Below are 57671 nucleotides of genomic sequence, written 5' to 3'. Positions count from 1 at the left end.
GCATCACCGTCAGCCCCTTCCAGCGAAGGGTCCCGCGCAGGATGGCCTCATAGCGTCTCAGCGCCCAGCCTTGCGGCACCTCGCGCGGCGGCTGCCCGGTCATGACATAGGCGGTCATGATCGGCGTGATGAGGCGCGCGACGAGAAGCGAGAAGAAGACGGCCACGGCCACCGTCAGGCCGAACTCGCGGAAATAGAGGCCGACGACACCGCTCATCAGCCCGACCGGTGCAAAGACGGCCATGATCGTCGCCGAGATCGCGATGACGGCGAGCCCGATTTCGTCCGAGGCGTCGAGCGCCGCCTGATAGGCCGATTTGCCCATATTGCGGTGGCGCACGACATTCTCGATCTCGACGATCGCATCGTCGACGAGGATCCCGGTTACCAGGGTGATCGCCAGCAGGCTCAGAATGTTGAGCGAGAAACCCATGAGGTCGAGGGCGAAGAAGGTCGGGATGATCGACAGCGGCAGGGCTGTGGCGGCAACGAGCGTCGCGCGCCAATCACGTAGAAAGAGGAAGACGACGATGATCGAAAGAAGCGCGCCTTCGCCGAGGGTCTGCAGCGCCGAGTGATAATTCCCGGCCGTGTAGGAGACGTTTTCGTCCACCAGCCTGAACCGGATATCGGGTCTCTCCGCGGCCATTGTCGCCACCGCATCCGCAACGGCAGACGCCACGGCCACGTCGCTTGCGCCTTGCGACCGATAGATGCTGAAGCCGACCACCTCTTCGCCTTGATAGGTCGCGCCGGTGCGCGCTTCCACCGTGGTGTCGCTGATGCTGGCCACATCCGACAGCTGGACCGAGGCATCGCCGGCCAGCGCCAGCCGTTGCGCGGCGAGATCGGCGACCGAGCGCGGCGCTGCCGCCGTCGTTAGGATCTGCTCCTGCCCCGCGACCACGCTCCGCCCGCCGGAGCGATCGATCTGGGTCTGATCGAGGATCTCGTTGATGCCGGCGACCGAGAGAGACAGCGCCTGAAGCCGGTCGGGATCGAGCGCGACATGAATCTCGCGATTGGCGCCGCCAACGCGCTCTACCCTGCCCACGCCGGGGAGCCCCTGAATCCGCCGGACGATCTCGTCGTCGACGAGCCAGGAGAGATCTGCCATGTTCAGCGCGTGGCTGGCGACGGCATAGGTCACGACCGACTGCGCCTCCTCCTCCACCCGCTCGATCACCGGTTCGTCGATCGTCGCCGGCAGATCGCCGCGGATGCGAGCGACGGCATCGCGCACATCATCCATGGCCCGATCCGGCGAGACCAGTCCGAGTTCGAACTCGACGGTAGTGACCGAGCGCCCGTCGGCGATCGACGAAGCAAGCTCCTTGATGGCCGGCAGGGACGCGATGGCGTTTTCGACCGGCTGCGTGACCTCGGTTTCCAGCTCACCCGGGGTTGCGCCCGGCTGCTCGACCGTGACCGTGGCCGTCGGCGTCACGATGGTCGGAAAATGGGTGATCGGCAGATGGGAAAAGCTAAAGAGGCCGACGATCGTCAGCACGATGAACAGCAGGATCGACGGGAGCGGCTTGCGGATCGCCCAGGCGGACATCGTGTTCATCGGGCGACCTCCCCTTCAGCGACGGCAAGCGAGGATGCGGCGACCCGCTCCCTGGGCAGCCGATCGGTCATCGCGGTCATCGGCCGGACCCGATCCTGCGGCTTGAGGAAGCCACCCGATCTCACCACCACCATCTCCCCCTCGCTCAGCCCGGCGCTGATCTCGATCAGGCCATCCTGGCGCAGGCCGACCTCCACCTGGCGTGCATCGACGATGCAGTTTCGCACGACGAAGACGCTGTGCCGGCCGCGCGCACTGTCCACGGCCGTCTGCGGCAGCAGGATGTTGCGCCGCGACGAGGCATCGATCGTGGCGCGGGCGAACATGCCCGGAACTGCCCCCTCGCCCGAAGCGAGCGCGACGCGGATCTCGCCGCTTCGCGTCGCCGCATCGAGCCGCGCCGCCTTCAGCCGGATGCGCCCCTCGAATATGTCTCTCTGTCCGGGCAGGCTGATCGCGGCGGACATTCCCTCGACGAGACGGGGAAAGGTGGTTTCCGGCACTTGCGCGACGAGCTCGACGGCATCGTCCTCGGCCAGCGTGAAGAGCGGTTCGCCCTCGGACGAGCTGATGCTGCCGATGCGCGCCGGGCGGGACAGAACGAGACCTGCCTCGGGAGCCCGGACCGTGCTGCGCGCGATGGAGAGTTCGATCTCCCGCCGCTCCCGCTCGACAAGATCGGCATCGGCTTTCGCGAGCACCAGCGACTGGCGGGCAAGGCCGAGTTCCGCGACGGCGCGCGCATGGGCATTTTGATGCTGGTCGAGCACCTGCTGTGCCACGGCTCCTTTCGGCTGCAAAGCGAGGCTTCGTGTGAGCGTGCGCTCGGCTTCCGTCTCCGTCACCGCCGCGACCGCGACCCTGCTTTCCGCCACCGCGACCGAGGCCCTGGCCCTGGCGCCGTTCACGTCATTCTTGTCGAGGAGCAGACGGGCATCCGCCATGTCGAGTATGGCCAGAGGCTGGTCCTTTTCGACATGCTGTCCCACCTCCACCAGGAGCTGCTCGAGCGCCCGACCCTCAACCCGTGGCCGGACCTCGATTTCCTCTCGTGGCGCCAGCGTGCCGATGACGGCGATCTGCTCCCTGACCGCCGCCTGGCGAGCGACGACGACCGTGACGGCCATCCCGTCTTCGGCCGCGGCGACCGAAGCGGAGCCGAGAAGACACGGAAGCAGCGTCATCAGGAAGAGACGTTGGGGAGGACGTAAAGAGAGTGTCGCACGCATTGATCTGCCTTCCGCTGGATCGGAACGGGGTCCGATGATCCACGCCACGGTAGACCCCGCCGCCGGATGAAGGATGAGATCAGGTTACGAAACGTTGCGCCTTTTTCCGAGCCAGCAGCAGGACCAGCGACCGTAAATGGCGTTGTCATGCCTCTCGCGTGCTGAGGGTCGCATAGCGCCGCGCGACATAGAACAGGGCGTCCTCGCAGTCTCCGGTGGCGAGGCCGATGACGCGGCCGAAGAGCACGCGATGCGTTCCGAGGTCGAGCGACTGGACCAGCTCGCACTCGAAGTGAACCAGCGCATCGGCGAGCAAGGGTGATCCGCTGCACCCTTCCCTCCATTGTCCGCCGGCAAAACGCTCGGCCATTGCCGTCTTGCCGCCGAACAGGTTCGACAAGGCCTCGTGACCGGAAGAGAGCGTGTTGACGCCGAAATATTGCGCCTTCTCGAAGGCCGGGAAGCAGGAGCTCGTGCGGTTCAAGCAGGCAAGCAGCATTGCTGGCGTATCGCTGACGCTGCAGACGGCTGATGCGGTAAAGCCGTAGGGACCATCCGCGGCCTTCGTCGTCACGATGTTGACCGCGGCGCCGAGACGGGACATGCCACGGCGGAAGTCCAGACTATCCACCGTCTGGAAACCATGAACCGGCATTTCCATCAAGCCCTCCTACTGACGGGCCGGCCGTGCGAGACCGAGCCGGTCCCGCAACGTGCCGCGTTCATACTCGGTGCGATAAAGCCCCCGCGCCTGGAGGATCGGGACGACCATGTCGACGAAATCGGTCAGGCCATCTGGAAAGTGCGACGGCATGATGTTGAAACCGTCGGCAGCGCCGTTCATAAACCAATTCTCGAAGGTGTCGGCGATATGATCGGGCGTGCCACAAAGCACCCAGTGCCCGCGTGCTGCAGCAATGAGATTATAGACATCCCGCAGCCGCATGGTCTCGCGTCGCGCTTTGTCGAGCATCACCTTGGCGAAAGCGTGATAGCTGTCGGAGGGCTGCAAGCCTTCGGGGATGGGTCCGTCGAGATCGTAGACACTCATGTCGACGCCGAAGCGATCGGAAAGGAGTGCCAGCGCATTGGTTTCGCTGACGAAGCCCTGGAGCGCTGCCAGTTTGTCATGCGCTTCGCGCTCCGTCCGCCCGACGATCGGCATGACGCCGGGAAGAATGATCATGCTGTCTTCCGAGCGCTGATAGTTCGGCAGGCGATCCTTGACCGACCGGTAGAAGCTGCGCGCCTCGTCGAGATCCTGCGTGACGGAGAAGACGACGTCCGCGGATTTGGCAGCCAGATCCTGTCCCGGTCCCGAACCGCCGGCCTGCAGAATGACCGGCTGGCCTTGCGGCGAGCGGCCGATATTGAGCGGTCCCTTGACCTCAAAATGCGTGCCCTGATGATCAAGACACCGAACCTTGGCGGGATCGATATAGAGACCGGTTTCGCGGTCCGCGACCAGCGCGTCATCGGCCCAGCAGTCCCATAGGCCGCGCACGACCGTCAGGAACTCGTCGGCGATCTCGTAGCGCTTGGCATGATCGGGATGGACGGTCCCAAAGTTGGCCGCCGCCACGGGGTTCGCCGTCGTCACCGCGTTCCAGGCTGCACGACCGCCGCTCAAATGGTCGAGGGAGGCGAAAGCGCGCGCGACGGTGAACGGATCGCTATAGGTGGTGGAGACGGTGGCGCCGAGCCCGATATGCTTCGTTGCGCCGGCGATCGCCGACAGCAGCGTCAAGGGCTCGAGCCGCGCCGTGTAGGATGGATGAGCGGCGGGGTCGGCATACAGATTGTCGCCCATGAAGATCAGGTCGAACAGGCCGCGCTCGGCTTCCTGAGCAATCGCGCGGACCTGATCGATATCTTGAAAATTGTCGACCGCACCCGGCATCCGCCAGCCGGCGACATGGCTGCCGGTCCCCAGAAGAAAGAGGCCGAAATGTATCTGTCGAGTCATGCGAGGTTTACCTCCAGAAGACGAAACGCCGTTCCACGAAGCTGATCACGCCGAAGAACAGGAGGCTGATCGTCGAGGCGACGATGATGGCGGCCCAGACCTTGACGAAATCGATCTGCAAGACGGCTTGATAGATGACCCAGCCGAGGCCGCCATAGGCACCCAGCATTTCGGTCACGATGGCCACGAGCACGCTGCGGACCGTCGAAACGCGCATGCCGGCGATGATCAGCGGAAGCGCCGTCGGCAGCCGCAGGCGCCAAAGGATCGCAAGCGGCCCCCCTCCGAAGGAACGGACGAGGTCGACGCTGCGGCGATCGACCCGGTCGAGGCCGGCGACAGTGCTGAGAAAGATGGTGAAGGACACCGCGACCGCAACCATCACCACCTTGGAGCTCACCCCCATGCCGAACCAGAGCAGGACCAGGGGAGAATAGGCCACGACGGGGACCGAATTGATCGCCGTCGCAACCGGCACGACCATCCCGCGCACGATGGGAAGGACTGTTACGAGAACCGCGAGCGACAGGCCGATCACACAGCCGATCCCATAGCCGGCGATTGCCTCGAAGGCGGTGAAGGCGCTCGCATCGAGAAGCGCGCGCGCGTCCGAGATCAGGCCGGCCAGAATGGTGCTGATGGACGGCAGGACATAGGCCGGCAGGTCGAAGCCACGCGCCGATAATTCCCAAATGACAGCGATCAGACAGGCGCCTGCCATGCCGCGTCCGACCTCGCGGACGGAATCCTTGCGTCGTGTGCTCATCGCTCTGTTCCCCAGAAGACGATGCGACGCTCCGCGTACGACACGGCTCCGTGCAGCCCCGTTCCGAGGCAGGCGGAGACGACGATCGTTGCCCAGATGCCGACGACGTTCTCGTTATACATAGCTTGCAGCAGGAGCACGCCGAGCCCGGTCGTATCGCCGAACCACTCGCCGACGATTGCGCCTACGAGGGCAAGGGACGAAGCAAGCTTCAACGCCACGAAGATCTGCGGCAGGGCAGCCGGCAGGTGGAGCCGGCGCAGGATCTGCCCATCGCTGGCACCGAAGCTGCGCATCAATTCAACCTGCTTCGGATCGACCGATGAGAAGCCGAGGATGGCGTTGACGGTGACAGGAAGGAAGCTGACGTAGAAGGAGATCGCCGCCTTGGCAAACAGCGTATTGCCGAACCAGAGCACGACCACCGCGCCGAAGGCGATGACCGGGATAGTCTGCGACACGATGAACAGTGGGAAGAACAGCTCGCGAAGCGCGGTCCAGCGATGAAAGACGATGGCGATTGCGACGCCGAACAGGCTGCCGGCGACGAAGCCGAGCGCCGTCTCGAGGAACGTCCGCCAAAGACCGGCGAGATAGGCGCCCGGCGTTGCTGCGATGTTGGCGGCGATCGCGCTCGGGCTCGGCACGTAGAAGGGTCGGATGCCGAAGGCCATGACGAGGACCTCGATTGCCAGCAGCCCGATCCCCAGCAAAAGGAAAGGTCTTGCTGCCGCATAGATCCTGCCCGTCGCGACGACGGGCAGGTTTGCAGCAGGTACGATCGATCCGCTCACAGCCGCCGTTCCTCGGCCGGGATGCTCTCGATGAAGGTCGCGTTAAACGCCTTGTCCAGGTCGACGGGCTTCGAGATGACGCCATAGGTGGCCAGGAGCTCATTGGCCGATCCGACCGCGCCCTTGTCGATCGTGAAGATACCGTTCGTCGCGGCATTGCCTGCCGTCATCAGCGTCTTGACTTCCGACAGCATGAATTCCTGCTGGGCCCGATCGAGCGTCGGTGCGATCGTCATGATGATGTTGATCGCCTCCTTCTCGTTGGCGAAGGCCTCCTTCCAGCCCTTGACGCTGGCGCGGAGAAACTTCTCGACAAGCTCCGGCTTTTCGGCGGCGGTCTCTTCGGAGACGATCACCGTATCGCGCGGGAAGGAGACGCCGCTGTCCTCCGGCACGAACAGGTTGAGGTTGTCCTTCCCGACGCGCTGATTGATGACGTAGAGCTCGTTGTATCGGGTGGCGGTCACGACATCGACCTGCTTGTCGACGAAGGGCGTGACGGATACCTGCTGCGGCTGGATATTGGCGTCCTTTGGGTCGATGCCGGTTTTCGCCAGCATGGCCGAGAGAACATGGTTGGCGCCGGTGAACCAAGTCGTGACCGTCTTGCCCTTCAGATCGGCAAGGCTTTGAACCGGGCCGTCTTTGTGCGACACGAAGACGAACGGCGTTTGCTGGTGCGAGACACCGATGCAGACGATTGGCAGGCCCTTGTCGCGTGCTGCAAAGACGCTGTCGGTTCCGCCGGACAGACCAAACGTGTCGGCGCCGGTTGCGACGAGGTTCTCGGTCAGGAGGTTTGGGCCACCCGGGTTAATGGTGAGGTTGATGCCCTCGTCCCGATAATAGCCCTTCTCGAGCGCCACATAGAAGCCGGCGAACTGCGCCTGGGTCAGCCACTTCAGGCGCAGGCTGGCATCCACCAGATCTTGCGCCTTAGCCGGGGCGGTATAAAGGCCGAAGGCGGGGAGCGTGATGGAGGCGGCAGCGAAGGCCGCGATGAGATGACGTCTGCTGAGCATGGTACCCTCTCTTATCGTCTTGTTGTTGATGCCCTCCCGAGAAACGCGTTTACTGCCGGAAGTCGGATCCTTCCCGGTCCAACTGCCTTAGAAAGGCCGGCCACTCCCGCTCGCCGGCAATCAGAATATCGCCCTTGCTCTCCCAGAACTGACGGGCCGCCTTCTCGCAGACATCGTGCGGCGGAATGACGAGCTGTGCGCCGGACGCTGTCGCGGCCTGAAGATCGAGCTGGATGCGCGCGGCGCGCTCGAAATAGTAGAGCAGCATGAAGGCTTCGCCGGGGGTGCGGCCAATGGTCAGGATGCCGTGATTGCGCATCAGCATCACCTTGTTGCCACCCAGGTGGGCGATCAGGCGCTCCTGCTCCGCCAGATCGATGGCGACGCCTTCATAGGCGTGGAAGGCTTGGCGCTGATAGAAGCGCATTGCGAACTGGCTCAGCGGCAGCAATCCGTCTTTCTGGCACGATACGGCAACGCTGGAATCGGAATGCGTATGCAAGACGCAGACGGCGTCGTGGCTCGACTTGTGAAGCGCGCCATGGATGACGAAGGCGGCTTTGTTGACCGTATAGGGCGTCTCATCGAGCGTGTTGCCCTCGATGTCGATCTTGACGAGGCTCGACGCGGTAATCTCCTCGAACAGAAAACCGTAGGGGTTGAGAAGAAACTGGTCGTCGTGCCCCGGCACTCGCATCGAGATGTGGTTGTAGATCAGGTCATCCATGCCGAGACGGGCCACCATGCGATAGCAGGCGGCGAGGTCAACTCGCGCTTTCCATTCGCTCTCGGCGATATGGGCAGGGCGACCCGAATAATGATCAGTTATCATCTGTTTCCTCATGCTAAGATCAGTGTCCAGCGACCTGGAAGGACTTCATGCTCTCCTCCTCGATCGCCGCGAGAAGGGTCTTCTTCAGCGCGATGAACTCGGGAGAGGTGACGATATCGGCCTTGCGCGGACGCGGCAGGTCGACAGCCTGCTCGAGCTTTACCTTGCCTGGCCGTGCGGTCATGACCAGCACGCGATCGCCCAGGAAGATCGCCTCGTCGACATCATGGGTGATGAACAGAACCGTCCGCTTATGCTTCTGCCAGACATCGAGCAGCCAGCGCTGCATCATCGTGCGCGTCAGCGCATCAAGCGCGCCGAACGGCTCGTCGAGCAGCATAAGATCGCGCTTGAACAGGAAGGTCCGCATCAGCGCGACGCGCTGGCGCATGCCGCCGGACAGCTGGTTGGGATATTGCTTCTCGAACCCGGCGAGTCCGAACTCGGGCAGCATGTCGATCGCCAGCTTGCGCGCCTCTGCACGCGGCCTGCCTTCGATCTCGAGGGCGAGGATGGCGTTGTCGATCACATTGCGCCAAGGCAGCAGCAGATCGCGCTGCGGCATGAAGGATACCTTGCCGAGCAGATCGGACGCCATGGAGCTCACGCCCTTGAAGCGCAGGATGTTTCCCGGATCGGGCTCCTCCAAGCCAGCGAGGATGTTGAAAAGCGTGCTCTTGCCACAGCCCGAGGGACCAACCACCGTGACAAGTTCGCCGGGGCGGATCGAGACGTCGAGATCACTCAACGCTTTCGTCGACGCGAAGGTCTTTGAAATCTTGCGCAGCTCGATCAGCGGCTTTCCGTCATCGACGGAGTCCGCGGCTTCGAGGAGAGCGGGCGCCGCATAGGTAGATCGCGCGATCGTCGGCTTCAGCAATTCGACCAACCCCATGGCACCGGAGCCCGGCGTGCGAGCGAAAGCATCCACCGAGGTTATCGATCCGTCAGTCATCGGCACCACTCCTGTCACGTATGCAAATCTTCATTGACGAGATACAAGCAAGGCCCATGCCAGACTGAAACGCGGGGATAAAACTCGGATCTCGCTGCAATCTGCTGCCTCTGCCAGCAATTTGAGAGGCAAACTCGGACAAAAGTCAGGACATGCATGCGAGCTGCGGTTATGTTGGATACAATTACTTATTTTCTGCATCCATAATGCGCTCTTTGCTGTGCAGTTTTTGAGCATTTGGCGGCAACCGGCTGGGCGCTCAGAGCGTAAGCTGAAGCTGAACCTACGACCTGTAGCGCAAACTGCGGTGAGAACGACGCGCCAGATCACCGCGGTTCGAGAGGAAGCCAACGCTTAGGCAAGTGCTCGCTTCATCATGTCGAAGAAGCCGCTGTTCGATGCCTTCTCGACCACGCGTGCGTTGACCTTGAAGTCCGGCCAGCGATTTCCGAGAACCGGCGGATGCACCGCCGAGAAACCTCGGGTGATCTCGCCGGTGGTCTCGATCCGAACGACGGCGTCCCTGGCGCTCTCGATCAGATCGGGGTTGAGCGCGATGGCGCATGTCAGCGAGTCGGGATGAGTGCTGATCGGACGACCATAGCGCGTCTCCGCCACCTGCCTCGGCACCGCGGACACCCGGCGGTAAAACTCCGAGAGCGGTGTCTTCATGGCGAAGATTTCATCCAGCTGGTCCGCTTCGAACAGGCTGGAGCGCATGGTCAGCGTCCAGGTCGAAAGCGTGATCTTGAAGCCCGCCTCGAAGACGATCTTCGCCGCCTCCGGATCGATGAAGAAGTTGTATTCCGCGCAAGGGGTGATGTTGCCGACCGAATTGTCGGTGCCACCCATGATCCAGAGGTGGCGCACCGCCCGGGCGATCCGCGGCTCCTTCATGACCGCGAGCGCAATGTTGGTCAGCGGTGCCTGGGCGAGGATATCGATCGCACCGGGTTCTGCCATCACCTTCTCGATGATCGCATCGACTGCGTGGATCGGCTCGGGCCGCTGACGGGCGATCGGCAGATTGGCACCGCTCATCCCGTCATTGCCGTGCATGGTGGAGGCTTCCCAAGGCTTGACCATCGGACGGCGGGCGCCGCAATAGACGGGAACCTTGCCAGAGAAGCCGGCTGCCTCGATGGTGGCCAATGCGTTTTCCACCTGCTGGTCGAACGGAACGTTGCCGACGCAGACTGTTACCGCCTCCAGCGTCGACCCAGGCGTCTTCATGGCAAGCAGCAGGGAATAGGTGTCATCCCCTGCCGTATCGGTGTCGATGATCAGCCGCATCAGTAGAACTCGAAGCCCATCGTGCGGGCATGGTAATAGAGCCCACCGTCCTGCACGATCAGGAACTCGGCGCGTGTGTCGCCATCATTGTGGTGACTGTGCTTGGCGGCCGCAGGCGTTACGAGCGTTGCCCAGGGCGACCAGTCGCATTTCTGTTCGGCAACCATGGAATAGGCCGGCTCCCCGGCAACGACCAGCGTGATGGCGGCGGAATTATGCTTATGTGGCGGCTGCGCGCTCTTGGGCTTTAACGTGTTCAGCGACAGCGTCATGGTCGGCGTGATGTTGCGTGCGGCCTCGGTCTTCTCCGCCGAGAAGATCAATGCATGGCCGGATGTCGAGGCGTTGGCATTCGAACCATAGACCACGTCCAGCTGATGGGTGATTTCGCCAGCCGGATAATGCACGAAGTGGACGGCGGCGTCCTTGCCAGTCACGGGGGCCGACGTGTCGAACCGCAGCTGCGGATCATTGCCGACAGCCCAGAGGACGCTATCGTCCTCGGCTGTGATCGCGGATGTCACGCCGCCCGGCAGAAGGAAGACATCGCCCCTGCCGAGCGTCGCAGTCTCGTCACCCACGACGAGTACGGCGCTGCCCCGGATCACGTACCAGATCGATGCCGTGTTTACGAGCGTCGTATCGAGAGTCTCTCCGGCCTTGACGACGGCATAGCGCGCCAGCATCAGCGGCGTCGTCGCGGAAAAACCGCATTCCAGCTTGTCCGACTGGTCGCAATCGATGAAGCCGGTTTTTTCCATCGCCATCGCGCGGGCAGGCTCGTCCACGAAGATGTGCCCTGGCACCGGCGGCAGCTTGATGTTGAAGGCGTTGCCGGAATTGAAATAGCGGCTGCGCGCCTCGGCCGCGTTGGCGGGGTCGCGCGGCAGCTGGACCGGCATTTCGGCCATGTCATTGGCTGTGCTCATCATGCATCTCCTTGGTTAAGCGGAAGGCCGGCTTCCTCACAAAGCAGGTCGAGAAGAACGGTCGCGCCGGCAGCGACGTGATCCGGTTCGGACCATTCGTCCGGATGGTGGCTGATGCCGCCCCGGCAGGGAATGAAGATCATTGCCGAGCGCGCCAAAAGCGCCATCTGCCGCGCATCGTGACCGGCGGCGGACAGGATGTCGCGATGCGGAAAACCATGGCGGTCTGCAGAACGACGGATCGCATGACCGAGCTCTGCATCGAAGCCGTTGGAGGGCGCGTCGACGAGGCGACGGATTTCCAGCTCGCAGGCGCCGGCTTCAGCGAGCGCGATGTCTTCGAGGCGGCAGCCGCAGCTCTTGAGGACCGCATTGTCAGGATGACGCAGGTCGATCCGGAAACTTACTCTCGCCGGGACGACTGAGGGCGCATTGGGCTCGACCACCACACGGCCGATAGTGAACTTAATGAAGTCCTGACCGTCCATGGCATCGTGCATCCGCGTCGCCATGCGAGAAAAAGCTCGCACTGCGTCCCGGCGGCGAGACATAGGCTCGGTGCCTGCATGCGCCTCCCGCCCGTGGATCGTGATGTCGTAGGTCTTCTTGCCCTGAATGCCGGAGACCACACCGATGACGGCGTTTTCCTTCTCAAGCAGATCTGCCTGCTCGATATGCGGCTCGATATAGGCGTGGATGGGAAAGCCGAGCGGGCAACGCGGCAGCGCGGGAAAGGCAGCATGGAGGCCTGCCAGCGCCTCGCCGACGCTGATGCCATCCGCGTCGCGGACCACGGTGACTTCCTCCAGCGTTCGACGACCGGCGAAAAGCTCGGAGCCCATCATGCCAGGCGCAAAGCGGCTCCCCTCCTCGTTCATCCAGCCGACGACCACAATCGAACGCTGCGGCCTGACGCCCGCCTCGGCAAGCGCCGTGACCGCCTCCAGGGCAGCCAGCACGCCGAAGGCCCCGTCGAAAAGACCGCCCGTTGGCTGGCTGTCGATGTGGCTGCCGATGAGGACCGGCGCCAGATTCGGATCCTGACCTTCGAGGGAGAGAAAGAGGTTGCCGGCCGGGTCGGTGGACGCTTCGAGGCCGACTTCTGAACCCCAGGAAATAAGCTGCCGCCAGGCCGAGATCTCCTCTCGCGACAAAGCCTGTCGATTGACACCGCCACCCGGGAGCGCCCCGTGTTCGCCAAGCGCCATCAGCCGGGTCCAGAGACGATCGGGCGAGATTGCAGGCAGCGCCATGTCTCCTACTCCGTCCGCATCACCTGGCCGGGATCGGCGCGCGGATCGCGAATCGTCCAGGCGTCCTGCTCGACCTGGGCTATGAAATCGGAGACGAGAGCGTTGAAGAGCGCAGGCTCTTCGAGATTCAGCGTGTGGCCCGTCTTCGGCAAGATTGCGAGACCTGCCGCCGGCAGCATCTTCTTCAGGTAGATCGACGGCTGCAGGCAGTGGTCGTCCTCGTCACCGCTCATGATCAGCGTCGGCACCATCATCTTCTTCAGCTGGTCCTCGAGATCCCAGAAAGATGGTCGCCGGCACTGGACGCCGCGCATGGTGTTGGCGGCACCAACGGCCGAATGACGCGCCAAGCGTGCCGCAAAGGCGGCCCAACCACGCGGATCCTTGTTCTGGAACTGAACCCGGCTGGCACCGAGCGAATAGATCTTCGAGAATTCAACGGGATCCTTCTCGAAGTTGTCCGCCACCTTCAGCGACGTGTTGCGGAAATATTCGGCCGTTTCCCGCTCCGTGCCGTAGCCGGCACCGGCGACCGTCAAAGACAGCGCGCGCTCCGGCGTGCGCAGCCCGAAATGAAGCGTGGCGAAGCCCCCCATGGAGAGGCCGACGATGTGGGCCTTCTCGACGCCGCATGCATCGAGAACGGCGACGGCGTCGTCGGCGGCGATGGCCTGTGAGTACATCTCCATATCCGCAGGAATCTCGGACGGTGCGTAGCCGCGGGCCGCATAGGTGATGCAGCGGTGGCGACGAGCAAAGAAGCTCATCTGCGGTTCCCAAGCGTCGTAATTGCCGCCGAACTCGTGGATGAACAGGATCGGCGTTCCGCGCTCTCCCGCCGTCTCGTAGTAAAGTCTCGTTCCGTCCTGGGCCGTCGCGTCCATGTGAGAGCCTTCCTGCCTCGTGTCGGCGATGATGAGACCGGCCCTAGAAAAGGGCCGGTACGTCGTTCAGCGTGCGGGCGGTCTCGATGTAGCCCTGCAGGTTATCGCAGAAGCGTTCTGCCCATGCCGACGGCACGGAGGTCGAGACCTTGATGAAGCGATCTCCGAAGGTCGCCGTATGGTAGCGCCCCTGACGGATCATCACGCCATCGCGCCGGGCGGCTTCGACGATGGCCTCGGGCGAGACGCCGGTCGATGCGGTTTCGAGGACCAGGAAGTTGCCGTGCGAAACCGGGATCGGCACCCGGAGCTCTGCGGCCTTGGCGGCTTCGATGATCATCGCCTTGTTGGCGCTGTCGATGCGGCGCACGTCCTTCATCCATTCCGGCTTGACGGCGAGGCCGGCCATCGCAGCCCGCTGAGCCACCACCGATGCGCCGAGCACCGAGGTCGAGCCGGCCGCGAACTCATCGACCAGTTTCGGCTCGGCAACGAGCGCGCCAATGCGCATGCCGGCCAGACCAAGCCATTTGGAGAAGGACAGAGAAACGACGGTGCCCTCGGGTGCGACCTTGAGAACCGGCGTGTGCCCGTCGGCGAAGTCGCGATAGGTGCAGTCGTGAATCAGAAGCGCGCCAACCGAGCGGGCGATCTCGGCAAAAGCTTCGATCTCCTCGCGGTCGTATCGAATGCCGAGCGGATTGTTCGGATCGACGATGTAGATGATTGCGCAGCGCTTATCGACAGCAGCGCGAAGCGCGTCCGTCGTCAGCTTGTACTGGACCGATGGGTCATAGATCGGGATCTGGACAACTTTGGCACCAGCCTGTTCGGCGAAGAGGCACGGCCACTTCCAGGTCGGATCGGTGGTCACAAGGGTAGTGCCCGGCTTGGCGCGCGCCTTGCAGATCATGGCGAGCGCGTTGACGCCGCCTTCGGTGACCAGCGCCTCGGCCGAGGACGCGGATACGCCGAGATCGGTGACGATCGCACTGCGCAAGGCCTCGAAGCCCATCGGCGGGGCATAGGCATTGAACTCGCCGGCCTCGACGGAGCGGATCATGGCATCCGCCACCGCCGGATGGGTCGGGACGTGGTTGGTGTTCTGCCCCATCCATGCAAGATCAGGCGTGGAGAACAGGTCGTCGAAATAGCGGTTGCGGGTGCGAGCATCGGCCATGGGTCAGATCACCGAACCGCGCGCCGCGATGCCGCCATCGATCGTCACAACAGTCCCGCTGATATAGCCGGCCTTGGGCGACGCCAGGAAAACGCAGAGATCGGCGACCTCCTCAGCAGTTGCCGGACGCTTGCTCGGATATTTGTCGTAGAGCTCTGCCCAACGGCTCTCGTCGCCGAGCATGTCGATCGCCTTGCGCTTCATGATCTTGAACATGCGCGGGGTATCGACCGGGCCGGGATTGACGCCGACCACGCGGATGCCCTCATCCATGCTGCGACCGCCGAGCGCCTTGGTGAAGCTCATCAAAGCGGCATTGCCGGTGGAACCGGCGAAATAGGCGGCATCCCAGTTCTCGCCGGAATTGCCGATGACGTTGATGATGACGCCACCCTTGCCCTTGCGCCGCTTCCAGAACTCGCGGGCCAAGGTGATGTAGCCGAAGACCTTCAGGTCAAAGCCGCGGCGAATGGAGTCGTCCGTCACGTCCTCGATCGAGCCAGCTGGGATATCGCCGGCATTGTTCATGAGGATGTCGTAGTCGCCGCAGGCGTCGGCGAGCGCAACCATCGCTTCGGTCGTACCGAGATCGGCCTGGTGCACGGTGACGGTGACCGGGTATTGCGCCAGTTCCTTCTTGAGCTCTTCCATCGCTGCGCCATTGCGGGCTGCGAGGTGAAGGTGACATCCCTCGGCAGCCAGGACCTTCGCGATGGCATAGCCGATGCCCTGCGAGGCTCCGGTGATCAGTGCCGTCTTTCCAGCAAGGTTAAGCTCCACCTGCATCTCCTTTTTGAATACAAATTTCGCCTTCTTGAATACGATAATTCGGCAGCCTGTCCATCGCTTTTCGGACAATGGTGAGAAAATTTTTCCTGATTTCTCGCCTTTGATGAATTTTTTTGCATTCTTAGCGGAGTTTTTCACCTTTCGGCCTGCCTTTTAAGCAGTCTTGACGCCAGCCTCAAGAAAGCAAGGTTTGTATACTAATAACGCTTGCGAGAATACATAATCCGCCGCATTCTTCATCGTGGCCTTTGGGCGTGGTGAATGCGGACAGCGGAATTCTCATGGCGGATGTATCTCTGAAGAACGTGCGGAAGACCTACGAAAGCGCCTCGGCGAATACGATCGAGAGACTGGACCTCGATATTCGCAGCGGTGAATTCGTTGTCCTCGTCGGTCCGTCCGGTTGCGGGAAATCGACGACGCTCCGGATGCTGGCGGGGCTTGAAGAATTGACCGATGGCGAGATCTGGATCGGCGATCGTCGTGTCGACGAACTGGAACCGCGCGATCGCAACATTGCGATGGTCTTCCAGAACTATGCCCTCTATCCGCATATGACCGTTGCCCAGAACATGAGCTTCGGCCTGAAGCTGTCGGGCATGGCCAAGGCCGAGATCCGCCGCCGCGTCGAGGAGGCGGCCAAGGTTCTCGACATCGCCGCCCTGCTCGATCGCCGTCCGAAACAGCTTTCGGGCGGTCAGCGGCAGCGTGTCGCCATGGGGCGGGCGATGGTCCGCGATCCCGCGGTCTTCCTCTTCGACGAGCCGCTTTCGAACCTTGATGCGAAGCTGCGCGGGCAGATGCGCGCAGAGATCCGCCGCCTGCACAAGCGATTGAAGGCCACCACGGTCTACGTGACCCATGACCAGGTCGAGGCGATGACGCTTGCGGACCGCGTCGTGGTGCTGAACAAGGGCGCGATCGAGCAACAGGGCACGCCGCAGGAACTCTATGAGCACCCGGCAACGCGGTTCGTGGCAGGCTTCATCGGCAGTCCGACCATGAATATCCTGCCGGCCGACGTCGTCATGGACGGTGAAACGCCGACCCTGGTGATCGCGGGCGCGCGCCTTGCTGCGCCCTCCGACAAGATCCAGCCACTGATGGCCTTCGTCGGCAGCCGTGTCGAAATCGGCCTGCGGCCTGAACATTTCCTTGCTGACGGTGCAACCGACCTCACGGTGCCCGTGGACATGGCCGAGCTACTCGGCCCGACGACGCTCGTCCATTTCACGCTCGAGGGCGTCGCCTGCTCGGCCATGCTTGCGCCAGAGCACGCCATGTCCGAGGGGCAGATGCAGTCGCTGCGCATCGCCCGCGACCGCATGTCCCTTTTCGACCCTGAGACCGGTCGCGCCATCTGAGACGACCGCAGCCTATGCGACATCATAAAACCAAGGAGAACAGCTGATGAATGCCCGCACCCTCTTTCTCGCCAGCCTGCTTGGCGCCACCGCGCTCGGCGGCAGTGGAGCATTCGCTCAGGACGCTCCCGCTTGTACCGGGGAGGCGGTGACGCTGCGTATCCTGCGCACCCCTGGCAACTACCCCTACCCGGCGCCGATGGAGGCTTGGCAGAAGGAAAACCCCTGCGTCACCTTCGAGATCAACGAAGTCCCGTTCGCTCAGCTTGCCGACACGATCTCTGTTCAGGCCGCCAGTTCCAACCCGCCTGACGTGCTCGTCTATGACGGGCCGAACACTCAATCTTATGCCGCCTCCGGCATCCTCCTGCCCTTGACCAAATATCTGCCCAAGGGCTGGGACGAAGACATCCTTCCCGCCACCAAGGCCGAGCACAGCTACGAGGGCGAAGTCTACTCGCCAGGCATCGAACAGACCACGGTCGCGATGTACTACAACAAGAAGCTGGTCGAAGCCGCCGGTATTAAGCCGCCCCAGACGCTCGACAAGGCGTGGACCTGGCAGGAAGCACTGGCGGCCTTCAAGGCATGCCAGCAGGGTCCGGCCGGCGCACCGAGCGTCTGGGGCCTCGGCCCGACCCGCTTCGGCAACGGCCAGCCCGGCCTCGTCTACCAGGACCTGATCTATCAGCGCTCCGCCGGCGACCCCAACGCCGATCCAGAAAGCTCCGCCTACAAGACCTTCTGGGCCCTGTCCAAGGACGGCAAATCGGTCGAGGGATATCTCAACACGCCGGAAGCGGTCGAAGCCCTGAAATTCTATCAGTCGCTCTTCAACTCCGAGGGTGTCGCTCCCAAGGTCGGCATTCCCAACGCCTTCTTCGACAGCAAGGCCTGCTTCTACATCGACACGCCGGCGGCTGGTAACGCGCTGATCAAGGATCCGAAGATCGAGTGGGGCATCACCCCGATCCCGCACTTCAAGACCCCGATCGTTCACACGGGTTCGACTACGATCGGCGCAACGGCACGGTCCAAGCATGCCGAGATCGCGGCGAAGTTCGTTGTCGACATGTCTACGGGCGAATACGCCTATATGAACGTCAGCCAGCGCGGCAATCTCCCGACGCTCAAAAGCCTCTTTTCCCGCTTCGATGTCTACAACGCCTATCCGATGAAGGTGTTTGTCGATCAGTTGCAGGAATGGGGCCAGCCGCGCCCGCCGGGCCCGAAGTTCGCCCAGTACGACAAGCTCGTCACCGATGCTCTCCGCGGCGTTGCCTTCGGCGGCGATCCGGCGGAGCTGATGTCTGATGCCGAGAAGAAGGTCCAGCGGGTCCTCGATCGCTAAGCAACAGGCGCAACTATGTCGGTTCTAGAACTCCCATCCACGGCTTCGGCCGATCCAAGAACGCGGAAGCCGGCCACCAGGCGACAGAAGCGGGATTGGCTGTTTGCGGCCGGCTTTCTTGCGCCGTTCATGATCCTGTTGCTGGTCTTCCAGTACGTGCCGCTGCTCGTCATGGCCCGCAACAGCGTCTATGACTACTCCCTGCTCAACCCGGCCGCCGCCAAGTTCGTCGGGTTGCGCAATTTCACCGATATGGTCGAATATGATGACGCCGCCGTTTCCTTTGGCGTCACCTTCCTCTTCGCGCTCGGCGTCGTCGTCTTCGTTATTCCCGTCGCCTTCTCGCTGGCGCTGTTTCTCAACTCCAAGCTGCCGGCGCGCGGCCTCGTGCGCACGATGATCATGCTGCCGGTCGTGACCTCCTCGGTGGTCGTCTCCACCATGTGGGCCTTCCTGCTTGACCCTTCGAATGGGCTGATTAACGGCGTCCTCAACATCATCGGTGTCGCCAACCAACCTTTCCTCACCTCGACGAGCCAGGCGCTACCGGCCCTGATCGCCATGACACTCTGGCAGCAGGTGGGTTTCGGGGCGATCCTGTTCCTCGCCGGCCTGCAAGGCTTGCCGGCCGAACTGACGGAAGCCGCGCGGATCGATGGCGCGACCCGCCGCCAGGTTCTTTGGAACGTGACGATCCCCCTGCTCTCCCGCACGACACTCTTTGTCGTGGTCATCATGACCGTTTTCTCGCTGCAAGCCTTCGCCCCGGCTTTCCTGATGACGCAGGGGGGACCGCAGGAAAGCACCAACCTGATCGTCTATCACATTTATAACACAGCCTTCATCATGCAGCAGGCCGGTTACGCCTCGGCTTTATCCGTCGCGCTGCTGCTTGTCGTGCTCGCCATCTCCATGGCGCAGATGGCCTTGCTGCGCTCTCGGTGGAATTACTGACATGAAGAAGCACCATCTCCGGCGCGGCGTCATGGTCGGTCTCGTCATTGTCGTCATTCTCTGCTGCTTTCTGGCGCCCTATGCCTGGATCGTCTCCTCGTCCTTCAAGAACCAGCTGACGCTCTTTAACGACGTCGCGCCCCTCTCCTGGCGCGCCTTCCTGCCCGTCGAGGGCACCTTCGAGAACTACCGCACGCTCTTTCAGCGCACCAACGTGCTGACGGCGCTGATGAACACCGCCATCGTTGCCGGAGGCCAGGTTGCGCTGACATTGCTGCTCTGCTCGATGGCTGCCTATTCGCTCACACGCATCCGCTTTCCCGGAGCCAGGATCGTCTTCGTGCTGATCCTGCTGACCTTTCTGCTGCCGATCGAGGCGATGATGGTTCCGCTCTACCAGGTGGTTTCCGGTCTCGGTCTCTCCAATTCGCTTCTCGGGGTCATGATCCCGTGGATTGCCAGCCCCTTCGGTCTCTTCCTCCTGAAGCAGGCCTTCGAGGAACTGCCAATCGAGCTGGAGGATGCAGCGCGACTGGATGGTGCCGGCCATGTCCGCATCTTCTTTTCGATCGTGCTGCCGAATGTGAAGGTGCCGATGCTGACGCTCGGCCTCATCACCTTCCTCTTTTCCTGGAACAGCTTTCTGTGGCCGCTTGTCATCGTCCAGGATCCGGCTATTCAGGTCATCCAGGTGGCCATCGCCCAGCAGGGCTCACCGACGCAGCTGCCGAATTGGGGTGAGACATTTGCCGGCGCGACGGTCGCAACCGTGCCGCTCATCCTGCTTTTCCTGCTGCTGCAGAAATATTTCACGCAGGGCATGACCACCAGCGGGATCAAGGGCTGAGCCATGAAGGAACCTCTCTTCGCCCCTCTCGCAACACTGGAAGCCCCGATGGGCGGACAGATCGGCTACCGGCTCTTCGGAACCGAAGGCGATTGGCTGGTGCTGATCCATGGCTGGTGCGGCAATGCCGAACATTGGAACGCCATCGCGCCCGAACTGGCACGCGATCACCGGGTCCTTGCAGTCTCTCATCCCGGTTTCGGCGGAATGCGACCGCCGCCGACGGCTGGCCAGACGATCCAGGCGATGGGCGCCGCCGTCGCGCATGTGATGACGAATCTCGGCATCGTCGATGCGATCCTGATCGGTCATTCGATGGGCGGCCCGATCATGACGGAGGTTGCGATCATCGCGCCGGAGCGGGTCAAGGCGTTGCTCGGTCTCGATACCTTGACCGACCGCGACTATTACGGCCGGGTGCCGCATGACGAGATTGTCCGGCGCCATGAGGACTTCGCCTCCGACTATCAGGGCTGCATGCGCGCGATGATCGACCGTATCGTCCATCCTTCGACGGACGAGGGGCTTCGCCAGATGATCACCGACGCCATGATCGCATCGGCGCCTGCGAGCTTCGCCCTCGACGTCAAGGACGACCTCTTCGGCTGGGATGCGGAGACGCGCTGGCCATTGGTCACCTGCCCGGCCGTCATCCTGAACTCAACCTGGGTCGCGCGATTGGCAGATCCAGAGCCAATGGCCTGCTTCGCCGAGACGCTTGTGCGAGACTATGATTCCGGCCACTTCCCCATGGTCGAAGCGCCCGCGATGATTGTGGAAAAGCTCCGATCCTGCCTTGGCGAGCTCGTATACCCAATACTCCCCATTGAATGCACCGCGAAAAGATCTGTATAGATGCCCCCAGCGAAGTACAAAGTGGCCATTGGCAGTCCCGCTAGAGGAGTGACCGCGTTGGATCAGGATGAGCGTGTGCTCGAGGCAGCGAACGGGGTGCGTGCTCCAACCCGTGCCGGCGAACTGCGCGAACAGCTCGAGCAGATGATCCTGGACGGCCGGCTCGCTCCAGGTGAGCGGCTGGACGAGATGGACCTGGCGCGACGCTTCGGCTTGTCGAGGACGCCGGTGCGCGAGGCGATCAAGGCGCTGCTGGCGGTCGGGCTTGTCGAAACACGCGGCCGCCAGGGCACGCATGTCGCGCTCCTCTCCATTCCGGCCTTGATCGAGATGTTCGACGTCATGTCGGCGCTCGAGGGTCTCTGCGCCCGCCTCGCCGCACGCAGGGCTACCCCTGCCGAGCGAGCCGCAATGCGCAAGGTGCACGAGGAGCTGGTCGAGGCCTATCATTCCGGCGACCCGGTCGACTTCTACAAGGTGAACCAGAAGTTCCACGACCAGCTCTATGCGGCGGCGCATACGCATTTTATCGCCGATCAGGCGATACAGCTGCGCCGGCGCATCGGCGCCTATCGCATGCGCGCCACCTACCAGCCGGGCCGCATGCTGAGCACGCTGACCGAGCACACCCGCATCATGGATGCGATCGATGCCGGAGATCCGGAAGCGGCGCGGAAGGCAGCCAGCGATCACGTCCAGCTCCTGGGCGATCAGCTGACCGACTTCATCTCCTCCTTGCCGGCCCATATGAGCCGCGCTCAATAGCAGGGTCAGGCAGCGCACCGGCCAAGTGTACGTGCGCTACCTTCTCGAGGCGCTGAACGCGCTCCACCTGCATCGATTCACGCTTGCAGCGTCGGGCGTCGCCGATGGAACGACGTCTCGCTCTGATAGGCGCCGCCCGCCTGGCACAACAGCGCTTCTGCAAACGGCTTGGCAACAAACTGAAAGCCGATGGGGATGCCTTCGCTGCTCTGTCCGCATGGCATGGTGATCGTCGGATAGCCGCACACATCGAAAGGCGCCGTGAAGGGGCCGATGGCGAGGATGGCAGCCGGATCCTCCCCCAGCGATGCCATGTACTCGAGCGAAGGTCCGGCTACGGGCAGGCCCGGCACGATCAGCAGATCGATCGTCGCGAAAAGGCGCTCGATGAGGCCGTTGAACTGGCGGCGGTCTTCGAGCGCCGCTGCCAGATCGCGTGCCGAATGCGCCCGCCCCCGCTCCAGCAGGGCAGACAGGCGTTCGCCATAGTCGGCCTTGCGCGCCGGGTAGGTCGCCTCATGTGCCATCGCGCATTCGACCGCGCACTGGACAGCCCATCCCCGCAGCACCGGGTCGGGATCGGGAAAGCGCACCTCCGCAAACCGGGCTCCCAAGCCTTGCATGACCTCGACCACCGCCCTGATCGAAGCCACGACCTCGTCGGTCGCACGCGCCGCAATGAACGTCCAATCGATGCCGATCGTCATGCCACGGACATCGGCGCTCAGGGCCGCTGCGAGATAGTCATCGACCGGAACCTGCGATGCGGTCGGGTCGGCAGGGTCCGGTCCGGCAATGGCGCCGAGCAGAACCGCGGCATCGGCCACGCTCCGCGCCATCGGCCCGACATGGTCCAGCGAGTTGGCGAGCGGAAACACACCATGGCGGCTCACGCGCCCCCATGTCGGCTTGATACCGACGACGCCGCAGCAGGAGGACGGCAGACGAATGGAACCGCCCGTATCCGTTCCCAGCGCGGCATAGGCGAGCCCTGACGTGACCGCCACGCCGGAGCCCGAGGATGACGTTCCGGTCCAGTGACCGGCGCCGAAAGGATTGACCGGCGCAGTGATTGTCGGGTGATGATCGGCATAGACGCCTTCAGTCAATGTCAGCTTGCCGAGCATGACCGCGCCTGCCTCTTTGAGCCGGGCGGTTGCGGTCGATTCCTCGCGCAGCTCCTGCTCGGCGAAGACAGGGCTGCCGAAGCCTGTCGGGATATCGACGGTCGCGAAGGCATCCTTCACCGCAAGCGGAATGCCATGCAGCAAGCCACGCCACCGGCCGGCTTCGATCTCGGCATCTGCCTCACGCGCTGTCTCAAGCGCCTTTTCGGGCGCGACTGCAGCATAGGAATGCAAGGACCCGTCATAGCTGGCGATCCGGTCGAGCATCAGCTCTGTCAAGCAGACCGACGAGATGGCACCGCTCCGTATCGCCTCCCCGAGTTTCGTTAGTTCGGCGGACCACACGGGCTCCTCCGTCATCGAGCTTTCCTCTCTCCATGGCGTGACCAATCGTTTCAGGACCCACTTCAGCCTAAAAAATCACGGCTGTCAAAAATGAATACATAATAGGCATATATTGCATTTCCGAGAGCTGATAGGCCGAGATTTTCGCCTCATTGCGCGGTGCGGCTCCCCCCAATTGCTGCAGACAGAGCAAATCCATGACTGGCATGCATATTGCAGTCGTAATCCTGCATACAAAAAAATGGGGAATTGCATCATGAATCGCTGGTTAAAGCTTAGCCTCGCCTCGCTCGCATTTCTTTCCGCCGCGGTCGGCGGCGCTGCCTCCGTTCAAGCCGAGGAACCTATTTCCGTCCGTTTGAAATGGGTCGCACAGGCTCAATTCGCCGGCATCTATGTCGCTAAGGCGAAAGGCTTCTACAAAGACGCGGGCCTTGATGCGACGATCAACCCCGGTGGCCCCAACATTAACGTGGAAACGCTCGTCGCCTCGGGCGCGGATACGTTCGGCATTGCCAGCGGCACGGAAGGCGTTCTCTATGCGCGCGAAAAAGGGCTGCCGCTGATCTGCATCGGCATGTCCCAGCAGATGACACCTTTCGCCTATGTCACCTACGACACGTCGGGCATCAACTCGGTCAAGGATTTCAAGGGGAAGACCGTTGCGACATGGATGACAGGCCCGCAGTTCACCCTCTATTCGGTCCTTGCGCATGAAAGTTTGTCGCAGAGCGATGTCAACGTCGTCTCGCAGCCCTTCTCGATGCAGCCCTTCATCGACAAGCAGTACGACGTCGCGACTGTCACGCTCTACAACGAGCTGAACACGCTGAAGGAACAGGGCATCGACAACCTCAAGACCTTCCTCCCGGACGATTCCGGCGTCACCACCCAGCAGGATTCGATCGTCACCTCGGAGACGATGATCAAGGAGAAGCCCGAGATTGTTCAGGGCTTCCTCGACGCCACGCTCAAGGGGTGGAAATACGCCTTCGAGAACAAGAAAGAGGCCGTGGATATCGTCATGGCTGCGGGGTCCGGTCTCGAGCGCAAGCATCAGGAACTGATGCTGGACGAGATCGAGAAGTTGATGCGTGCCAAGCTTGGCGGCAGCCAGGGTCTCGGTGCGATCGACATGGCCTCGATCAAGGCCGTGCATGACAGCCTTATCGAGTACAAGGCGCTGCAAAAGCCTGTCGATCTCGAAGCAGCCTTCGACGGAACGTTCTGGGCAAAAACCCCGGCTTCGGCAAAGTCGATGTGATGGTGCCGATCGGGAGCGGAACCATTGGCTTCGCTCCCATCAGCCACGACAGCGATGCGCCGATATTGGAACGCATCGCAGATGCGGCCGCGCAGAAATGCAGAGCTCGCGCAAATGTCTTCGGGGTTTCAATGAATCGACGTCTTCTTCTTGAGCATCCGATCACCGGCATCGCACTTGCGCTGCTGGCATGGGGTGTCCTCGTGCCGATGCTCGGGGTTCCGCCGCGCTACCTTCCCTCGCTTGCGCGCGTTGTCGCGGACGCCGCCTCGGTCGCCGGGGAACTTTGGGTCAGCTTTCTGCATAGCTTGACCGAAACGGTATTGGGCTTCGTGGCCGGTGCGGCCATGGGGGTCGCATTTGGCGTCGGCTTCGCGAGCAACAGGCTTTTGCAGCGCTCCATCTTGCCGCTCTTCGTCGCCTTGCAGAGTGTTCCCGTCATTGCCTTCGGCGCCATTGTCGTCATCTGGTTCGGCAACGGTCTTCTCGCAAAAGTCGTGATCGCCCTCTACCTGACGTTCTTCCCGGTTTCCGTCGCCACCCTTAGGGGGCTGCAAACGGTGGACCCCGAACGTGTCGCCCTCTTCCTGAGCTTCGGCGCATCGAAGGCTCAGGTTTTCTCGCGTCTGGCCCTGCCGACCGCCATGCCCTCGATCTTCACCGGCCTGAAACTTGGCGTGTCCCTCAGCCTGATCGGAGCCATTGTCGGCGAGTGGTTCGGCGACAGTGTTGGTCTGGGCGTGATGTTGCTGCAGGCCCTCTATTTCGAGCAGGTGGAGCGCGTCTGGGTGCTGATCGTCATCTGCGGCCTGCTTGGCGCGCTCCTCTATGGCATCCTGGCTTTGATCGAAAGGAAGTACGTCTGGTGGCGGATCGTCTGAAAACCCTGGCCGTTGAGGCCGTTCCCGTCCTCCTGGCTCTCGTCGCATTTCTCTTTGTCTGGGAGGCGATGACGTCCTATGGCGGCGTTCCCCGCTATGTGCTGCCGTCACCAAGCGACATCGCATCTGCCACGCTGAGCTCCCTGCCTCGGCTGGCGGGTGGTCTCTGGCTGACGACGCTCGAAGCCATCTCCGGTTTCGCGCTCGGATCCTTGCTCGGCTTGCTGCTCGCCTGTGTTTTTCTTCTCGTCCCGATACTACGCATCGTGTTTCTGCCGCTGCTCATCGCGCTGAACACGGTACCGTCCATCGCCTTCGTTCCGCTGGCGCTGCTCTGGTTCGGAATGGGCGCGGCCTCGAAAATCGCCATCGCGGCGCTGGCCGTCAGCTTCGCAGTCCTCCTCTCAGCGCTGGAGGGCTTCTCGCGGACGGACACGGCGCATGTGAACCTTCTTCGCAGCTTCGGCGCTGGCCGACTTGCTCTTCTATGGCGGCTGCAGCTGCCGGCAGCCATGCCCTCCATCGCGACCGGCTTGCGCATCGGCCTTGCGCGCAGCACCATCGCGGTCATCGTCGCCGAAATGCTCGGCGCATATCAGGGCATCGGGCAGATCGTCTATCGCGCCACCGCGGAGATGGACGCGCAGACCGTCTGGTCCGCCATCCTCGTCTCCTCACTGACCAGCCTGGCTCTCTACGGCCTTCTCGTCGCAGCCGACAGGCGCCTTATTTGGTGGCGATAAACTTGCGCGCGCCTCCAGAAGCTCTTTTCCGTCGACGCGGTTGGAGGGCGTTGCAGATGGAAACTTCCGTATTCGACGTTCTACAGGCCAAATTCAGACGACTCCGTCGCGCCGCTCGAGGCGTCACGAGCTTCGTCAGGCCAACGAGATTCTGCGCAAGGCTTCGGCCTATTTCGCGATGGCCCTCTCGGTGAATGCAAGCATTCTCCTGCCGGGTAACAGGAAGCTCGACCGCCCCTTCAAACGATGATTTCGTTCACCGACGAACACCGTGGTGTGTTCGGGGTCGAGCCGATTTTCAGACTGCTGCCGATCGCCCCGTCAACCTACTACGAGAATGTCGCCAAACGCCTGGACGTGGATCGCCTGTCAATCCGCGCCAGCAGCGATATCGGCCTGACGATCGAGATACGCCGTGTCTTCAAGGAGAACTTCCAGGTCTATGGCGTGCGCAAGGTCTGGCGTCAGTTGCAGCTGGAGGGCTTCGACATCGCTCGGCTCGCACTGTTGTTCGGCTTATGAGGGCAATGGGGCTGGCGGGCATCATCCGTGGCAAGCCAATCCGAACGACGATCAGCGACAAGGCCGCCCCATGCCCACTCGACCGCGTGACCGGGAGTTCTTTGCTCCCGCGCCGAACATGCTGTGATTATTCGATTTCACCTGCGTGGCGACTTGGCAGGGCTTCGTCTACGTGGCAACGCGACAAATGCTGCGCATTTGCGCGGATGTCATTGATGCCTTTGCACGCCGCATTGTCGGTTAGCGGGCAAGCCGGGCCGCACATGCGGGCTTCGTCCTCGATGCCTTGGACCAGCCGCTTCATGATCGGCAACCCGTCCATCGCGGTGGGCTCATCCACCATCCGAGAGGGGCGTGCAACACGTGTCCATTCGCCATTCCGAGAGACTGGCGGAAGCGGGCATCGAGCCCTCCGTCGGAAGTGTTTGCGACAGCTACGATAATGCTCCCGCTGAAACGATCAACGGTCTCTACAAGGCAGAGGTCATCCACCGGCGAGGACCATGGCGCAACTTCTAAGCTGTGGAGTTCACCACACTCAAATGGGTCGCTTGGTTCAACAAACGCCGTCTTCTGGAGCCCATAGGCAACATACCGCCAGCCAGATGCGAAGTCGGTTGACATTGTACTGAGATTTCGGTGTATTTCGCGATGTACCCAAGAATGTACCCAAACCGAAGTTTTGGCTACTCGTGAATCAATGGGTTACAAGCCGTTTGGCGGGCGGTCCCCCCCTCTCCGCCATCGAACCTTCCCTGCACAACACAACCAGGCTCCGCCTCCGCCAATATCCGGCCTTCACTCCTCGCCGAAGAAATCTTCGTCCAGCCGCTTGAACTCCACCATCCGATAGCTGCGGACGCCGACGCCGTGTTCGATCATGAGCGCGGCCAGTTCCTGCCCGTCGATGAGGATGATCCGCTGAGACAGGTGCCTGACGTAGTCGCGCGCGGGCTGGCTGAAGGTGGAGGTGGTGACGAAGACGCCCTTGGTGGCGCCGAGGCCGACGAGACTGCCGACGAAGCCGTTCACATCCGGGCGGCCGACGGCATTGCCGGGGGCGTAGCGCTTGGCTTGGACATAGATTCGGTCGAGGCCGAGGCGATCCTCGTTGACGATGCCGTCGACGCCGCCGTCACCGGAGCGGCCGAGCTGGGCGGCCGCGTCCTTGTGGCTGCCGCCATAGCCCATCGCGACGAGGAGATCGACGATCAGCTGCTCGAAGAAGGCCGGGCTGTTGGCGAGGATGCGCTGAAGCAGTTCATCGCGCAGGGCGGCCTGCAGCGCCGCATGCGCCGCGTCGATCTGCTCTTCCGGCGTGGTTTGGGCCGGCGGGGGATCGAGCGGCCTGGTTGGAGCTTCGTTCTCTCCCGCGGCGGCACCTTCGTTTCTGTAGAAGGCGCGGAACTCAGGCTCCCGCAACAGGAGAGGCACATCGATGCGCGCCGGGGCGGTTGCCAGCAGGGCCCTGCCCTTCTCCGTCGCCACGAAGCGACCGCGCGCGGGCGAGGCGATTAGCCCGGCCTTGCTCATATAGAACTTGGCCCAGTGGACGCGATTGTGCAGAAGGCGCTGGCGGCCGCTCGGCAGAAGCTCGTCCCGCTCGGCCTGGGTCAGGCCGAGATCGTCGGCGATGCGCTCCGAGACGTCGGCAACCCGCGTTTCACCGGCCGCAGCAAGCCGCAGGACGGGCAGCATGAGGGTCTGGTAGTCGGGGATGGTCATGGGACCGCCTGATAGGTTGCAGCCCATTCGAACACCCGCTTCTGCTGATCTTTCAGGAAGTCCTCCTCATCGGCAACGGCATAGCCGAGGGCGCGCGCCGCTTCGCAGAAGCCGCGCAGGGTGGATGGCTCCATGTGGCCGTCCTGCAGATTGTGCTGGTTGACGATGATGGCGCTGAGAAGTGGCCAGCCCCTGCGATGTGCATCATCGAGGAGGTCGCGCAGATGCTGATTGGCGGCATAACGCACCCTCGACCATTCGACGTCGCTTTCCTCAGCCAACTGCTTGTAGGACAGGAAGCGCCCTTCTTTAGCCGCCTTCACGACGGCGTTGAAAGTCTTCTCGAAGTTGAGGCCGCCGCCCTTGCGGCGGGCCATCTCGGACAGCGCGTCGAGATAGGCGGGGTCATCGACCCGGCCAAGCCTCCGATAGTTCGCGATCAGGTTGGCGAGTTGCGTGTCGTCCCACGCCTCCACGGGTCTCATGCCGTGATCACCTTTCCCGCCGCCGTCCTCAGCGACACCCGGAAGTGATAGGGTGTGACGTCCTCGAACAGCACGACATCACCGGGCTTGGCGCCCGTACGAGCGAAAAAGTCCCGAACGAAGCTGCGATCCTGGAAGAAGGTGCGCGGTCGGCCCGCTTTGTTCGTCGGAACGAAGGTCTCGGTGCGCAAGGTGCCGAATTCGAGACGGACGAGGCGCGGTGCTGGCGTGTCAACGCTTGTGCCGCCGAAGACGTCGGGCGGAAGTTTCCGATAGAAGGATGGGATGGAGATGTGCGGCCACTTGGCCCTCAGGGTAAAGTTGCCGGGGGTCAGGATGCTGTCATGAACCGTCATGCCTTCACGCCCCGCCTCCGCTTCGCCTTCGGCGCCCTCTCCCGCTCGGCGCGGATGCGGGCGAGCAGCTGTTCGGCGGGTTCGTCCTTGTCGTCCTGGGGAACCAGCTCGCCGCGAAAGGCCTTGGCCAGGATCGCCTCGTCCAGCTTGCCCACCAGCGCCAGCGCGCGCTTTGCCTCTTTCGCCAGCCGGTCGATCTTGGCGAAGGCGGATTCGATGCGGCGGACGATTTCGTGTTGTTCGTTGAGGGGTGGCACTGGAAGGGGGCACGTAGCAATGTCGTCTCCGCTAATATGAAGCAGATCAGAGCCTGTTGCCCGGTGCAGGCTATGAGCCAAGAACTTTCCGGTATTGAGAAACCACCAGAGAAAATTCTGAGCAACGAATTCGGATGCACGAAAGCGGGTGACCCGCTGTACCAAGAGGCAACCTGCATCTTGATTCGCAACTCTCGCGACTTTGAGGCCAGTTGAGATCACCGGGCGATCCATGGCCAAAACAATGTCGTTCTCTTCAACCAGATACCTAGCAAACTCGTGAGCGAGTGAGGCATCCAGACACTTCAACTCAGACCAGTCTATAGCTCTCGGAGCAATATTTGCACCGCGCAGAAGCTTCACACCACCAGCACGGAACCATTCACTCTTGAATGCAAACCCAACAGTCATGTCCGCACCGACACCGACGACAGCGTGAGCCCATGAATTGGGGATGGCGGCAACGGCGTCGAAGTCAACTTGGTGGGTGTTGGTGCGTGCGCCCCTTCGAGAGGAAAGCGCTCTTTGCAACGCCTTTCCCACAGCGAGCTTTTCCGAAACCGAGAGTACGACGCCACTGCTTTCTCTCCACTCCCGCGTCAATTCCCCGCTGAACGCCTTGCTGAGGACGGCCTGCTTGTAGCGGGAGACGAGGGTTTCGATGCGGGCGAGTTCGGTGCGGGCGCGGGCGGATTTCGCGTTCAGCGCATCCAGCTTGGCCACGATGCGCTTTTGCTCGGCCAGGGGTGGGAGGGGAATGCTCACCTTTCGGAGTTTTGACAAAGGAAGCGTTTTTTGCGCTGTACCCGTAGCCAATCTTTCTAAGTGGCGAACGGTTAAGGCAGATGTGAAGAAGCAGCAAAGGTATTGCTGCTCGATCTGGGGAACCGTCTTGATCAATGCGATGTGGCGTTGGAAAACGAAGGACGGGTTCTCGACGATTGCAGTTCGTCCAATTGAACCGGTGACTGAGAGAACGATGTCCCCTCTTTGCGGAACACGGCTCGGTTCCAAAGCTTCCTTGTAGGCGAGCGGGACAAAGCGGGTGACATTTTGCAGATCAATCCTCCCATCCCAAATCGAGGAGATCGTGATAAATGGGACGCCGCTCGACGCTTTCGGAGGAGCTTGATGATCGCCGTCACTCACCGAAATGCATAGCGTTTCAAGTGCAGATTCAACCCACCCCTTCGGCAGCCCGCTCATTCCGCCGCCTCCAGCACCACCTCATCCCCCAGTTCCGCCATCAGCGCCTCAATTTCCAGCGTCGCGACCTGCAGATGGGCCAGAATGGCGGCGGCGATGTCGTCGGGTTCGGTGAGGCCTTCTTCCGCCTCGTCTTCCGCCTCGCGCAGCCAGGCAATGTCGAGATTGTCGCCGCGGGCCGCGATGGCCTCGCGGGTGAACATGCGCCAGCGGCCGGCTTCGCCTTCCTCCGGGCCGCGCTCCTTGCCATAGGGGCTTGATCCGAAGGCTTGTTCGAAGCCTTCGAAATGACCTTGAGTCAGCGGCGTCGTCTTGCCGAATTTCGGCATCTGGGCGCGCAGGTCGTAGATCCAGACGGATTTGGTGTTGCCGCTCTCGGTCTTGCCGCGCGTTAGGAAGAGGACATTGGTCTTGACGCCCTGGGCATAGAAAATGCCGGTCGGCAGGCGCAGGATGGTGTGGAGGTCGCACCAGTCCATCATCATCCGCCGCAGCTCGCGCCCGCGCCCATCTTCGAAGAGCACATTGTCCGGCACGACGATCGCCGCGCGGCCGCCGGGCTCCAGCGCGCGAATGCAATGTTCGACGAAGGGCAGCTGGTAGGAGGAGACGCTGGCCGTCACCGAGAGATCATCGCGGGTCGGCGCGCCGCCGGCCGGGCCGAAGGGCGGGTTGGTGAGGATGAGACGGGCGCGGCCGAGGGTCTTGCCCTTGTCGGAGAGCGTATCGCCGAGATCGACATGATCGCCGTCGATATCATGCAGATAGAGGTTCATCAGAAGCAGGCGCAGCGTGCCCGGCACGTTCTCCATGCCACGGATGGCCTGGCGTTTCTGAAAGGCCTGCTCCTTCTCGCCCAGCGCCAGATAATCATCGCTGCGCGCCTTCATGAAGCGATCGGCGGCGATCAGGAAGCCGCCGGTGCCGGCGGCGGGATCCTGGATCACCTCGCCGGGCTGCGGCTGCATGAGGCGGACGAGAAGCTCGATCAGCACGCGGGGGGTGAAATATTGCCCGGCGCCGCGCTTGGTCTCCTCCGCATTCTTCTGCAGCAGGCCTTCATAGAGATCGCCGAACTGGTCGCGATCCTCGGAGAACCAGTCGAGCTCGTCGATGGCGGTGACGAGCGTCGTCAGGTTCTGCGGCTCGCGCAGGAAGGTGGAGGCGTTGTCGAAGATTTTTTGGACCATCTCCGGCAGCGGGCGGGCGTCGGCGTAGCGCTTGCGCTCGTCCGGGCTGGCGGTTTCGCCGGGTGGCAGCACGAGGGCATCGTCCTGCCCCAGCTTCGTGCTGACGGCGCCGAGGGTGACGAGCACCTTGCGGTAGTGCTCGAGCTTCGCCAGGCCGTTGGCCGCCACCAGATCCGCCCAGCGCATGCCCTTCGGCAGGCTGCCCGTCTCGCGGTTGCGCTCGGCCATCATCTTCAGGAACAGGAGATAGGTGAGCTCGGTCACATACTGCTGATAGGTGATGCCGTCCTTCCTCAGGACCGTGCAGAGACGCCAGAGTTTCTGGACGATGGCATTGGCATTCATGGCAGTCTCTCACGGTTCGGGAACGGTAGTGCGGTTGTAGCGAGCAGCAGCGTCCGGTCAACGGGAGCCTTGGTGCTCAGGCGGCGGGCGGCGCCCAGATCGCCTCGTTGAAGGCGTGCAGCACCTCGTCGAGCCCGCCCTCGAACGCGCCGTCGAATTCCTGCGCGATGCGCTTGAAGCCGCCCTTGTCGGCGAAGGCGCCCTGGTCGAGCAGGGTCGGGTCGGCCACCGGCTTGTCCTTCAGCGCCCGGCCGATGCGACGCAGCCAGTCCTTCTGCCTCTGCGTCCAGGGCCTCTCGGCTTCGATCTTCAGGATCGCTCTGTCGACGCGGGTGGCATAGGGGATCAAGGGATCGCCGAGCGCGGCCTGGCGGACGAAGCCGATGATATGGGCGGCGATATCGGCATTACGGGCGCGGCCGTACGCGGCGCGCAGCATGGCTTCGGAATAGTTCTTCTCGTCCAAGAGGCCGGCGAGTTCGGACAGTTCCTTGCGGGTGAGATCGCGCGGACGCTGGGTCACGGCGATCAGCGCCGGCACCTGGTTCATGTTCTCGCGCACGAAGCGTTCGAAGCCGGTGATGTAATCCTCCGGCGTCGTGGTCTTGCCAAAGATCTCCTCGATGCGCAGCAGCTGGTCCTCGTGGGGCGAGATGACGACGCCATCGCCCTTGTCCTTCCTCGACGGACGCCGCTCCAGAAGCTCCACGCTGCGCGGATGGGCGGCCAGCCAGCCGGCAAGGTCTGCGCCGGAGCGGGTCGCAAGGCGCTGCAGCGCCCTGTCCGGGCTTTCGCCCGTGTGGCGCTCGAAGCTTTCGCGGGTCTCGGCATCCATGCGCTTCATCAGGCTGCGCATGCGCACAATCACCTGAGCGGCCACCCAGTTCCTGTCCTCATCCGTCTCCGCGCTCTGGAGATCCCCAACGAGCTGGCTGAGCGCGATGTCCGGCTTGACGACCACCGGACGCATGTCGCTCATCTCCTGCAGCTCGGCATAGAGATCGACGGCGTCGAAGATGCGGAAATGCTCCTTGCCGATCTCGGGGCAGAGCCGCGTGGCGCGGCCGATCATCTGGTCATAGAGAATGCGGCTCCTGACCCTGCGGACGAAGACCAGATTGCAGATCGCGGGAACATCGACGCCCGTGGTCAGCAGATCGACCGTGACGACATATTTCGGATAGGGGTCGTTCTTGAACTTCAGGATCAGGTCGTCGGCCTTGTCGACCGTGCCGGTGATCTTCATCACCATGCCATGCGGCACCGCCTCGGCGCCATATTCCTCCTGCAGCTCCTCGATCAGCAGCTGCACGATGTCGTTCGCATGGGCTTCGCGCGCGGCGAAGATCAGGGTCTTGCCGGGCTTTGAGGGCGGGATCTCGGTGGCGACCGCCCTGCAGACGATGCGGTTGAAGGCTTCGGAATAGACGCGCTTGTTGAAGTCCCCGACATCATAATCGCGCGGGACATCATCCGGCAGATCGAAGAGCTCGATCTGCCCCGTCCTGCGATCGATGATCTCGACCGTCTCGCCGCCCTTGAAATGGATGCCGGCCTCAGACAGGGCCGTCGTGATGCGCTTCGGCGGCAGGTGATCGTTGAGATAGCCTTCGACGACCGCCTGGCGATAGCCATAGTGGAAGACCGGATGGCCGAAGATCTCGCGGGTGTGGAGTGCAGGCGTCGCCGTCAGCGCCACCTTCACGGCGTCGAAATAATCGAGGATCTGGCGGTAGGCGGACTGATAGTCGTCGAGGGTGCGGAAGCCGATCTCGCTTTCGCCGAGCTCGGCATCCAGCGTATAGCCGCGATGGGCCTCGTCGACGATGATGCAGTCGAAGGTGCCGGGCGTGGGACGCTTGGCAGGATCGGCCTCGTTGAGGATACGGGCGATCAGCGACTGGACAGTCGCCACCTGCACCTGGTCGTCGTCCTCCGGCAGCTTCTGCTCGAGCCCTGCCACCTTGTAGATCTGGGCAAAATTCAGCATCCCCTCGATCTCGGTGGTCTCCAGCGCGTCGCTCGTCTGCCGCCCCAGCGCCTTGCGGTCGACCAGGAAGAGGATGCGGCGGAAGCGCTTGTGCTTCAGCAGGCGATACATCAGCGCGATCGCCGTGCGGGTCTTGCCGGTGCCGGTCGCCATTGAAACGAGAATATCGCGCTGGCCCGCGACCACGGCGTCTTCGATCGCCGCGATGGCCTCTTCCTGATAGGGGCGCATGCGGCCCTTGCCGAAACTCTCTTCGGCCAGCCCTTGCGCAGCGGTGTCGACATCGGTGGTCAGCTTGTCGACGAGATCCTTCGGCGAGAACCAGCTCGTCATCGCGATGGCGTGGTTGCTGTCCCGCCTGATATCGCGATACCAGATGCCGGATTTGGTCAGCCACTGGCGCACATAGGGCCGGCCGTTGGAGGCGAAGACGAAGGGGACGCGGAAGGGCTCGTCGAGACCGTGTTTCCAGGGGCCATAGGGGTGGATCCCCTCCGGCGCCAAGGCGATGCTGCGGGCATAACGCTCGGCCTGCTGCAAGGTGGAGGGCACATCGACGCTCTCGCGTTTCGCCTCGATGACGCCGACGCAGGTGAAGCCGACAAAGAGCGCATAATCCGCCCGGCCACCGTCGCAGGGCCACTCGGCAATCGCGAGGGCGCGGCCTTCCTCCGGCCGGGCGCCCTTCTGATAGGTCAGGCGATCGCTGTCGGCCTCCCAGCCGGCATCGACGAGCTGGACATCGATCAGCCGGCGGGTCTGGCGCTCATCCAGCTCCAGGCGGCTGGCGGCCTGCAAGCCCGCCTGCTTGAACTCGACCTGGGTCTGTACAGGCTCGGTCTCGGCGGCCTTTTGCAGCTCGGCCAGCTGACGCGACAGGGCGGCTTGGTTGGCCTCCATCTCGACCGCCGTCTGCTCCCACACCGCGCTGTCGGCGGAGGCCTGGCGGGCCAGTTCCTCCGCGGCGGCGCGGGCCTTGGCGAGCTCTTCGGCAGAGGCTTGGGCCGCGACCAATTGCTCTTGGGCGTCTCGCACCTGGGCGCGAAGCGCCACCAGCTCCGCCTGCGTCGCCGGATCGACCGCCTCGGACGCGCGGGGCGGGACGAAGGGCCCCGGCTTGAAGTTGGGATCTTTGCCATAGGTTCGGCGAAACCAGACGCCGAGCGCACGACAGAATTTCAGGGCCGCGAGCGCCTCGGCAGGCGAGCCGGCCAGGCTGTGGGTCGCCTCATTGCCGCTCTTGCGCACCGCGTGAAAGATGTCGGCGACCTCGCGCGGCAAGACCTGCTGCGTGACGAGGCGTCGCAACAGGTCATGTGTCGTCTCGCGGGCGCCTGCATCATAGACCCCGGACCGGGCGGCGATCTCCTTGACCATGTATTCGCCGAACTGGCGGCTCTTGATCAGCGAGGTGTTGGCATCCTCCGCGAAGAAGCGCTCGGCCAATGTGCCAAGGCGATGCAGCTCCGGGCTGATCTCCTGAAGATGACCAAAGTTGACCGACAACGCCCCACCCAGATGCTTTCAACTGCCCTCAGTCGAAACATGGCATAGGTCGTCGAGACTGGCAAACCAGAGTTGTGGCGGCGGATCTTTACTTTGGTCCGGCAATTATTTCCGCTGAAGCGGGAAGACGCGGCTCCATTGTCTGCGGTAAGGCGCAGCTCGTCCTCACTCGAGCGGCACGATAATTATGATATTGGCAGCAGACCATCTTCGCCACTCGCTCCGATCAGGAACGAATAGTTCTGGCATGCGAATCCGCGTTGCAAATGAGCACGTTGAAGTTGACCGCATCGAGCAGCGATAGACGCCCTGCAGGTGAAGCCAGGTCGCTAAAAGCCTGGAACATCATTTTCAGGGTTACGCCGCGTCCAGACTTTGAGGCGCTTGCTAATTCTGGCGAGATGAGTTTCCGGAAGCATGTTGGCGAGCCAGGGCAGCAGCCCGTCGGAGGCAATGGGACCAGATCGCAGCGGCATCGTCAACGAGACCGGGAAAGCCGAACCTGCCTTCCTAGCTAGGATCATACTTTAGCCGCCATGCACCTCGAAGATCATACGCGCGGCGGACAGGCTTGATAATAAATGGTCATCATCGGCTGCCCCCGAAGGTGGGTAGAAATTTGAGGTCGTCTGCTTGGGCGTCCGTGGCGAGCTGCTCCGACTTGAGGTCACCGATCGCCAGTCCAATTGTTCGCGCCGCAATCAGCGACTTCTCAAGCTGGCAACGCGGCTTTCCGGACTCAAGCTCCACAATGAAGTGCTCGCCTGTGCCGGAGCGCGCTGCAAGCTCGATCTGTGTCCAGCCGAGCGCCTTGCGCTTCTCGCGGATCGCGGATCGCGGATCGCGGCGCCTAATTCACGTGCAGACTTGAACATAAATCATCTCCTGTAACAGCTTACCGTACAGGAAGATTTTCTGCCCATCAATGTCATCCTTACCGAACGGGAAGCCGTGAAAGTCGTGCTTCAATGAAAGCGGCAGGTTGGGGAAACTCCAGCTTTCTCAGGTATCGCGGGCCTATCTGGCGGAGAATCCCCCCTCTCCGCCAAAATTTCCATACAGTTGAATGGCTTAGCGTCCTCGGCGATGTCACTTCGCATTGCGTGAAGCTGTTCGAAATTCGTATGTCCACAGTCCCGGCACACCCTGAAGGATGTCGCGAGCCCCATTAGCATGACGAACAGATGTCGTTATAAAAGGTGTGCTGTTTGGCATTGTCTTCGAAAGCAGGACGCCGTTCGGGTCGCTGCAGACGCTGATGTAAAGAAATTGGCTGCAGTGAGCCAGCCAACGGTCACTTGGGAATCTTCACGTTGATCTCGTTGTCGACAACGTAATCGATCTCGGGGAACAATGCCCGAGGTCGACGCGATGGGGCTTGGTGGGCTGACTTTCAGCCCCTGTAGGCGCCCGGGATCCTAGGCTCCCACAGCCGCCATACGCCTGCTCGAAAGCAGATAGCGAAACCAGCGCTTGCGGACGTGTCAGCGATTCAGCATGACGCCATAGCCCTCGGCGGCATCCATTCTATGTTACGCTCGACTGAACCGGCTTCTGGAGGATTTCGTTGGCAACAGGCTTGATCGCTCTCCTCGATGATGTCGCGGCTATCGCGAAACTCGCTGCGGCATCTCTGGACGACGTGGCCGCCCAGACGGCCAAGGCGAGCGTCAAGGCTGCCGGGGTCGTGATCGACGACACGGCCGTGACGCCGTCTTACGTGATCGGTCTCTCGCCGAGCCGGGAGCTGCCGATCATCGGGCGGATTGCACTCGGATCGCTCAAGAACAAACTCATCTTTCTGCTTCCGATCTGCCTCTTGCTTGGCTATTTCGCACCGTGGCTTATCATGCCTCTCTTGATGATCGGCGGCCTCTACCTCTGCTACGAAGGTGCTGAGAAGGTGCACGAAGCCTTTTTCGGTCACCATGGCGGGCCGAGCGCGCAATCGCCGGCTGGCGATGCCCTTGCAATCGAAGAGCAGAAAGTCTCGGGAGCCATCCGGACGGACTTCATTCTCTCGGCTGAGATCATGGCATTGACACTCTCAGGCATCGCAACGTCGAGCGTTGCAACCCAGGCAGCCGTCCTGGCCGGCGTCGGCATCATCATCACCGTCGCAGTCTACGGGGTCGTGGCGCTCATCGTGAAAGCGGACGATATCGGTCTTTATCTCGTGCGAAGCGGGGGACGGCTCGCGTATGCGATCGGACATGCTCTTGTGAAAGGAGTCCCGGTTCTCCTGAAACTGCTCGCCTTGATCGGAACCGCGGCGATGCTCTGGGTCGGCGGTAGCATTGTGGTGCACGGCCTGGCCGAACTTGGCGTCCATCAGCCGGAGCATGTTGTTGAATATGCCGTGCATGCGGCGGACGCTCGACTGTCTGCGCTCTCGCACGCTGGCGGTTGGTTGGCCGGAACTCTTCTTCAAGCAATCTTCGGTCTGCTGCTGGGCGGTTTCACGATGGCAATTGCAAAACCTGTCAGGCTTGCTCTTGGGAGATAGCCGGCTCGCCATCGAGGTTGACGACATGGTCGCCTGCGCCCGAGCTTCCCCGCTGCTGTTGTTTCGGAAGATGTGACCAGACCGCTCGGGTCTGCTGAGCTGCGCGGCGCGTTCCAGCCGGAATTTTTGAATTTGCAACTCGCTCGTCCTCTGATGGACGTGACGGGCGATAATCTTCCGCACCAGCTGCCTCGCATCCTCCACTGGTCCAATAGCCCAGGGGCAGGCCGCGCAAGGACCTGGTGGGGAGAGAACGGGATGGGCCCGCCGGGGAGGCGGAGATTCGCTCTGCTGGGGATCCAGCGGCCCAGACCCTTGCTGACGCACTCAACAAGTCGGAGCTTCCCATTCGAGAAGTGAGGCTGCTGTATCATCCGGTTATCGGTGCAAACCTGAGAGCAGTGCAGCAAAGCGAAAGCGCATCTGGGCGCGCAACCGGCGACATCAAACCCTACATCAAGGCAGACGTGCTGCCGACGAGCGGTTATTTGTGGGTCAACTGGACAGGCTCGCCAGCGCTCTTATAATGCCTCGATCAACAAGTGCGAACTCCCGACATGAATATCGCCAATCCCCCTATCGCGCCTGAAAGCGCGCGCGAGGATAGAATTCATTCAAATCCTCAAAGACTCGGGGCGCGTCTTCGCTTGGCGCGGCAGACGCGTGGTCTGACGCTGAAGGCCCTGGCGCGGGCGGCGGACTGTTCGGAGAGCCTTCTTTCGAAGGTCGAGAACGGCAAGGCATCTCCGTCCCTGCCGATGCTTCATCGGCTCGTGCAGGCGCTCGACTCGAACATCGGCTGGATGTTTGAAGAAACGGATGGCGACGAGAGTGTGGTGTTTCGAGCCGGTCAACGGCCGCTGATCGCGCTTGACCCGTTGCGGCGGGGCGAAGGAATTTCGCTCGAACGGGTCATCCCCTATTCGCCGGGCCACCTGCTGCAGTGTAACATCCACCACATCGACGTCGGCGGCGAAAGCGCCGGGCCCATCCAGCATGTGGGCGAGGAGGTCGGCTACGTGCTGGTGGGCGAGATCGAACTGATGATCGCGGAAAAGACGTTCCGGCTCGCCGCGGGAGACAGCTTCGTCTTCAACTCGGAATTGGCGCATTGGTACCGGAATGTCGGATCGGTGCGCGCCTCGATCTTTTGGGTCAATACACCGCCCACCTTCTGACCCCGGCCGCCGCCGCCCTGCCTGTTTCCGTCTTTTCAAGGCGCTTGACAAGAATTCAAGTTACTTGAATATTTGTCGGCGCCAACGGTGTCGCACAGACAGGCACCATCAAAGGGGAACCAAAATGGGTCGGACTCGCATTTTCCTCGGCTGCGTCGCAGCCGCTGCCATGACGCTTTCCATGGGCGCATCCCATGCCATGGCTGAAACCTTCGCGCTCGTCACCATCAACCAGCAAGCGCTTTTCTTCAACCAGATCAATGATGGCGCCAAGGAAGCCGCCAAGGCGGCCGGTGCCGAACTCGTCATCTTCAACGCCAACAACGTGCCTTCGGCCCAGAACGACGCCATCGAGACCTATATCACGCAGAAGGTCGATGGCATCATCCTGGTGGCGATCGACGTCAACGGCGTGAAGCCGGCGATCACCGCCGCCAAGAACGCCGGCATTCCGGTGATTGCCATCGATGCGCAGATCCCGGATGGCGACAACATCGCCTTCGTGGGCGTCGACAATACGGCGGCTGGCAAGGATATCGGCAAGTTCTTCTCCGACTACGTCAAGAGCGAAATGAGCGGATCGGCCAAGATCGGAGTCGTCGGCGCACTGAACTCCTTCATCCAGAACCAGCGTCTCGACGGCTTCAAGGCCGCTGTCTCCGAAGGCGGCCAGAAGGTCACCTTCCTCGACACGGTCGACGGCCAGAACGTTCAGGATGTCGCGCTGTCCGCCGCGGAAAACCTGATGACCGCCAATCCGGACATGAGCGCCCTCTATGCCACCGGCGAGCCGGCTCTGCTCGGCGCGGTGTCCGCCGTCACCAGCCAGGGCCGGACCGATTCCATCAAGGTCTTCGGCTGGGATCTGACCAAGTCGGCGATCGACGGCATCGACCAGGGCTTCGTCACCGCCGTGATCCAGCAGGATCCAGCCGGCGAGGGCAAGGCGGCCGTCGAAGCGCTGATGAAGGTGAAGAAAGGCGAGACGATCGACAAGATCATCAACGTTCCCGTCACGATCGTGACGAAGGAGAATGTCGATCAGTTTCGTGCGATGTTCAAGTAAGCCGGATCGCCGCTCCTTGCCCGGTCCTTGCACGAGGGCCGGGCGGACGCGATCCCAGCCAGGACATCGATCATGACCGATACAGCCATCAGCCGCGTCCGCATGACCGGCATCTCCAAGCGCTATGGCGCTCTCAAATCCCTCGACAATGCGTCGCTCGACCTGAAGCCCGGCGAGGTCCTCGGCCTCGTCGGTGACAATGGCGCGGGGAAATCGACGATCAGCAAGGTGCTTTCGGGCGCCGTCATTCCCGATAGCGGCACGATCGAGATCGACGGGAAGAGCGTCTCCTTCACCTCGCCCGCCGATGCACGCGCCGCCCGGATCGAGATGGTCTACCAGGACCTGGCGCTCTGCGACACGATCGATGTGGCCGGCAACCTGTTTCTCGGGCGCGAGCCGAAGCGCCGTCTCGGCGGCGTTCCGCTTCTGGACAAGAAGGCGATGCATGAGCGCGCCCGCGACATGCTCTCCAATCTCGGCATCGTCATTCCCGACACCCGCATGAAGGTGGAAAACCTCTCGGGCGGCCAGCGCCAGTCGATCGCGATCGGCCGCGCCGCCTCCTTCGACCCCTCCGTGCTCATCATGGACGAGCCGACCGCGGCGCTGGCCGTGGCCGAGGTCGAAGCCGTGCTGGAACTGATCCGGACCGTGTCCCGGCGCGGCGTCTCGGTCATCCTGATCACCCACCGCCTGCAGGATCTCTTCCTCGTCTGCGACCGGATCCAGGTCATGTATGAGGGGCGCAATGTCGCCGAGCGGCGGATCGGAGACACCAATATCGAAGAGGTCGTCAATCTCATTGTCGGGCGGAAATTCGCCGCCCGTTCCGCAGGCCACCAAGCAGAAAGGAGCGCTTCCCTATGAGCTCCGAACCCAACGCCTATGCCGGCCAGCCGCCGCGGATGCGCGATGCCACGCTTCTCGACAAGATCGTCGCCAATGGCGGCGTCATGTCGATCGCCTTGTTCTTCCTGGTCTGCTGCCTGTTCTTCTCGATCACGACCGATGCCTTCCTGACGGCACCGAACCTCCTGAACATCGTCCGCCAGTCGGCCCCCCTGCTGATCGTGGCAGCGGCCATGACCTTCGTCATCACCACGGGCGGCATCGATCTGTCCGTGGGCTCCGTCCTGGCGCTGACGGCGACGCTCTCGGCCGCGGCCCTGCAGGCCGGCATTCCCTGGCCGCTGGCCATACTCCTCATGCTGGCACTCGGCGCGCTCGTCGGCGTCATCCAGGGCTATTTCATCGCCTATGAGCGGATCCCGGCCTTTATCGTCACCCTGGCCGGCCTTTCCGTCATCCGCGGTTTCGCCCTGCTGATCACCGGCGGCTATTCGATCCCGATCGAGCCGACGAGCCCCTTCGTGGCGATCGGCCGAGCCTGGATCTTCGGCATTCCCGCGCCGGCGCTGATTGCCATCGTCGTGCTGGCCATCGCCTTTCTCGTCTTCAACGAGACCCATTTCGGCCGCTACGTCACCGGCGTCGGGGCGAACAATGAGGCGACGCGGCGCGCCGGCGTCGACACGCGGCGCATCATCCTCTGGGTCTACGTCCTCTCCGGCACGGCCGCGGCGGCGGCCGGCATCATCCTGTCCGCCCGGCTTGGATCCGGCTCGTCCAATGCCGGCCAGGGCTTTGAACTCGACGTCATCGCGGCGGTGGTGCTCGGCGGGACCAGCCTGTTCGGCGGGCGCGGCTCGCTTGCCGGCACCATCCTCGGCGCGCTGACCGTGGCCGTGCTGGCGAACGGGCTCATTCTGTCGCACCTCTCGCCCTTCTTCACGCCCATTGTCACCGGCTTCATCATCCTCATCGCCATCTGGCTGAACTTCCGCCTGTTCCGCGGCGGAGCGAAGGGGCGCTGAAATGTTGGAGCACCTGTTTTCCGACACGCCGCGCGAACGCCACCCGATCGGCGTTGGCACGGGCTGCGCCATGACGGTCACGGGCCCGGTTCCGGTGGATGATCTCGGCATCACGCTGATGCATGAGCACATCTTCCTGGACGGCGCTCGCAGCTGGATCTGCCCCTGTCATCCGGATGAAAAGGCGATCGCCGAGCAGAAGGTCTCGATGGAGATCATCGGCGAGCTGCGCATGAACCCTTATATGAACCGCGACAATGTCTCTCTCGATGACGGGGACCTGGCGCTCAGCGAATTGAAGCGGTTCCAGGCGCTCGGCGGCTGCACCCTGGTCGAGACCACCAATTTCGGCATTGGCCGCGATGCGGAGGGGCTCGCCCGCATTGCCCGCATGTCGGGCCTGCGCATCGTCATGGGCACCGGTTTCTATCTCGAACATACCCATCCCGACTGGTTGAAGGGCATGGATCTCGACGACGTCACGGCCTTCATCGTCGATGATGTCGGCGGCGGTGAGACCCAGCCGGAGATCATGGCCGGCATCATCGGCGAAGTCGGGGTCAGCCGACATTTCACCGCGGAGGAGGAGAAGTCGCTCCGCGCCTCGGCCCGCGCGTCCCGCCTGACCGGGCTGCCGCTGTCCATCCATCTGCCGGGCTGGGAACGGCTGGCGCACCGGGTGCTCGATGTCGTCGAGGAGGAAGGGGCCGATCTTCGCCACACCGTGCTCTGCCACATGAATCCGAGCCATGACGATCTCGACTACCAGATCGCGCTCGCGCGGCGTGGTGCCTTCCTGGAATATGACATGATCGGCATGGATTACTATTATGCCGACCAGGACGCCCAGTCGCCCTCTGACGAGCAGAATGCCCGCGCCATTGCAACGCTCGTGGACAAGGGCTTTGCCGACCGGCTGCTCCTGTCGCAGGACGTGTTCTTGAAGATCATGCTGACCCGCTATGGCGGCTTTGGCTACGGCTACATCCTCAAGCACTTCCTGCCGCGCTTGAAACGCCACGGCGTGGATCAGGCCGCGATCGACCGCATGCTGGTCGAGAATCCGAAAACCGTCTTTTCCGCCGGGCGCTGAGCGCCGGCAATCTTCCGAGGAATCCGCATGACCAAGAAAAAAGTGCTGCTCGCCGGCGAGTCCTGGGTCTCAACAGCGACCCATATCAAGGGCTTCGACCAGTTCCCGACCGTCACCTATCACACCGGCGCCGATGAACTGCTGAAGGCGCTGAAGGACAGTCCCTTCGACGTCACCTTCATGCCGGCCCACGAGGCACAGCGCGAGTTTCCGACCTCACTTGAAGCGCTCGAAGCCTATGATGCGATCGTCCTGTCCGACATCGGCGCCAACACGCTGCTGCTCCACCCCGATACCTGGATCCACTCGCGCCGCACCCCGAACCGCCTCAAGCTCCTGAAGGACTATGTCGCCAAGGGCGGCGCGCTCTTGATGTTCGGTGGCTACTATTCCTTCCAGGGCATCAATGGCGGCGCGCGGTTCCGCAAGACCGCGGTGGAAGAGGTTCTGCCCGTCTCCTGCCTCTCCGTCGATGACCGTGTCGAAGTGCCGGAAGGCTTCACGCCGGTCGTCTCCGGCGATCCAGACCATCCGATCCTTGCCGGCATTTCCGGCGCGTTTCCCTATCTCCTCGGCTTCAACGAAGTTGTGCTCAAGGAGGGTGCCGATCAGTTGATGACGGTCTCGACCGATTATGGCTCGTTGCCGCTGCTGGTCACCGGCACCTATGGCGAGGGCCGAACGCTGGTTTGGACCTCCGATGTCGGGCCCCATTGGCTGCCGCCGGAATTCATCGCCTGGCCGGGCTACAAGACACTGTTCGAACAGATGCTCGCCTGGGCGACGGATTGAGCCGTCCCATGACCATCCATGTCGTCGGCAATGTCTGCGTCGACAGCAGCTTTCACCTCGCCCGGCTTCCACGACCGGGTGAGACACTGAATGCCGAGACCGTCCGGGAAGGGCTGGGCGGCAAGGGCGCCAATCAGGCGGTCGCCGCCGCGCGAACCGGCGCCGAGGTTTGCTTCTGGGCGCCAGTCGGCAGGGATGCCGCAGGGGAACGCATGGAGGCTCTTCTGGCAGCTGACATTAGCCGGCTATGTTTATCCCGATTCGACCTGCCGAGCGATCGATCGGTGGTGCTGGTCGACAGCGAGGGGGAAAACGCGATCGTGACGGCGGCTGCCTGTGCTGCCGCCTTCGACCCGCTGGCCGACGGCGCCCTGAACCACGCGTGGAAGCCAGGCGACATGCTCCTGATGCAGGGAAACCTCTCCTCGGCTGCGACTGAGGCGACGCTGAAGGCGGCGCGGGCGGCCGGCCTCGTCACGATCCTCAATCCCAGTCCGGTGCCGGCGGCGTCGATCGATGTGGGTGCTGTCTCGCTCTTGATTGCCAACCGCCCGGAGATGGAGCGGCTAACCGGGGAGCGCGATCCGGACGGCGCTGCCCGGCATCTGCGCAGCCTCGGGGTCGATCAGGTCGTCATCACGCTGGGGCGCGATGGTGCCTTCCTCTCTGACGGCACGGGGAGCCAAAGTATTCCAGCGCGCAAGACCACGGTTCTCGACACGAGCGGCGCCGGCGACTGTTTCACCGGCGTGCTGTCGGGTCTCCTCCATCGCGGCCTGCCGCTCGCCCGTGCGGCCGAAATCGCCAGCTCGGCCGCAGCGCTTGCCGTTGGCCGAACCGGAACGCTGGCCGCCTTTCCGACGCGGGCGGAGCTTGCCGCCCTCACCCATCCCTGAAACTGGACATCGCATGACCACCATGAGCAACACCATCGGACGACAGGACAATACGGTACTGACGAGCCTTTTCGGCCGTGACAAGCCGATCATCGGCGTCGTGCATCTGATGCCGCTTCCCGGCGCGCCGCGCTATGACGACGAGGGCGTCGAGGCGATCTACGAGCGTGGGCTCGCCGATGCCAGGGCCTATCTTGCCGGTGGCTGCGAGGCGGTGATCGTCGAGAACCACGGCGATGTCCCCTTTTCCAAGCCGGATGAGATCGGACACGAGACCTCGGCCCATATGGCGGTCGTCGCCGACCGCATCCGACGCGAGCTCGGCCGCCCGATCGGGATCAATGTGCTCGCCAATGCCGCCATCCCGGCGCTGGCGATTGCCTCCGCTTCGTCCGCAGCCTTCGTCCGCGTCAACCAGTGGGCAAATGCCTATGTGGCCAATGAGGGGATCGTGGAAGGCGCCTCCGCGCGGGCGATGCGCTACCGCGCCCATCTCCGCGCGCGCGGCATCCGCATCTTCGCCGATGCCCATGTGAAGCACGGCGCCCATGCCATCGTCCAGGACCGGCCGGTCGAGGAACAGGTAAAGGATCTCGTCTTCTTCGATGCCGACGTCATCATCGCGACCGGGCAGCGCACCGGCCATGCCGCAGATCTCGGCTACATCAAGATGATCAAGGAGGCCGGCTCCCTCCCCACGCTGGTTGGCAGCGGCGTGACCCATGACAATGTCAACGACATTCTCTCCGTCGCCGATGGTGTGATCATCGCCAGCGCGCTGAAGCATGAGGGTGTCTGGTGGAATGCCGTCGATCCGGAGCGGGTGACGCGCTTCTTCGCGGGCCTTCGCCGATGAGCGAGCGGGCGGAGGTCGATGGTCCCCGTCTTCTGCGCTCGCTGGCTGCATTCGCGGCGATCGGCGCGACACCGGCGGGGGGCGTCAACCGGCAGGCCCTGAGCCCCGGAGACAGGCTCGCCCGACGCCTGCTTGCCGAGCGCGCCTTGTCCCGCGGCTTCGCTGTGTTCCAGGACGCGGCCGCCAACCTCTTCCTCCGCCGTGCCGGTGCGGACGACACCTTGCCGGCCGTCCTGATCGGCAGCCATCTGGACAGCCAGCCGACCGGAGGGCGCTTCGACGGAGCGCTCGGCACGCTCAGCGCGTTCGAAGTGCTCGAAGCTCTGGAGGATGCCGGCGTGTCGACCGTCCGCCCCGTCGAAGTCGTCGCCTTCACCAACGAGGAGGGCAGCCGCTACGCACCGGGTTGCATGGGGTCCATGGCCTTTGCCGGACTACATCCGATCAGCGAGTGGCAGGCTGCGATGGCACCGGATGGTGAGCGCCTGGAGCATGAGCTGGCTGCGACGCTCGGGGCCCTGCCCGAAGCGACGATGCGGCACGCGCGGCCGGACATCTTCGCCTTCGTGGAGCTGCATATCGAGCAGGGTCCCGTGCTCGAGCGCGAGAATGTGCCGATCGGCGTGGTGACCGCCATTCAAGGTACGAAATGGCTGGAGGTGACCTTTACAGGCGAGGCGGCGCACGCCGGAACCACGCCGCGCGAATTCCGCAAGGATGCGATGGCGGCAGCGGCCCATGCCATTGCGGCGCTCCAGGCGACCGTGATGGCGGAGGACCCGCAAGCGCGGCTGACTGTCGGACGTCTTTCGTTGGAGCCGGGGTCGGTCAATGTCATACCCCGACAGGTCACGTTCACGATCGATCTGCGCCATCCGGACGGCATTGCTCTCGCCGATCTCGAGGCGCTGGTCCGCACGACATGCGCGATCGCGGGAGAACAATGGGGGTGCACCACGGCGATCCGTCCGCTTCTTGACATGGCGCCTGGCACCTTCGAGCCGGCGCTCATCAGCGCGATCGAAACCGCCTGCCGTTCACGCGGCATCGCCTGCCGGCAAATGACATCGGGTGCGTTTCACGACGCGCTGTTCGTCAACCGCATCGCACCGAGCGCCATGATCTTCATCCCCTGCCGCGACGGTATCAGCCACAATGAGGCGGAATTCGTCGAGGATCGCCATGTCCTGCTCGGCGCGGCGACCCTGCTCGATCTCACGCTGGATCTTGCGAACCGGACGGACGCTCTGGCGGGTCGATGACCCAAGCACCGATGCCCCTGGCCGGTCCGGTCCGTCGTGCGGCGGCGTGACCGATCGCCGCGCTGGACGCTGCTTCCGCGCGGAGGGGAAGCGACGATGGAGATTTCAACCGGGGATTGGCTCAGACATGGCCAAGGTCCTCGTAATTCTCATGGAGCGCCCAATCTCCTGCACTGAACCGGTCGCGCGTGAAATTGTGCTGGTGCCAGTAGGGATAGACGTAGGGCGCGCGGCTGACCGCGTTCAACCGTTCCAGCTCTTCCGCGTCGAGCTTGAGATCGACTGCGGCAAGATTGTCCCGGAAATGCTGCTCGGTCAGGCCACCGACGACGAGGGAAACGATTGCCGGACGGCTGAGTGTCCAGGCGAGCGCCACCTGCGCGGCGGTCACGCCACGGGATGCGGCAATTTCGTCGAGGACATCGACGATCGTCCACAGCCGCTCCCAGTCGCGAATGGAGGGCTCGGTCCAGCCCTTGGCCTGCCGTGACTGTTCCGGCGCGCGGTCGCGACCGAACGCGCCGGACAGAAGCCCCGCAGCCAGCGGGCTCCAGACTGTTACCCCAAGCCCCTGATCGACGGAGATCGGCAAGAGTTCATATTCCGCTTCGCGCGCTTCCAGGGTGTAGTGGATCTGCTGTGTAACGAAGCGCGGCAGGAACCGCTGATCGGCAATGCTGAGCGCCTTCATCAGGTGCCAGCCGGAATAGTTGGAGCACCCGATGTAGCGCACCTTGCCAGACTGGATCAGCGCGTCGAGCGCTGCGAGCATTTCCTCGAGCGGCGTTACCCCGTCCCATGCATGCATATGGTAGATGTCGATATGGTCGGTCTGCAGCCGTTTGAGGCTTCGCTCGCATTCGCGGATCAGATGGAAGCGCGAGGTACCCTCGTCGTTCGCTCCGTCGCCGATCCGCATCCTCACTTTCGAGGAAATCAGCACCTGGTCGCGCCTGCCCTTCAGGGCTTCGCCGAGGATCTCCTCGGAGCGGCCGAGCGAATACATGTTTGCCGTATCGAACAGGTTGACGCCGCCATCGATGCAGACGTCGATCAAGCGTTTTGCATCCCCGACGTCGTGGCTTGCGACCTTGGCGAATGCACCGACGCCACCGAACGAAAACGTCCCCATGGAAATGGCCGAAACCTTCAGGCCGGACCGTCCCAGAACGCGATATTCCATGTTTTTCCTCCCATTATGGCGTGGCACGAGACCGGCAGCATCCTCCCTGCCCATCTCGGCCCGACCGTCATTCGGCCGGCAGTTTCCTGCGCGCCGACGCGCGGGCGATTGTCGCCGACGCTTTCATCGTTTGCTTCGAATGGCTGGCGCGCAGCACGAGCTCGGCGCCGACCTGGATCTTGACCGCCGGTTGTGGCTCCAGGGCATTGATCAGGTCGTCGAGCACGGTCACGGCGAGGTAGCCGATCTTGCGCTTCGAGACCTCGATCGTCGTCAGCGCCGGGTCCGACGTCGCGCTCTGCGGCAGGTTGTCGAAACCGATGACGCAGACATCGTCCGGCACGCGAACGCCGGATTCCTTCAAGGCGCGCATGAATCCATAGGCGATGATGTCATTGGTGCAGAAGTAGCATTCCGCCAGATCGATGCGGTCTTTCAGAAGGTCGAGCGTGTCGGCATAAGCGCCGTCATAGGTCGATTCGACCGAGAGCACGTCGTGCTCCGCGACCTTCAGGCCCAGCCGGGCCATATTCTTGAAGAAGGCATCCTGCCGCAACCTGAAATTGGTCGTGCTGACATGGCTGGCCACGAAGCCGATCCGCTCGAAACCTTGTTCCTTGAACCGGGACAGGACCTTGTAGACCGCGTCCTCGTTGTTCATGTCGACGAAATTGGCATCGACGACGTCGTAGAACGTATCGATGAACACCGTTGGCAGGCCAAGCCCCTGGATTAGCGCCACATCGGCCTCGGAAAGCTCGGTACCGAGCGCGATGATGCCGCTGATGGGCGCTCCGGCGAGCGATTCCACGACGGCGCTGATCGGCTGGCCCTCGAAGCTGACGATCTCGAGGCTATAGTTCCGGCGCGTCGCTTCCGCCGACATGCCGTCAATGTAATCGGAGATGAAAACGCTGTGGTCGCGGTTCACGGTATGGCCGTGTTTGGCGATTTTGAGGAACCGAAGTTTTTCGCTGAGATCGCTGCCGCCTTTCGAGCTGCGCGGCACATATTTGAGCTTTGCAACCGCTTCCAGCACGCGGGCCCGCGTCACGCTGGAGATGTCTCCCTTGCCGTTCAGGACCAGCGAAACGGTCGCCGGCGAGACATTCGCCGCCTCCGCAATATCGCGCATTGTCAGTGTCTTCTTGCTGGCCTTAGGCATCGAGAATCCCGCTGAACGCCAAGTGTGGGACGCTTCGTTTAGTAAACGGCATCACCGATCTCCTCTACGGCTAGGTCAATTCCTTCGCATCTGCAACCAAGAAATCGCGCAAATTTGCCGCTTGCCAACAGGAAGATCCCTTGATAGCCATTTAGTAAATCTGATGCTCGTTCACTAAACATGGGAGGAGACCATGCGAACAAGCGGCGGGCAGCTGGTCATGCTGGTGGCCATCAATTGCCTTTTGCTGTGCATGGGTGCGGTTATTTCGGGAGGAACATTCCTCTCGCTGTTCAACCTGCAATCCATGGCCAGCCAGCTGCCGGAACTCGCCCTTCTCGCGATCGGCGTGATGCTCGCCATGTGCGCCGGCAATGGCGGCATTGATCTATCGGGCATCGCCCTTGCAAATCTTTCCGGCGTGCTTTCGGCCGTCATCGTCTCGTCTTTCCTGTCGAGTGCCGATAGCGAGCTGATGTTCAGCATCAGCTTCATCGCCGTTGCGGTCGCGATCGGTCTGATCGGCGGCACGATCAACGGCCTGCTGATCGCCAAGCTCCACATCACGCCGATCCTCTGCACACTCGGCACGCAGATCGCGTTCATGGGTCTGGCGGTGGTGGTGTCGGGCGGCAAGGCCGTTACCGTCGGCAGCCCGGATTTGCTGTCGCGCATCGGGAACGATCTCTTCCTGGAGGTGCCGATCAGCTTCCTGATCTTTGCCGTCGCGGCGATCATCATTGCAGCCGTGCTGCGGTTCACGCCGTACGGCTTCTGGCTGATGATGATGGGCACCAATCCGAAGGCTGCGGTTTTCGCAGGCTTTCCCCGCACCGGCGTGATCGTCTCGACCTATGCCATCAGCGGACTGTTGTCCGGCATTGCCGGCATCATCATTGCCGCCCGCAACGTCAATGTGAAGTTCGACTACGGCAGCTCCTACCTTCTGATCGCGATCCTGATCGTGGTGATGGCAGGCGTGAAGCCGGAAGGTGGTTATGGCCGCGTCATCTGCGTCGTCCTGAGCGCGATCGCCCTGCAACTCATGTCGAGCCTCCTGAACTTCGGCGGCCTGTCAAACTTCGTCCGCGACTTCGCCTGGGGCCTGTTGCTCCTCACCTTCCTTGCAGTGGGTCGCTACGACATCGTCGGCTTCCTGACGCCTGCGCGCAGGCAAACCCATCCTTCGGCGTCCATCCCTCGAACGCCGAACCTAAACAAATGAGGGAACTTGTGGAGGAGAAAATGAAAGCAATCTCGAAAACGCTCATGATCGGCGGCGCAGCCGTCGCAACGCTGCTGGCCGGCACGGCCGGCACGCTGATGGCTCAGGAAAAGCCGGTCATCGCAACCGTGGTCAAGATCAGCGGCATTCCGTGGTTCGACCGCATGAACACCGGCGTCGAGGCCTATCAGCAGGCCAATCCGGATGTCGTCGCCACGCAGAGCGGCCCGGCAACGGCAGACGCCGCACAGCAGCTGCAGATCATCCAGGATCTGATTGCCAAGGGCGTCAACGCCCTCGCCGTCGTGCCGATGGATCCCGCCGTGATCGAAGGCACGCTGAAGCGGGCCATGGACCGCGGCATCGTCGTCGTCACGCACGAGGCCGACAACCAGAAGAACACGCAGGCGGACGTCGAAGCCTTCGACAACGCCGACTACGGCAAGGCGCTGAACGCCCGTCTGGCGGAATGCATGGGCAACAAGGGCAAGTGGACGACCTTTGTCGGCTCGCTCGGCAGCCGCACGCATATGCAATGGGTCGGTGCTGGCGAAGAGAATGCCAAGAGCCATCCCGACATGCAGCTTGTCGATCCGAACAATGAATCCTTCGACGATGCCAACAGCACCTATGAGAAGGCGAAGGAAATCCTGCGCAAGCATCCCGATATCAAGGGTTTCCAGACCTCGGCCGGCAACGACGTCCTCGGCGTTGGCCGCGCGATCGACGAAGCAGGCTTGTCCGGCAAGGTATGCCTGGTCGGCACCGGCCTTCCGAACCCCTCCGCAGACCTTCTTGAATCGGGCGCGATCACCGCAATCGGCTTTTGGGATCCCCAGAAGGCCGGCATGGCGATGAACGCTCTGGCGAAGCTCCTTCTGGAGAAGAAGGAGGTCACCGACGGCATGGACCTCGGAGTCGAGGGCTATAACAAGGTGACCGTCAAGAAGGGGGCCGGCGATGGCCTTCTGGTCATCGGCAACGGCATGGTTCTTGCCGACAAGGCCACCTACAAGCAGCATCTCTTCTAGGAGTCGTGCTTTGAACCCGGCCGGCGCCCATACAGGGTGCCGGCCGGCTCGAGCCGCTTGTTCTGAGCGGCGGATGCGTATGAGTGGAGGCCTTCCATTGTCGGCAAATCTCGGCGGCCAGCCGGTCCAGGGCCGTTTCCTGGAGCTGCGCAATATTCAGAAATGGTTCGGCGGCGTTCACGCGCTGCGCGGCGTCGACCTCACGCTCGAGCTCGGCGAAGCCTATCATCTCCTTGGCGAGAACGGCTGCGGCAAGAGCACCGTCATCAAGATCATGTCAGGCGCCATCGCACCGAGCGAGGGCGACATCGTGCTCGAGGGGCAGCGCTTCTCGGAGATGACCCCGATCCAGTCTCTGAGCGCCGGCATCGAGACCGTCTACCAGGACCTGTCCCTGATCCCCAACCTCACCGTTGCGGAAAATGTCGCGCTGAGCGAACAGCTTGCATCCGGCAATGGCCGTCTCGGCCGCATCTTCGACCGGACCCGCCTTCGGGAAACGGCGCAACGCGCTCTCGAAACCGTTGGCCTGCCGACGGACGCCGGCTTCCTCGGCACCACCGTGTCCGATCTCCCGCTCGCCGCGCGCCAGCTCGTTGCGATCGCCCGCGCGATCGCCACGCGCGCCAAGCTGGTCATCATGGACGAACCGACGACCTCGCTCACCAGACGCGAGGTCGACAATCTCATCCACGTCGTGGAGCGGCTGCGGCACGACAATGTTGCCGTGCTCTTCGTCACCCACAAGCTCGACGAATGCTACCGGATCGGCGGCCATGCCATCGTTTTCCGCGATGGCCAATGCGTCGCGACCGGGCCGATCGAGACCTATACGAAAAAGCAGCTGGCCGAGCTGATGACCGGACGGGCCATCGATTCCGAACGATACCGGACGGCTCGACCGGCACAGGAGACATTGTTCTCCGTGAGCGACCTGGTCGCTCCCGGTGTCGATCGCATCAGTTTTACCCTCAACAAAGGCGAGATCCTCGGCATTACCGGCCTTGCGGACTCTGGCCGAAACGAGCTTGCCATGGCGATCACCGGCGTCGCGCCGCCGCGCTCTGGCACGATGACTCTCAATGGGAAGGTGCTTGCGATTCGTCAGCCGGCCGATGCGATCAGCCAAGGGATCGGTTATGTGCCGGAAGACCGGCTGGCCGAGGGCCTGTTTCTCGACAAGTCCATCCTCGACAATGAGATCGCGCTGGTTCTGACGCGCCTCAGCAATGCGTTCGGCGTGGTCGACAAGCAGGCCGGACGCAATCTGGCTGCGAAGCTCTCCGAGCAGATGCGGCTGAATACCAAGAACCTTGACCTGCCGGTCGGCGCGCTTTCGGGCGGCAACCAGCAGCGCGTGCTGATCGGCCGTTGGTTGAGCATCGAGCCCGACCTTCTGGTGCTGCACGGGCCGACGGTCGGCGTTGATGTCGGATCGAAGGACACGATCTACCGGGCGATCCAGACGCTCGCCGAGGCCGGCATGGGCATCATCATCGTCAGCGACGACCTTCCCGAACTGCTGCAGAACTCCGACCGCATCCTCGTCATGAACAGCGGCCGACTGGTCGCCGAATTCGAGGCGGAAGAGGCCAGTGAAGATGGGCTCTACCAGGCAATGCTGAGTTCCAAGCCGGAGATGATCCAATGACCGCGTCACGGGTAGAAGAGCTTCAGCAGGCCACGGACAAACGGGCCTTCAGCTTCGGCGAACTGGTCCGCAAGCGGCCGGAAACGATCACCTTCGCGCTGCTGGTGACGATTTGCGTCGCCGTCGCGGTCGCCAATCCCGCCTTTCTCCAGCCCTCGACGCTGATCGATATCGGCCGCGCCAGCGTGGTGATGGGCCTGTTTGCGCTTGGCGTCTTCGTCATTCTTGCTGCAGGCGGTATCGACGTGTCGTTCACGGCAGTCGCCGCCTTCACCATGTATTCGATGACGGTTCTGGTGCAGCGCTATCTGCCGGACCTCCCGATTGCGGCCATTATCGCGATGGCGACCGCGGGCGGCGCCCTTCTGGGCGTGATCAACGGCGTCCTGGTCCATCACCTCAAGGTTCCGTCGTTGATCGTGACCATCGGCACTCAATATCTATTCCGCGGCTTCCTCCTGTCGTTCATCGGCACGGTCTGGATCATGTCCCTGCCGCCGCAAATGGGTGCGTTCGGCCGCCTGCCGCTCCTGCAATTCGAAACCGCCACTGGGGCGACGATTACCCTCCCCTTCTACTTTCTAGTCCTGCCGATCGCCGCAGTCATCACCTGGTGGATCCTCAACCGCACCCTGATGGGACGGGCGATCTTCGCGGTCGGCGGCAACGCGCAGATCGCGAGCCGCCTCGGCTATGATCTGCGCAAGGTTCATATCTTCCTGTTTGCCTATGCAGGCGCGCTCGCGGGTCTGGCCGGAATCATCCATGTCTGCGCAAACCGCCAAGCCAACCCCTTCGACCTCGTCGGCACCGAGATCAATGTGATTGCCGCCGTCGTTCTGGGCGGCGCGAAGATCACCGGCGGAACGGGATCAGTTCTTGGCACCATTCTCGGCGTGCTCCTCATCGTCGTGCTCAACAGCGTCCTCGTTCTGGTCGGCATTCCGAGCACCTGGCAGCGGCTTGTGGTCGGCGTCTTCATCCTGTTGGCGGCCGCCTTCTTCGTGACCCGCCAGCGCAAGAAATAATCCATTCGGAGGAACCCAATGAAAAAGTTTCTGAACGACCCGGCGAACTTCGTCGACGAGATGCTCGATGGCATCTATCGCGCCCATCCGAGCGTCACCTATGTCGCAGACGACAAGCGCTGCCTCGTGACGTCGCGCCCGAAGACCGGCAAGGTCGGCATCGCCACCGGCGGCGGTTCCGGGCATTTGCCGACCTTCCTCGGCTATGTCGGCGACGGCATGTTGGATGGCGCAGCTGTGGGCGGGGTGTTCCAGTCGCCGAGCTCCGAGCAGATGTACCAGGTCACCAAGGCGATCGATCAGGGTGCCGGCGTTCTCTACATCTACGGCAACTATACGGGCGACATCATCAATTTCGACATGGCCGCAGAACTGGCCGATCTCGATGGCATCCAGGTCAAGCAATGCGTTGGGAATGACGACGTCGCGTCCTCCAAAGTCGGCGAGGAGCACAAGCGCCGCGGCGTCGCCGGCATCTATTTTCTCTACAAGGCAGCCGGCGCGGCTGCAGCCGAGGGCCTCTCGCTCGACGAAGTGCACCGGATCGCCGAGAAGGCACGCCTGCGCACCCGCACCATGGGCGTTGCGCTCTCGAGCTGCGTCGTTCCGGAAATCGGCCACGCCACCTTCTCGATCGGCGAGGACGAGATGGAGATCGGCATGGGCATTCACGGCGAGCCCGGCATCAGCCGCAAGAGGCTTCCATCGGCCGATGCCGTGATCGACGAGATGCTGGACCGCATCTTCGCCGAGCAGGATTACAAGGCCAATGACGAGGTTGCCATTCTGGTCAACGGTCTCGGCGGCACGCCGCTCGAGGAGCTCTACATCCTGTTTCGTCGCGTCGCTCAGCTGATGGACGGTCGTGGGGTGAAGGTGAAGCATGTCTGGGTTGGGGAATTCGCCACTGCCATGGAAATGGCTGGCGCATCCGTCTCGATCCTCCACCTCGATGCCGAGCTCGACCGGCTGGTCGGTGCACCGGCCAATACGCCCTTCTTCAAACATATCTCTGCCTGAGGACATGATAATGGATGCGTTGACAGCTTCCGATCTGATCCGTCTCTTCGACGCCTGGAAGACGCTTTTCGCCGAACAGCGCGACTTTCTGATCGCTCTCGACGGCAAGGTCGGCGACAGCGATCTTGGAATTACGATGAGCAAGTCGTTTGCCGCAGCCGCCGAAGCCGTCGCAGCGGAAGGCGAAGCAGCCGGAATCGCCAAATTGCTGCGGACCGCCGGCGCCACGATGGCGCGGACGGCTCCATCCACGATGGGCACGCTGACGGCAACCGGCTTTCTGCGGGCGAGCAAGGCGATCGAAACGCAGCAGTCGCTGGGGAGCAGCGAGATGGCCGCGTTCTGGGTCGCCTTCCGCGACGGAATCGCCGAGCGCGGCAAGGCCCGTGTCGGCGACAAGACGATCGTCGACGTGCTCGATCCGGTCGCCCGCGCGCTCGAACGCCATGCTGCTGATGGCGCTTCACTCGCAACGGCGCTTGCCGCTGCGGCCGATGCGGCGGAAGAGGCTTTGGAAAACACCAAATCGCTTGTGGCGCAACACGGAAAGGCCGCCGCCTTTCAGGAGAAGACCGTCGGCCTGCAGGATGCAGGCGCGACCGTCGGTGCTCTTCTCGTACGCAGACTGAGCGATTTCGTCTCCGCCTGAAGAGAGCGGGCGATTATCCACGGGAATGCATGCAACGAACGACATCTGTCCGGGCCATGCCCGGGCAGCAAAACTTAAGGACGATGATCCGCCAGTCGCGACATGGCGGTTCGTCTTCCCGCGTCGCGCGCTATCGATTTAAGTTTGTCACGGACTCGATCACGTGTCGAAGCTCAAAAAACCCCTTCTGCGTCGCCGATGCTGGTGCGCAGGCGCAAGGCGTCCCGGATCGGCGGCACGCCGAAGAGGCGCGCATATTCACGGCTGAACTGGGAGGCGCTCTCATAGCCGACCGCATAGGCCGCGCGCGCGGCGTCTGCATTGGCGGCCAGCAGACGACGTGCGGCCTGCAGGCGTAACATCTTCTGGTATTGCAGCGGGCTTGAAGCCGTTGCCGCCTTGAAGTGCCGATGAAACGCTGGAATGCTCATGCCGGCAATGTCGGCGAGCATCTCGGTGCGCAAGGTCTGGTCGAAGTTTTGGCGGATCCACGCAATGGCGCGCCGGATCTGCGACAATCGGCTGTCCTCGCGAACGATCTGCCTGAGCATCGGCCCATGCGCGCCTTGCAACAATCGATAGAGAACTTCGCGCTCCCGCGCCTCGGCGAGATAGGGAACGTCGTCGGGCATGTCGAGAAGGGCGATCAGCTGGCTCCAGGCTTCAAGAAGCGGACGGGTCACCGGCGCAACGCCAAACCCAGCCGCTGCCTCGGTCGACCGGATAGGCGCCACATCGGCGAGCAGTCTCGTCAGCGCATCCCGGTCCAGCGTCAGGCTGACGGCGACATAGGGCCTGTCCGGTTCGGCCTCGACCACACATCCTGTGGTGGGCAGTTCGATCGACGCGGCAAAGCAACTGGCCGTGTCGTAGCGCAGGATACTGTCGCCGACGAGCACCTGCTTGGCGCCCTGCACCACAAGGCAGATCATCGGCTCGCAGATCGTCACCGTCGGCAGGGTGCGCTCGCGCAGAACGCCGAGCCCGATCCGGGGAACTGGCGTTTCCCGGCATATGCCGTCGGCATGGCGCATGACGCGGCGACACATCTGTTGGAGCAAGTCTTCCATGCGGTTCATGATGGTGGCCAAGCTGTGCTGCCGCAAGGCCCTGAGAGGAATAGGCAAGGATTCGATCGGATCAGGCGCGGTCCGGCGAGGGAGCGGCCCCACCTATGGAGCGCGGCGGGAACCTGTCCGCTGCATGACCAACCACTGAGGGCTTTGCCATGACATCATCATTTGGAGCAACATCGACCGCCGATGAGGTGCTTGCCGGCATCGATCTAACGGGGCGAAGGATTCTGGTCACCGGCGTTTCGGCGGGACTCGGCGTCGAGACCGCGCGCGCACTGGTCGCGCATGGCGCCAGCGTCGTCGGCGCTGCCCGCGACCTTGCGAAAGCCGAGACGGCAACGGCCGGCGTTCGGGCTGCCGCCGCGCAAGGCCATGGTCACTTCGATCTCGTCCAGCTCGACCTGGCTTCCCTTGCCAGCGTCCGCGCTTGTGCCGATCACCTCATCACCGACGGGCGGCCGTTCGATGTCGTCATCGCCAATGCCGGCGTGATGGCCTCGCCCTTCGGCAAGACCGTCGATGGCTTCGAAACCCAATTCGGCACGAACCATCTCGGCCACTTCGTGCTGGTCAACCG

General features: G+C 62.7%; 53 protein-coding genes, 1 pseudogene and 1 other annotated feature (2 of these 55 cut by a window edge). Of the genes and pseudogenes, 27 read left to right on the top strand and 27 right to left on the bottom strand.

Features of this window, described 5'->3' with window-relative positions; genetic code table 11:
• The 15 genes from ACLE20_RS11775 to ACLE20_RS11705 all read right to left on the bottom strand — a co-directional run.
• Positions 1-1570: the 5' portion of an efflux RND transporter permease subunit gene (locus ACLE20_RS11775; protein ID WP_410940473.1), read on the bottom strand. Its footprint begins 1493 nt before the window's first position; only the first 1570 of its 3063 coding nucleotides appear in the window; it begins with the start codon at positions 1568-1570; the stop codon falls past the left edge of the window.
• On the bottom strand, positions 1567-2754 hold the full coding sequence (locus tag ACLE20_RS11770; protein ID WP_410940472.1) for an efflux RND transporter periplasmic adaptor subunit: 1188 nt from the start codon (positions 2752-2754) through the stop codon (positions 1567-1569). The genes ACLE20_RS11775 and ACLE20_RS11770 overlap by 4 nt, the downstream gene beginning before the upstream one ends.
• Before the next feature lie 190 nt (positions 2755-2944).
• Positions 2945-3460 (bottom strand): flavin reductase, encoded by a 516-nt coding sequence (locus ACLE20_RS11765; RefSeq protein ID WP_410940471.1) that lies wholly within the window; start codon positions 3458-3460, stop codon positions 2945-2947.
• A 9-nt stretch (positions 3461-3469) separates the two neighbouring features.
• Positions 3470-4765 carry an LLM class flavin-dependent oxidoreductase gene (locus ACLE20_RS11760; protein ID WP_410940470.1) on the bottom strand — a complete coding sequence of 432 codons (1296 nt, stop codon included), beginning with the start codon at positions 4763-4765 and terminating at the stop codon, positions 3470-3472.
• 7 nt (positions 4766-4772) lie between these two features.
• Positions 4773-5531, bottom strand: coding sequence for an ABC transporter permease (locus ACLE20_RS11755; RefSeq protein WP_410940469.1), 759 nt, complete (start codon positions 5529-5531; stop codon positions 4773-4775).
• Positions 5528-6325: an ABC transporter permease gene (locus ACLE20_RS11750; protein WP_410940468.1), complete on the bottom strand. Its 798-nt coding sequence runs from the start codon at positions 6323-6325 to the stop codon at positions 5528-5530. The genes ACLE20_RS11755 and ACLE20_RS11750 overlap by 4 nt, the downstream gene beginning before the upstream one ends.
• On the bottom strand, positions 6322-7347 hold the full coding sequence (locus tag ACLE20_RS11745) for an ABC transporter substrate-binding protein (protein ID WP_410940467.1): 1026 nt from the start codon (positions 7345-7347) through the stop codon (positions 6322-6324). Before ACLE20_RS11745 ends, ACLE20_RS11750 begins: the two co-directional genes overlap by 4 nt.
• Before the next feature lie 49 nt (positions 7348-7396).
• Positions 7397-8179, bottom strand: coding sequence for a class II aldolase/adducin family protein (locus ACLE20_RS11740; RefSeq protein WP_410940466.1), 783 nt, complete (start codon positions 8177-8179; stop codon positions 7397-7399).
• Between the two features lie 19 nt (positions 8180-8198).
• A complete protein-coding gene (locus tag ACLE20_RS11735; protein ID WP_410940465.1) occupies positions 8199-9134 on the bottom strand; it encodes an ABC transporter ATP-binding protein in 936 nt (311 codons plus the stop codon).
• A gap of 354 nt (positions 9135-9488) precedes the next feature.
• The gene (locus ACLE20_RS11730) at positions 9489-10427 is read right to left on the bottom strand and encodes a nucleoside hydrolase (protein WP_410940464.1); all 939 of its coding nucleotides are present in this window, start codon (positions 10425-10427) and stop codon (positions 9489-9491) included.
• Entirely contained in the window at positions 10427-11356 is a 930-nt protein-coding gene (locus ACLE20_RS11725) for a cupin domain-containing protein (protein ID WP_410940463.1), read from the bottom strand. Before ACLE20_RS11725 ends, ACLE20_RS11730 begins: the two co-directional genes overlap by 1 nt.
• Positions 11356-12609, bottom strand: coding sequence for a Zn-dependent hydrolase (locus tag ACLE20_RS11720; protein ID WP_410940462.1), 1254 nt, complete (start codon positions 12607-12609; stop codon positions 11356-11358). The genes ACLE20_RS11725 and ACLE20_RS11720 overlap by 1 nt, the downstream gene beginning before the upstream one ends.
• Positions 12610-12614: 5 nt before the next feature.
• Entirely contained in the window at positions 12615-13493 is an 879-nt protein-coding gene (locus tag ACLE20_RS11715) for an alpha/beta fold hydrolase (RefSeq protein ID WP_410940461.1), read from the bottom strand.
• Positions 13494-13536: 43 nt separating this feature from the next.
• Positions 13537-14673 carry a pyridoxal phosphate-dependent aminotransferase gene (locus ACLE20_RS11710; protein WP_410940460.1) on the bottom strand — a complete coding sequence of 379 codons (1137 nt, stop codon included), beginning with the start codon at positions 14671-14673 and terminating at the stop codon, positions 13537-13539.
• Positions 14674-14676: 3 nt separating this feature from the next.
• Positions 14677-15453 (bottom strand): SDR family oxidoreductase, encoded by a 777-nt coding sequence (locus ACLE20_RS11705; RefSeq protein WP_410940459.1) that lies wholly within the window; start codon positions 15451-15453, stop codon positions 14677-14679.
• Positions 15454-15743: 290 nt separating this feature from the next.
• Between ACLE20_RS11705 and ACLE20_RS11700 the strand changes: the two genes are divergently transcribed.
• From ACLE20_RS11700 to ACLE20_RS11675, 6 genes are all read left to right on the top strand, one after another.
• Positions 15744-16826 carry an ABC transporter ATP-binding protein gene (locus ACLE20_RS11700; protein WP_410940458.1) on the top strand — a complete coding sequence of 361 codons (1083 nt, stop codon included), beginning with the start codon at positions 15744-15746 and terminating at the stop codon, positions 16824-16826.
• A gap of 46 nt (positions 16827-16872) precedes the next feature.
• Positions 16873-18177 (top strand): ABC transporter substrate-binding protein, encoded by a 1305-nt coding sequence (locus ACLE20_RS11695; RefSeq protein WP_410940457.1) that lies wholly within the window; start codon positions 16873-16875, stop codon positions 18175-18177.
• Between the two features lie 129 nt (positions 18178-18306).
• Positions 18307-19131, top strand: a complete 825-nt coding sequence (locus ACLE20_RS11690) for a carbohydrate ABC transporter permease (RefSeq protein WP_410940456.1) — start codon at positions 18307-18309, stop codon at positions 19129-19131.
• 1 nt (position 19132) lies between these two features.
• Positions 19133-19978, top strand: a complete 846-nt coding sequence (locus ACLE20_RS11685; RefSeq protein WP_410940455.1) for a carbohydrate ABC transporter permease — start codon at positions 19133-19135, stop codon at positions 19976-19978.
• A gap of 3 nt (positions 19979-19981) precedes the next feature.
• On the top strand, positions 19982-20833 hold the full coding sequence (locus ACLE20_RS11680; RefSeq protein WP_410940454.1) for an alpha/beta fold hydrolase: 852 nt from the start codon (positions 19982-19984) through the stop codon (positions 20831-20833).
• A 57-nt stretch (positions 20834-20890) separates the two neighbouring features.
• A complete protein-coding gene (locus tag ACLE20_RS11675; RefSeq protein ID WP_410940453.1) occupies positions 20891-21598 on the top strand; it encodes a GntR family transcriptional regulator in 708 nt (235 codons plus the stop codon).
• A gap of 77 nt (positions 21599-21675) precedes the next feature.
• Here ACLE20_RS11675 and ACLE20_RS11670 read toward each other — a convergent pair whose 3' ends face one another.
• Positions 21676-23085, bottom strand: a complete 1410-nt coding sequence (locus tag ACLE20_RS11670; protein ID WP_410940452.1) for an amidase — start codon at positions 23083-23085, stop codon at positions 21676-21678.
• 160 nt (positions 23086-23245) lie between these two features.
• Here ACLE20_RS11670 and ACLE20_RS11665 point away from each other — a divergent pair, with 160 nt between their 5' ends.
• From ACLE20_RS11665 to ACLE20_RS11650, 4 genes and pseudogenes are all read left to right on the top strand, one after another.
• On the top strand, positions 23246-24334 hold the full coding sequence (locus ACLE20_RS11665; RefSeq protein ID WP_410940451.1) for an ABC transporter substrate-binding protein: 1089 nt from the start codon (positions 23246-23248) through the stop codon (positions 24332-24334).
• Positions 24334-25215 (top strand): ABC transporter permease, encoded by an 882-nt coding sequence (locus ACLE20_RS11660; protein ID WP_410940450.1) that lies wholly within the window; start codon positions 24334-24336, stop codon positions 25213-25215. The genes ACLE20_RS11665 and ACLE20_RS11660 overlap by 1 nt, the downstream gene beginning before the upstream one ends.
• The gene (locus ACLE20_RS11655; RefSeq protein ID WP_410940449.1) at positions 25200-25958 is read left to right on the top strand and encodes an ABC transporter permease; all 759 of its coding nucleotides are present in this window, start codon (positions 25200-25202) and stop codon (positions 25956-25958) included. The genes ACLE20_RS11660 and ACLE20_RS11655 overlap by 16 nt, the downstream gene beginning before the upstream one ends.
• A 70-nt stretch (positions 25959-26028) precedes the next feature.
• Positions 26029-27101: pseudogene (locus tag ACLE20_RS11650) on the top strand (IS3 family transposase).
• Positions 26124-26279: a sequence feature (AL1L pseudoknot), on the top strand. (Overlaps the previous pseudogene by 156 nt.)
• A gap of 177 nt (positions 27102-27278) precedes the next feature.
• Here the strand turns inward: ACLE20_RS11650 and ACLE20_RS11645 are convergent.
• The 8 genes from ACLE20_RS11645 to ACLE20_RS11610 form a co-directional block, all read right to left on the bottom strand.
• A complete protein-coding gene (locus tag ACLE20_RS11645; protein WP_410940448.1) occupies positions 27279-28205 on the bottom strand; it encodes a restriction endonuclease in 927 nt (308 codons plus the stop codon).
• Positions 28202-28690, bottom strand: a complete 489-nt coding sequence (locus ACLE20_RS11640) for a hypothetical protein (RefSeq protein ID WP_410940447.1) — start codon at positions 28688-28690, stop codon at positions 28202-28204. The genes ACLE20_RS11645 and ACLE20_RS11640 overlap by 4 nt, the downstream gene beginning before the upstream one ends.
• Entirely contained in the window at positions 28687-29046 is a 360-nt protein-coding gene (locus ACLE20_RS11635) for a hypothetical protein (protein ID WP_410940446.1), read from the bottom strand. Before ACLE20_RS11635 ends, ACLE20_RS11640 begins: the two co-directional genes overlap by 4 nt.
• Entirely contained in the window at positions 29043-30509 is a 1467-nt protein-coding gene (locus tag ACLE20_RS11630) for a restriction endonuclease subunit S (protein ID WP_410940445.1), read from the bottom strand. The genes ACLE20_RS11635 and ACLE20_RS11630 overlap by 4 nt, the downstream gene beginning before the upstream one ends.
• Positions 30506-32044, bottom strand: coding sequence for an N-6 DNA methylase (locus ACLE20_RS11625; protein ID WP_410940444.1), 1539 nt, complete (start codon positions 32042-32044; stop codon positions 30506-30508). Before ACLE20_RS11625 ends, ACLE20_RS11630 begins: the two co-directional genes overlap by 4 nt.
• Before the next feature lie 76 nt (positions 32045-32120).
• Positions 32121-35540 carry a type I restriction-modification system endonuclease gene (gene hsdR / locus ACLE20_RS11620; RefSeq protein WP_410940443.1) on the bottom strand — a complete coding sequence of 1140 codons (3420 nt, stop codon included), beginning with the start codon at positions 35538-35540 and terminating at the stop codon, positions 32121-32123.
• A gap of 329 nt (positions 35541-35869) precedes the next feature.
• Positions 35870-36016 (bottom strand): hypothetical protein, encoded by a 147-nt coding sequence (locus tag ACLE20_RS11615; protein WP_410940521.1) that lies wholly within the window; start codon positions 36014-36016, stop codon positions 35870-35872.
• A gap of 112 nt (positions 36017-36128) precedes the next feature.
• Entirely contained in the window at positions 36129-36332 is a 204-nt protein-coding gene (locus ACLE20_RS11610; RefSeq protein WP_410940520.1) for a transcriptional regulator, read from the bottom strand.
• Between the two features lie 775 nt (positions 36333-37107).
• Here ACLE20_RS11610 and ACLE20_RS11605 point away from each other — a divergent pair.
• The 10 genes from ACLE20_RS11605 (at position 37108) to ACLE20_RS11560 (ending at position 47066) form a co-directional block, all read left to right on the top strand.
• Entirely contained in the window at positions 37108-38046 is a 939-nt protein-coding gene (locus ACLE20_RS11605; RefSeq protein ID WP_410940442.1) for a DUF808 domain-containing protein, read from the top strand.
• 557 nt (positions 38047-38603) lie between these two features.
• Entirely contained in the window at positions 38604-39224 is a 621-nt protein-coding gene (locus ACLE20_RS11600; protein ID WP_410940441.1) for a cupin domain-containing protein, read from the top strand.
• A 124-nt stretch (positions 39225-39348) separates the two neighbouring features.
• Positions 39349-40290 (top strand): substrate-binding domain-containing protein, encoded by a 942-nt coding sequence (locus tag ACLE20_RS11595; RefSeq protein ID WP_410940440.1) that lies wholly within the window; start codon positions 39349-39351, stop codon positions 40288-40290.
• A gap of 72 nt (positions 40291-40362) precedes the next feature.
• Positions 40363-41160 (top strand): ATP-binding cassette domain-containing protein, encoded by a 798-nt coding sequence (locus ACLE20_RS11590; protein WP_410940439.1) that lies wholly within the window; start codon positions 40363-40365, stop codon positions 41158-41160.
• On the top strand, positions 41157-42167 hold the full coding sequence (locus tag ACLE20_RS11585; RefSeq protein WP_410940438.1) for an ABC transporter permease: 1011 nt from the start codon (positions 41157-41159) through the stop codon (positions 42165-42167). The genes ACLE20_RS11590 and ACLE20_RS11585 overlap by 4 nt, the downstream gene beginning before the upstream one ends.
• Before the next feature lies 1 nt (position 42168).
• A complete protein-coding gene (locus tag ACLE20_RS11580; protein WP_410940437.1) occupies positions 42169-43260 on the top strand; it encodes a phosphotriesterase in 1092 nt (363 codons plus the stop codon).
• Positions 43261-43287: 27 nt separating this feature from the next.
• Positions 43288-44052: a glutamine amidotransferase gene (locus ACLE20_RS11575; RefSeq protein ID WP_410940436.1), complete on the top strand. Its 765-nt coding sequence runs from the start codon at positions 43288-43290 to the stop codon at positions 44050-44052.
• Positions 44053-44060: 8 nt separating this feature from the next.
• Complete coding sequence (locus ACLE20_RS11570) at positions 44061-44948, top strand: ribokinase (protein ID WP_410940435.1); 888 nt, start codon at positions 44061-44063, stop codon at positions 44946-44948.
• Between the two features lie 13 nt (positions 44949-44961).
• The gene (locus ACLE20_RS11565; RefSeq protein WP_410940434.1) at positions 44962-45804 is read left to right on the top strand and encodes a BtpA/SgcQ family protein; all 843 of its coding nucleotides are present in this window, start codon (positions 44962-44964) and stop codon (positions 45802-45804) included.
• Positions 45801-47066, top strand: a complete 1266-nt coding sequence (locus tag ACLE20_RS11560) for a Zn-dependent hydrolase (protein WP_410940433.1) — start codon at positions 45801-45803, stop codon at positions 47064-47066. The genes ACLE20_RS11565 and ACLE20_RS11560 overlap by 4 nt, the downstream gene beginning before the upstream one ends.
• Positions 47067-47187: 121 nt before the next feature.
• Here ACLE20_RS11560 and ACLE20_RS11555 read toward each other — a convergent pair whose 3' ends face one another.
• Together ACLE20_RS11555 and ACLE20_RS11550 are read right to left on the bottom strand one after the other, a co-directional pair.
• Complete coding sequence (locus ACLE20_RS11555) at positions 47188-48249, bottom strand: aldo/keto reductase (RefSeq protein ID WP_410940432.1); 1062 nt, start codon at positions 48247-48249, stop codon at positions 47188-47190.
• A gap of 67 nt (positions 48250-48316) precedes the next feature.
• On the bottom strand, positions 48317-49414 hold the full coding sequence (locus ACLE20_RS11550) for a LacI family DNA-binding transcriptional regulator (protein ID WP_410940431.1): 1098 nt from the start codon (positions 49412-49414) through the stop codon (positions 48317-48319).
• A gap of 193 nt (positions 49415-49607) precedes the next feature.
• Here ACLE20_RS11550 and ACLE20_RS11545 point away from each other — a divergent pair, with 193 nt between their 5' ends.
• The 6 genes from ACLE20_RS11545 to ACLE20_RS11520 all read left to right on the top strand — a co-directional run bounded on the left by ACLE20_RS11545 (position 49608) and on the right by ACLE20_RS11520 (position 56018).
• Complete coding sequence (locus ACLE20_RS11545; protein WP_410940430.1) at positions 49608-50639, top strand: ABC transporter permease; 1032 nt, start codon at positions 49608-49610, stop codon at positions 50637-50639.
• A gap of 20 nt (positions 50640-50659) precedes the next feature.
• Entirely contained in the window at positions 50660-51670 is a 1011-nt protein-coding gene (locus ACLE20_RS11540; RefSeq protein WP_410940429.1) for a substrate-binding domain-containing protein, read from the top strand.
• A 79-nt stretch (positions 51671-51749) separates the two neighbouring features.
• On the top strand, positions 51750-53321 hold the full coding sequence (locus ACLE20_RS11535; protein ID WP_410940428.1) for a sugar ABC transporter ATP-binding protein: 1572 nt from the start codon (positions 51750-51752) through the stop codon (positions 53319-53321).
• Positions 53318-54349, top strand: coding sequence for an ABC transporter permease (locus ACLE20_RS11530; RefSeq protein WP_410940427.1), 1032 nt, complete (start codon positions 53318-53320; stop codon positions 54347-54349). Before ACLE20_RS11535 ends, ACLE20_RS11530 begins: the two co-directional genes overlap by 4 nt.
• 18 nt (positions 54350-54367) lie before the next feature.
• Positions 54368-55369 (top strand): dihydroxyacetone kinase subunit DhaK, encoded by a 1002-nt coding sequence (locus tag ACLE20_RS11525; RefSeq protein WP_410940426.1) that lies wholly within the window; start codon positions 54368-54370, stop codon positions 55367-55369.
• A gap of 10 nt (positions 55370-55379) precedes the next feature.
• Positions 55380-56018 (top strand): dihydroxyacetone kinase family protein, encoded by a 639-nt coding sequence (locus tag ACLE20_RS11520; RefSeq protein ID WP_410940425.1) that lies wholly within the window; start codon positions 55380-55382, stop codon positions 56016-56018.
• Between the two features lie 173 nt (positions 56019-56191).
• Here ACLE20_RS11520 and ACLE20_RS11515 read toward each other — a convergent pair whose 3' ends face one another.
• The gene (locus tag ACLE20_RS11515; RefSeq protein ID WP_410940519.1) at positions 56192-57052 is read right to left on the bottom strand and encodes an AraC family transcriptional regulator N-terminal domain-containing protein; all 861 of its coding nucleotides are present in this window, start codon (positions 57050-57052) and stop codon (positions 56192-56194) included.
• A 194-nt stretch (positions 57053-57246) separates the two neighbouring features.
• Here ACLE20_RS11515 and ACLE20_RS11510 point away from each other — a divergent pair, with 194 nt between their 5' ends.
• Positions 57247-57671, top strand: partial view of an SDR family NAD(P)-dependent oxidoreductase gene (locus ACLE20_RS11510; protein WP_410940424.1) — the start only. It continues 541 nt past the right edge of the window; only the first 425 of its 966 coding nucleotides appear in the window; the start codon lies at positions 57247-57249; its stop codon lies off the right edge, out of view.

The sequence above is a fragment of the Rhizobium sp. YIM 134829 genome, assembly GCF_046546455.1.
Note: the sequence above shows the minus strand (reverse complement) of the source record. Positions and strands in the feature narration are given on the sequence as shown.

Bases quoted from the DNA above. Each gene is read 5' to 3' on its own strand.
- ACLE20_RS11770 (WP_410940472.1), bottom strand. From the start codon at position 2,754: ATGACGCTGCTTCCGTGTCTTCTCGGCTCCGCTTCGGTCGCCGCGGCC.
- ACLE20_RS11765 (WP_410940471.1), bottom strand. From the start codon at position 3,460: ATGGAAATGCCGGTTCATGGTTTCCAGACGGTGGATAGTCTGGACTTC.
- ACLE20_RS11760 (WP_410940470.1), bottom strand. From the start codon at position 4,765: ATGACTCGACAGATACATTTCGGCCTCTTTCTTCTGGGGACCGGCAGC.
- ACLE20_RS11755 (WP_410940469.1), bottom strand. From the start codon at position 5,531: ATGAGCACACGACGCAAGGATTCCGTCCGCGAGGTCGGACGCGGCATG.
- ACLE20_RS11745 (WP_410940467.1), bottom strand. From the start codon at position 7,347: ATGCTCAGCAGACGTCATCTCATCGCGGCCTTCGCTGCCGCCTCCATC.
- ACLE20_RS11740 (WP_410940466.1), bottom strand. From the start codon at position 8,179: ATGATAACTGATCATTATTCGGGTCGCCCTGCCCATATCGCCGAGAGC.
- ACLE20_RS11735 (WP_410940465.1), bottom strand. From the start codon at position 9,134: ATGACTGACGGATCGATAACCTCGGTGGATGCTTTCGCTCGCACGCCG.
- ACLE20_RS11730 (WP_410940464.1), bottom strand. From the start codon at position 10,427: ATGCGGCTGATCATCGACACCGATACGGCAGGGGATGACACCTATTCC.
- ACLE20_RS11725 (WP_410940463.1), bottom strand. From the start codon at position 11,356: ATGAGCACAGCCAATGACATGGCCGAAATGCCGGTCCAGCTGCCGCGC.
- ACLE20_RS11720 (WP_410940462.1), bottom strand. From the start codon at position 12,609: ATGGCGCTGCCTGCAATCTCGCCCGATCGTCTCTGGACCCGGCTGATG.
- ACLE20_RS11715 (WP_410940461.1), bottom strand. From the start codon at position 13,493: ATGGACGCGACGGCCCAGGACGGAACGAGACTTTACTACGAGACGGCG.
- ACLE20_RS11710 (WP_410940460.1), bottom strand. From the start codon at position 14,673: ATGGCCGATGCTCGCACCCGCAACCGCTATTTCGACGACCTGTTCTCC.
- ACLE20_RS11700 (WP_410940458.1), top strand. From the start codon at position 15,744: ATGGCGGATGTATCTCTGAAGAACGTGCGGAAGACCTACGAAAGCGCC.
- ACLE20_RS11695 (WP_410940457.1), top strand. From the start codon at position 16,873: ATGAATGCCCGCACCCTCTTTCTCGCCAGCCTGCTTGGCGCCACCGCG.
- ACLE20_RS11690 (WP_410940456.1), top strand. From the start codon at position 18,307: ATGATCCTGTTGCTGGTCTTCCAGTACGTGCCGCTGCTCGTCATGGCC.
- ACLE20_RS11685 (WP_410940455.1), top strand. From the start codon at position 19,133: ATGAAGAAGCACCATCTCCGGCGCGGCGTCATGGTCGGTCTCGTCATT.
- ACLE20_RS11680 (WP_410940454.1), top strand. From the start codon at position 19,982: ATGAAGGAACCTCTCTTCGCCCCTCTCGCAACACTGGAAGCCCCGATG.
- ACLE20_RS11670 (WP_410940452.1), bottom strand. From the start codon at position 23,085: ATGACGGAGGAGCCCGTGTGGTCCGCCGAACTAACGAAACTCGGGGAG.
- ACLE20_RS11660 (WP_410940450.1), top strand. From the start codon at position 24,334: ATGGTGCCGATCGGGAGCGGAACCATTGGCTTCGCTCCCATCAGCCAC.
- ACLE20_RS11645 (WP_410940448.1), bottom strand. From the start codon at position 28,205: ATGACCATCCCCGACTACCAGACCCTCATGCTGCCCGTCCTGCGGCTT.
- ACLE20_RS11640 (WP_410940447.1), bottom strand. From the start codon at position 28,690: ATGAGACCCGTGGAGGCGTGGGACGACACGCAACTCGCCAACCTGATC.
- ACLE20_RS11635 (WP_410940446.1), bottom strand. From the start codon at position 29,046: ATGACGGTTCATGACAGCATCCTGACCCCCGGCAACTTTACCCTGAGG.
- ACLE20_RS11630 (WP_410940445.1), bottom strand. From the start codon at position 30,509: ATGAGCGGGCTGCCGAAGGGGTGGGTTGAATCTGCACTTGAAACGCTA.
- ACLE20_RS11625 (WP_410940444.1), bottom strand. From the start codon at position 32,044: ATGAATGCCAATGCCATCGTCCAGAAACTCTGGCGTCTCTGCACGGTC.
- ACLE20_RS11615 (WP_410940521.1), bottom strand. From the start codon at position 36,016: ATGCCGCTGCGATCTGGTCCCATTGCCTCCGACGGGCTGCTGCCCTGG.
- ACLE20_RS11600 (WP_410940441.1), top strand. From the start codon at position 38,604: ATGAATATCGCCAATCCCCCTATCGCGCCTGAAAGCGCGCGCGAGGAT.
- ACLE20_RS11595 (WP_410940440.1), top strand. From the start codon at position 39,349: ATGGGTCGGACTCGCATTTTCCTCGGCTGCGTCGCAGCCGCTGCCATG.
- ACLE20_RS11590 (WP_410940439.1), top strand. From the start codon at position 40,363: ATGACCGATACAGCCATCAGCCGCGTCCGCATGACCGGCATCTCCAAG.
- ACLE20_RS11585 (WP_410940438.1), top strand. From the start codon at position 41,157: ATGAGCTCCGAACCCAACGCCTATGCCGGCCAGCCGCCGCGGATGCGC.
- ACLE20_RS11580 (WP_410940437.1), top strand. From the start codon at position 42,169: ATGTTGGAGCACCTGTTTTCCGACACGCCGCGCGAACGCCACCCGATC.
- ACLE20_RS11575 (WP_410940436.1), top strand. From the start codon at position 43,288: ATGACCAAGAAAAAAGTGCTGCTCGCCGGCGAGTCCTGGGTCTCAACA.
- ACLE20_RS11570 (WP_410940435.1), top strand. From the start codon at position 44,061: ATGACCATCCATGTCGTCGGCAATGTCTGCGTCGACAGCAGCTTTCAC.
- ACLE20_RS11565 (WP_410940434.1), top strand. From the start codon at position 44,962: ATGACCACCATGAGCAACACCATCGGACGACAGGACAATACGGTACTG.
- ACLE20_RS11560 (WP_410940433.1), top strand. From the start codon at position 45,801: ATGAGCGAGCGGGCGGAGGTCGATGGTCCCCGTCTTCTGCGCTCGCTG.
- ACLE20_RS11555 (WP_410940432.1), bottom strand. From the start codon at position 48,249: ATGGAATATCGCGTTCTGGGACGGTCCGGCCTGAAGGTTTCGGCCATT.
- ACLE20_RS11550 (WP_410940431.1), bottom strand. From the start codon at position 49,414: ATGCCTAAGGCCAGCAAGAAGACACTGACAATGCGCGATATTGCGGAG.
- ACLE20_RS11545 (WP_410940430.1), top strand. From the start codon at position 49,608: ATGCGAACAAGCGGCGGGCAGCTGGTCATGCTGGTGGCCATCAATTGC.
- ACLE20_RS11540 (WP_410940429.1), top strand. From the start codon at position 50,660: ATGAAAGCAATCTCGAAAACGCTCATGATCGGCGGCGCAGCCGTCGCA.
- ACLE20_RS11535 (WP_410940428.1), top strand. From the start codon at position 51,750: ATGAGTGGAGGCCTTCCATTGTCGGCAAATCTCGGCGGCCAGCCGGTC.
- ACLE20_RS11530 (WP_410940427.1), top strand. From the start codon at position 53,318: ATGACCGCGTCACGGGTAGAAGAGCTTCAGCAGGCCACGGACAAACGG.
- ACLE20_RS11525 (WP_410940426.1), top strand. From the start codon at position 54,368: ATGAAAAAGTTTCTGAACGACCCGGCGAACTTCGTCGACGAGATGCTC.
- ACLE20_RS11520 (WP_410940425.1), top strand. From the start codon at position 55,380: ATGGATGCGTTGACAGCTTCCGATCTGATCCGTCTCTTCGACGCCTGG.
- ACLE20_RS11515 (WP_410940519.1), bottom strand. From the start codon at position 57,052: ATGCGCCATGCCGACGGCATATGCCGGGAAACGCCAGTTCCCCGGATC.